Below are 54,876 nucleotides of genomic sequence, written 5' to 3'. Positions count from 1 at the left end.
CGTCAACTCCCGCACCCTGCTGACCGTTCAGGTCTTCGGCATCGCGGCCGTCCTCTACCTGGTGCTGACCAACGCGGTCGCGCTCGCCGCGGGACTCGTGGGCCGCATGGCGTTCCGGCCGCCGCTGAAGCCCGCCCCGAAGCGCCGCGCCGTACGCCGCCTGCTGCCGAAGGGGGCGTGACATGGACTTCTCGCTCCTGTGGTCCAACCGCGAGCTCTACCTCGACGGCCTCAGATCCACCGTCCTGCTCTCCCTCGCCGCGATCGGCACCGGCACCCTCCTCGGCGTCCTCGTCGCCGCCGTACGCACCAGCCGCGTACCCGTCCTCGCCCAGCTCGGCCGGGTCTACCTGGAGGTGTTCCGGGGGACGCCGCTGCTCATCCAGATGCTGTTCCTGTACTTCGGCATCGCCTACATCGCGCCGATGGGGCTCACCGTCTTCGGCGCGGCCCTCGTCTCCCTCACCCTCTACCAGGGCGCCTACATCGCGGAGATCTTCCGCGCCGGGATCGAGGCCGTGCCGCGCGGACAGTGGGAGGCGGCGCGCGTACTGGGGCTCGGCCGGGCGCGGACGTTCGTCAGCGTCGTCCTGCCGCAGACCCGGACGATCGTCCTGCCGCCGCTCGTCGGGCAGTACCTGTCCCTCATCAAGGACACATCGATCGCCGTCGTCATCGGCTACGTCGAACTCCTGCGCCAGGGACAGGCCGTCATCGACCGCTCCGGCGACCCCGCCACCTCCTACCTCGCCGTCGCCGCCCTCTACTTCGCCGTCTGCTACCCGCTGTCGCTGCTCGTGCGGCGCATGGAACGAAAGGCGCTGCCCGTATGACCACCGCGCGGATCTCCCTGTCCGGGGTGCGCAAGCGCTTCGGTGACCTGGACGTCCTCCAGGGCGTCGACATCGACGTCGAACCCGGAGAGGTCGTCGTCCTCATCGGCGCCAGCGGCTCCGGCAAGTCCACGCTGCTGCGGATCATGTGCGACCTGGAGCGCGCGGACGGCGGCGAGGTGTGGGTGAACGGCGTCCCGCTGCACGACCGCAGGCGCGCCCCCGAGATCTTCGGGCACGTCGGGATGGTCTTCCAGCAGTTCAACCTGTTCCCCCACAAGACCGCCCTCGGCAACGTCACCCTCGCCCTGCTCAAGGTGCGGGGCCTCGGCAAGGCCGACGCCGAGGAACGCGGCCGGGCCGCCCTCGCCCGCGTCGGACTCGCCGACAAGGCCGCCAGCTACCCCGCGCAGCTCTCCGGCGGCCAGCAGCAGCGCGTCGCCATCGCCCGCGCCCTCGCCATGGACCCCAGCGTCATGTTCTTCGACGAACCGACCTCCGCGCTCGACCCCGAGCTGGTCGGCGAGGTCACCGGCGTCATGCGGTCCCTCGCCGAGGACGGCATGACCATGGTCGTCGTCACCCACGAGATGCGGTTCGCGAAGGACACCGCCGACCGGGTCGTCTTCATGGACGGCGGCGTCGTCCTCGAACAGGGGCCGCCGCGGGAGGTGTTCGCGAACCCGGCACAGCCGCGGACCCAGCAGTTCCTGCACCGCGTACTGGACACGTGAAGGACGATTCCGTGCACCTCCCCCCGGACGTCGTGTGCGTCGGCGAGACCATGGCTGTCCTCAGCCCGCCGACCGCGACCCCCCTCGACCGTCAGACCCACCTCGCCCTCACCGTCGGCGGCGCCGAGTCGAACGTCGCGTGCACGCTGGCGGCGCTCGGCCACCGCGCCGCCTGGGTGGGCCGCGTCGGCGCCGACCCCCTGGGCCGGCGCGTCCTGAACGACCTCGCGGCCCGTGGCATCGACATCTCGTCCGCCGAGACCGACCCGCACCGGCCGACCGGCGTGTACTTCAAGGACCCTGGCGCGGAGGGGACGGGCACGTACTACTACCGCCGGGATTCAGCGGCTACGGCCATGAGTACGGCCTTGACCGCCCTGCCTTTGTTGCGCAGCACCCGCATCCTCCACCTCACGGGGATCACCGCCGCCCTCTCGGACACGTGCGCCGAGCTGGTCGAGGCCGTCATCCTGCACCGGAAGGTCCCCGGCCCCCTCATCTCCTTCGACGTCAACCACCGCCCCGCGCTCTGGCGCACCGACGCGGCCCCCGCCCTCCTCACCCTCGCCCGCGCCGCCGACCTCGTCTTCGTCGGCCGGGACGAAGCGGAGAACCTCTGGAACACGGGCACGGCCGAGGAGATCCGCGCCCTGATCCCCGGCCCGACCCTGGTGGTGAAGGACGCGAGCCACGGCGCGACGGTGTACGAGGGTGAAGGCGTGACCGGCGGCGAAACCCGCACCTCGACCCCGTACGTCCCCCGCGCGCCCACCGCCTTCGTCCCCGCCCCCGCCGCCCGCGTCGTCGAACGCGTCGGCGCCGGTGACGCCTTCGCCGCCGGATACCTCGCCGCCCACCTCGAATCCCGCGCCCCCGCCGACGCCCTGCGCCTCGGCCACCTGACCGCCGCCGCGACCCTCGCCACCCGCGCCGACGTCCCCCCGCCCCTCACCCGCACCACCCTCGACGACCACCTCGCCCTCGACGACGCGGCCTGGTCCGCGCTGACCCTCTAGGAGCACGACCATGACCCACCAGGCGATCCGCACCACCGGCGCCCCCGCCCCCGCCTGGGCGTTCTCGCAGGGCGTCCGCAAGGGGCCGATCCTCCAGGTCTCGGGCCAGGGCCCGCAGGACCCCGCGACCGGCGCCTACCTGCACGAGGGCGACGTCAGGGCACAGACCCGGCGCACCCTGGAGAACGTGCGCGCGATCCTCGAAGCGGGCGGCGCCGGCGTCGGCGACGTCGTCATGTTCCGCGTCTACCTCACCACCCGCGCCGACTTCGCCGCGATGAACGAGGTGTACGCCGAGTTCATCGCCGAACACGTCCCCGAGGGCGCGCCCAAGCCGTGCCGGACGACCGTGTTCGTCGAACTCCCGCACGAGGTCATGCTCGTGGAGATCGACGCGCAGGCGGTCGTGGAGTGATCCTCGACTGGCGGTTCAAGGCCGTGCCGGACCACGCGTGGGGGAGTACGGCCGCCGAGTTCCTCGCGACCCGGCCCACCCTGGACGAGTTCGGCACCCCCCTCCTCACCCTCGACGCGTCCGCCCTCGAACACAACCTGCGCACCATGGCCGACTGGTGCGCTGCGGCCGGCGTCGACCTCGCACCGCACGGCAAGACCACCATGGCCCCCGCGCTGTGGCGGCGCCAACTCGACGCCGGGGCACGGGGGATCACCCTCGCGACCCTCGCCCAGGTCCGCGTCGCCCGCGCCTTCGGCATCCAGCGCGTCCACCTCGCGAACGCCCTCCTCGACCCCGCCGGACTGCGCTGGATCGGCGCCGAACTCGACCGCGACGCCGGGTTCTCCTTCACCTGCTGGGCCGACTCCCCGCGCACGGTCGACCTGCTGCGCTCGGCGTACACCGGGGAGCGTCCGCTCGACGTGTGCGTCGAACTCGGTGCGCAGGGCGGGCGGACGGGGGCGCGCGGCGTCGACGAGGCCGTCGCGGTCGCCCGGGCGATCCACGCGGACCCGCGGCTGCGGCTCGCCGGGGTCAGCGGATACGAGGGCGCCCTGAAGTCCACCGCCGCGATCGAGAGGTACCTCCGGGACCTGGTCGTCCTGCACGACAGGCTGCTCGCGGACGGCCTGCCGGACGTCCCTGACCCCGTCGTCACCGCGGGCGGCAGCGCCCACTTCGCCACGGTCGTACGGGAGTTGGCGCCCGTGCGCGCCGCCGGGACCCGTGTCCTGCTGCGCTCCGGCGCCTACCTGATCCACGACGACGGCTACTACCGCACCGTCTCCCCGCTCCCGCTGCGCAGCGCCATGCACGGCTGGGCCCGGGTGGTCTCCCGTCCCGAACCGGCCCTCGCGCTCCTCGACGGCGGCAAGCGGGACTTCCCCTACGACGAGGGGCTGCCCGAACCCCAACTGGTCCGGGGCGGCGGCGCGTCGGCTGGCGCGCGGGTCACCGCCCTCAACGACCAGCACACGTTCCTGCGCGACGCGGACGTCCAGGTCGGCGACGTCGTCCGCCTCGGCCTCTCCCACCCCTGCACCGCGTTCGACAAGTGGAACCTGATCCCGGTCCTGGCCGACGCGAACGCGCCGAACCCCCAAGTCGTCGATTTCGTAAGGACGTTCTTCTGATGCAGGACTTCTTGGCCACGCTCGCCGAGGGCCGCGTGATCGCGGTGATCCGGGCCCCCGAGATCCCGGACGCCGCGGCCCTGGCCACCGCGCTCGCCCAAGGCGGCATCCCCTGGGTCGAGTTCACGTACACCACTCCCGGCCTGACCGCCCACCTCCGGGACGCCGCCTCCGTCCCGGGCTGCCGTACCGGCGCGGGCACGGTCCTCACGGCCGCGCAGGCGGAGGCGGCGGTCGAGGCGGGCGCGGCGTACCTGGTGACGCCGGGGTGCCGCGAGGAGGTGGCGCGGGTCGCGACGGCCGCGCGAGTCCCCCTGGTCATGGGCGCCCTGACCCCGACGGAGGTGGCGTACGCCGTCGACCTGGGCGCGGCGGCGGTCAAGATCTTCCCGGCCCACTCCCTGGGCCCCCGCTACTTCAAGGACCTCAACGGCCCCTATCCCGGGGTCCCTCTGATCGCCTCGGGCGGCGTCAACGCCACGAACGCCGCCGATTTCCTGACCGCCGGTGCCCACGCGGTCTGCGCGGGGTCCGACGTGGTCCCGGCAGGCGTGGTCGCGGCGGGAGACTGGCCGGGGATCACCCGCCGCGCGGCGGGGTTCGTGGCGGCGATGCCGAACTCGCCCCTGAACTCCCCCTGATCGTACGGAAATTCGTAGAACATACACGCATCCATGCCTCCTCCTGGCGCGTCTTACGAGCAAACCCGCTGAACCTGGAGGAAACCGATGCGCCGACGACTCGTCATCTCCGTGCTCACGGCGGCCCTGTGCGGCACCGCGCTGGTGGGCACGGCCTCGACCGCGGAGGCCGCCGCCAAGGCCGTCGACTGCCGGAAAGTGAAATGTGTGGCGCTCACGTTCGACGACGGGCCGGTCGCGGACACGAAGAGACTGCTCAAGACGTTGGGCGACCGGAACGTGAGAGCGACGTTCTACCTGGTCGGGCAGAACGTGCAGCGCAACCCGTCCGTGGCGAAGGCGATAGCAGGCGGGGGGCACCAGATAGGCAACCACAGCTGGGACCACGCGGATCTGACGAAACTGAGCGCCGCGAAGATCAACGCGGAGTTCTCGCGCACGGACACGGCGATCAAAAAGGCGACGGGGCTCAAGCCGAGCACCGTGCGGGCGCCGTACGGGGCGCACAACGCGGCCGTGCGCAAAGCGGCGGCCCGCCCGCTCGTGCACTGGAGCATCGACACCCTGGACTGGAAGTACCGCGACACCGCCCGGCTCGTCAGGACCGTCACCACGCAGTCTCGCCCCGGCGACATCGTCCTGATGCACGACATCCACAGGACGACCGTCAACGCGATCCCCGCCATCATCACCGGCCTGAAGTCCCGCGGCTTCCACATCGTCACCGTCGACCAGCTGTTCGCCCCGGCGAAACTCCCCGCGGGCAAGGTCACGTACGACAACCGCAAGGCCTACCGGCCCTGATCACCGCCCGCCGCGGTCACCAGGGCGAGTCCGGCAGCGTCCCGCTCTGCGACAGCAACTCCACCACGGCGTCTCCCCGTTCGGTCCGGCCGATCCACACGTTGCGGCCCTGCCGGTACCGTTCGAGGAGCCCCGCGTCGGTGAGCTGCCGGCAGTGGTGGGTGGCGTTGGCGGGGCTGCACTCCAGGAGCGCGGCGAGGCGCCCCATGGTGAGGGGATGCGCGGCGGTACGCAGGATCGCGGCGCGCAGCGGGCCCACGACGAGCGCGAGGGGATCCTTGGCGGGGGAGGGCGCCGCCGAGGACTCCCAGAGCCGCCCGACCCCGGGCAGCGGGTAGCCGATCCACACCAGGTCGGGACGGTCGAGCGCGAACATCGACGCCCCGGGCCCGGAGAGGATCGGCACGAGGACGAGCCGGCGCCCGTCGAGCGCGTACGTGTCGGCCTGCGGATCCGGCAGCCTGAGACTCTCGCCGACGAGCTGGAACCGCGAGCTGAGATCCTGGAGCACCGCCTCGGAACAGTCCTGGAGGACGGCGGCACCGACCCGCTCCGTCTCCCGGCGCAGGTACGCCTCCGCACCCCGCCAGACCGGCTCGAACTCCAGCCACACCCGCCGCAGCACCTCCGCGTAGCCGTGGATCCACTGCCGGGGCCGGTCCACGACGGGCCGCCACTGCGGAGGCACCTCGCCCCCGAACTCCGCCTCCAGCTCGTCCAGCAGCGTCCCCGGCGCGAGGTCCGTCAACTGCGCGAACTGGGCCGCCGCGTCCCCCTCCGGCATGCACGCGGTGGGCGTGACGCAGTCCGGGATGATCGAGTACCCGGGCGCGAACAAGGGCCGCAGCACCGCCGCCCCCGCCTCGGGCACCGCACCCCGGACCATCTCCCGCCACCTGCGCGGCACCCCGTGGCTGCGCGCCCCGAACACGTCGGCCACCAGCGACAGCAGCGTCGCGCTCTGATGGGCCGCGAAAGAGATCCGCACCTCGGCGAGCGGGCCGAGACGCAACTCGGTGTGACTGTGCATCGAACCGTTCCTCAACTGCGCGTCTCCAGACGGGTCGTTCCCGTCGACGAGCGTAGGGAACAGCGCGTGGCCGGCGGGCACCACCACGTGCACGAGGACTCCCCATTTCATGCACAACATCCCAGTACAGTGGCCGTCCGGGCGGGGGATCTGGGAGTGCACCGGCATGACGGACAACAAGGACCGGGCGGAGTCGTTCGAGGCGGCGGCCTCGTCCCTGTTCGCCCCGCTGCGGGTCACGGACCCCGCCCCCGTGTTCCACGCGACGTTCGAGCACACGGCCATCGGCCCCGCCGCCGTCGTCCGCATCGAGGCCACGGGCGCCACCGTCATCCGCGACGGCCGCACCATGACCTCCGCCGACCGCGAGTGGGTGCACCTCACCCTCCTGCACGGGGGCCGGCTCGGCGTGGGACAGGACGGCCGCACCGACGCCCTGGCCCCGGGCGAGTTCTTCGTCCTCGACAACACCCGCCCCTACCGCATCATCGGCGACGGCCCCACCGACATGACCGTCCTGTGCGTCCCCCGCGCGAGCCTCGGCCGGCACGTGGACGCCATCGGCCGGCGCACCGCCCTCGCCGTCTCCGCCCGCACCGGCATCGGCGCCCTCCTCGGCCACGCCCTGTCCCCGGACGCCCTCCCCGGCCGGGCCGAACCCCGCGCCCACCTCGCGGACGCCATCACCGCCCTCCTCCTCGCCGAGTTCGCCGACACCGCCCCCGAACGGGCCCCGGTCGCCAGCGCCCTCGCCGACCGCATCCGCGTCTACGCCCTCGCCCACCTCGACGACCCCCACCTCACCGCCGAACACGTCGCCCGCCGCCATCACCTCTCCGTCCGCTACCTGCACTCCCTCTTCAAGGGCGCCGACCTCACCTTCACCGCCTGGATCCGCCACGAACGCCTCCTGCGCATCCGCCGCGACCTCCTCGACCCCGCCCTCACCGACCGCTCCACCGCGACCATCGCCGCCCGCTGGGGCATCCTCGACACGAAGCACCTCGGCCGCGCCCTGAAACGCGAGTTCGGCGAGACGGTCGCCGACCTGAGACGCCCCCGCAGAGCCACCTGAAGCACCCGCCGGGCCACCCGAGGCACACCCGCCGGGCCACCCGACCCGGCATCACGCGGGACTGCGCAACGGCACCACCCCCACACACCGCCCGCCCCGGTCCAGCAGCCGCCCCATGTGCTTCACCGTCCGCAGCACCACCGACCGGTCCACCACCGTCAGCCGGGGCAGCTTCCCCGCCACGTACGCCTCGAAGACGTGCACGTCCCGCAGATCCCGCAGCCACACGTCGAACAGGAGATTGGCCGGCCCCGCCGTGATCGCGCACATCCGCACCTCCCGCACCCCGGCCAGCACCCGCGTCGTCCGCTCCACGTACGGCGCCGGCACGGACGCGAAGTAGACCGCCGACAACGGCCACCCCGACAGCGGCCGGGCCAGATCGCACCGCAGATGCAGCCGCGAGGCCAGCAGCTCACGCACCCGGCGCCGCAACGTCGTCGGACTCACCCCCGTCGCCGACGCCAGCCCGCTCAGCGGCATCCGCCCGTCCGCGCTCAGCAACCGCAGCAGCCGCGCGTCGAGCTCGTCCCAGCACGGCTCCGGCGCCGCGACCGGCGGCAGCGACGCCGCGATCCGCGCACTCTGCGCCGCGTCGAGACTCCGCAGCCGCCACCGGCTCCCCTCGGTGGGCACGCCCGTCGACACATGCGTCCGCGTCGACCGCACACCCGGCGTGCGCCGGAACAACGACGCCGTGAACAGCGCCAGTTCGTCGAGACCGCGGGCCTGCACGGCGATCACGAGATCACGCGCCCCCGCCGTCAGCTTGACGTTCAGGACAGCCGGCTCCCGCGCGAACGCCAGCGCCACCTCCTCGGCCGCGCCGGGAGCCGTGTCCACCTCCACGAACCCCGTCACCATGAGCCGGGGATCGGACAGCCTCGGATACGCGGTCACCCACGCGAGCCCCGCGTCCGCGAGCCGACGCCACCGCCGGGCCACCGTCACCGGATCGACCCCCAGCACCTCCCCGACCAGCTTCCACGGAGCCCGGGGATGGATCTGCAACGCGTGCACGACCGCCCGGTCCAACTCGTCCAGCCCGACGGCGGCGGAATCCTGCACGCCCCCAGGCGGCGCATTCCTGCGCGAGCCGGCGGGATCCGGTGCGAAAACTGCATCGCCGTCCGGCGTTCTCCCGAGCACTCCACACTCCTTCCCACACAGCCGACCTGCCCGCTCCCTCTGCCCCTTCATCGTTCCGACCCCCACGACCGGTTCACGCTTCCGGCGACGAATGTCCGCGAGACCGCGAGGAGCCACTCGATGACACCCCCCACCCCCCTCCACATCCACTCCGCCCGCCTCGTGGACGGCACCGGCACCCCTCCCCTCGACGACGCCGTAGTCACCATCGATGCCCAGGGCACCATCACTTACGCCGGCCCCGCGGCCACCGCACCCCCGCCCGACCCCAAGGCGCACCTCGTCGACGCCACCGGCCACACCGTCCTGCCCGGCTTCTTCGACTGCCACGTCCACCTCGCCTACGCCCATGCCTCACCCCCCGGCCGCCGCGCCGAACTGGACCCCGTCCTCGTCACCCTGGACACCACCGCGCGCCTGCGCGAGACCCTCGACGCCGGGATCACCACGGCCCGCGACCTCGGCGGCCTCGCGGCGGGATTCCGGACCGCCGTCGAGTCCGGCCGTATCACCGGCCCCCGCCTCCACACGGCCGTACGCATCATCAGCCACACCGGCGGCCACGCCGATCTCAGGCTCCGGGACGGCACCGACCTGAGCGGCGGGATGGCGGAGATCGCGGACGACGAGACGGGCGCGCGGCTCGCCGTGCGGCGGGTGCTGCGGGACGGCGCCGATCTGATCAAGGTGTGCGCGACCGGCGGGATGGGCAGCCCGTACGACGACCCGGACGACGAGGGGCTCACCGAGGACGAGATCCGGGCCGTCGTCGACGAGGCGCGCCGGCACGGCGGCCGGCCCGTCGCCGCGCACGCGCAGGGCAACGCGGGCATCCTCAACGCGATCCGAGGGGGCGTCACCAGCGTCGAGCACGGGTACGGCCTCGACGACCGCGCCCTCGACCTCGCGGGCGAGCGCGGCGTGTTCGTCGTACCGACCCTGTCGACCGTGTACGCCGGGATCGACAAGGCGAAGATGGCCGACTACCACTACCAGAAGAAGACCCGCTGGTCCGGCGTCACCAAGGAGAACATCGCGCGGGCCATCGAACGCGGGGCCAGGATCGCGCTCGGCACGGACGCGGCGGTCGGCCCGCACGGCGTCAACCTGATGGAGCTGAGCTACCTCGTCGACCTGGGCATGGACCCGATGGCCGCGATCGTCGCCGGGACCCGTACGTCCGCCGAACTCCTGGGCCTCGACGACGAGTTGGGCACTCTCACGGCAGGCCGCACCGGCGACCTGATCGTCTGCGCCGGGGACCCCCTCGCCGACATCGGCGTCCTCGGGGACCCCGCGAACATCGTGTGCGTCGTCCAGGGCGGCGTCATACGCAAGGACCTGAGGTGGTGACGCGGACGCGGGAGCGGCCCACCCGGACGGACCGCGTCCTGGCGTACGTCGAGCGGGCCGGGAACGCGCTGCCCAGCCCGGTCATTCTGTTCACAGCGCTCTTCCTGATCCTGGCCGTCGTCTCCACCGCGTTCGCCGTCGCCCGGGTGCGGGTGACCGTGCCGGGCACCGGGGAGAGCGAGCCGATCGGCGGCCTGTTCACCGGCGAAGGGGTGCGCTGGCTGACGGAGAACCTCGTCACGAACTTCGCGACGTTCCCGCCGATCGCCGCCGTCCTGCTGATGGTGATGGCGGTCGGCGTCGCGGAGAAGGCCGGGCTCCTCGACACGGTCATGCGGGCGACGCTGGCCCGCGCGCCGCGCGCGGTGCTGCCGTACCTGGTGGCGCTGGTCGCCTGCCAGGCGCACATGATCAGCGACGTCGCCTCCATCGTGCTGCCGCCGCTCGCCGCCGTCGTCTTCCGCAGCGCGGGACGGCATCCCGTGGCCGGGCTGATCGGAGGGTTCGCGTGCGTCGGCGCGGGGTACGCGGCCGGGTTCACGATCGGGTCGCTGGACGCGCTGTACATCGGCATCACGCAGAAGGCGGCGTCCGTACTGCCCGCCGCGCAGGGGCTCGACCTCAACCTCCTCGTCAACTACTTCTTCACCGCGTCCAGCAGCCTCGTCCTCGGACTGCTCGGCGGTTTCCTCATCAGCCGGGTCCTCGAACCGCGCCTCGGCGTGTACGAGGGGGACGCCCCGGACGACGAACCCGGGAACCTCGCCCTCACGCCCGTACAGCGCCGGGGACTGCTGTTCACGGGGCTCGCCGTCCTGACGTACACGGCCGGTGTCCTCGCCCTGTGGCTTCCCGACGGCGCCCCCCTGCGCGGCGAGGGCGGCGCGCTGGTGCCGTCGCCGCTGCTCTCCGGAGTCGTGGCGGTCCTGTTCGGGGCGTTCCTGCTGGCGGGGACCGTGTACGGGTTCACCGTGAAGACGCTGAGCGGGGCCGAGGGCGTGGTCGGCGCGATGACCGAGTCCCTGAAGGCGATGTCCGGGTACATCGCGCTGATGTTCGTCGCCTCGCAGGTCATCGCGCTGTTCACCTGGTCCCGGGTCGGGATCCTGCTCGCCGTGAAGGCCGCAGCCGGGCTCGACTCGATCGGGCTCACCGGGTTCTGGGCACTGGTCGCGTTCGTCCTGCTCGCGGCCTGCCTGAACCTGTTCATCGTCTCCGGCTCGGCCCTGTGGTCGCTGGTCGGGCCCGTCTTCGTCCCCGCCTTCATGCTGCTCGGCATGAGCCCCGCGCTCAGCCAGGCCGCGTTCCGCATCGGCGACTCCGCGACCGGGATCATCACGCCGATGAACCCGTACGTCTTCCTCCTCCTCGCGATGCTCCGCCGCTACGAACCCGACGCGCGCCTCGGCACGCTGATCTCGCGCCTCGCCATCTTCACCGTCCCCTTCCTCGCGGCGTGGCTCGTCATCCTGGCCGTCTTCTACGGCTTCGACCTGCCGCTCGGGCCGGGTGCGCGGATCGGGCTGGAGTGAGACGCCCACACCGGGGGCGCTCGCCGGACCGCGCACGCGCACCCCCTCCGTGGAACCACGTACCCGCCTACGCAACCCGTCGCCGGCCCCGCCACCCCCACCGCCCCTCCGCTAGCCTCCCCGCATGCCTCTCACGACCGACCAGTTGACCGGCTACCTGGGCGAGGGCCTCGACGCCGATCTGGCGCGCTGGTTCCCCGGCGCGGAGTACGCCTCGGTACCCGAGGACACCCGGCCGGTCGAGCCGTTCCTCGGGCGCCTCCCGGTCGCCGCCCGGGCGGCGCTGGCCGCCTTCGACCGCCGGGTCCGCGCGGGCCGCATGCCCGCCTTCCTCGACATCCACGACTGGTCGTACGCCTTCGAGTTCGCCGAGAACGACTGCCGGATCCTCGGCACCGACCACGAGACCGAACTCACCGACGACGACGTCTGGTCCGTCGGCGCCGACGGCGGCGGCAACTACTACGTCGTCCTCACCGACGGCAAGGTCGCCGTCTGGTCCCACGAGGAGGAGGTCATCGAGGAGGGCACCCAGTTCGACAACCTCGACGTGTACGTGTGGTCGCTGGTCCGCTACCACGCGATACGCCGGGGCGTTCTGCGGCTCGCGGACGTGGAGGCCGACTTCCAGGCCCTCGGCCAGCCGGGAGCCCTCGCGGAGACCGTGGGCCTCCTCGCGACCCTGCCGTCCTAGAGCGACCCCCCTACGTCTGCGACGCCCGCACCGCCGCCCGGTGCGAGTCCGCCAGCGGGCACGTGTCGACGTGCCGCATCAAGTGCCCCGTCAGCTCGGCCAGTTGCGTCACCTGTTCCGGGGACAGGGCGTTGAAGACGAGCGCCCGGACCGTGTCCACGTGTCCGGGCGCCGCCGCTTCCAGAGTGGTGCGGCCGGCCTCGGTCAGCCGGAACGTGACCCCTCGGCGGTCCGTCTCGCAGTCGCTCCGCTCGACCAGCCCCCGGCGCCGCATGCGCGCGAGCTGATGGGAGACGCGGCTCTGTTCCCAGTTCAGCGACGCGCCGAGATCCCTGGCCCGTACTCCCGCGTCGGCGTCGTTCAGCCGCCCCAGCACCTCGTAGTCCGCCACGGAGATCCCGTGGTCGTCCTGGAGCTGGCGTCCCAGGTCTGTCTGGAGGCGGGAGCTGAGCTGCATCAGTCCGTGCCAGGCGAGGAGTTCCTCGTTCGTGAGCCACTGCGTCATGGGGCCAGCGTAATGGAGTGAATGACAGGTCATATATATTGGATGATGTGTCATGGAGTTCGGCGCGGGTCCGCCGCGCCGCTCGTCTGCCGGGAGCCCCCATGGAACGGATCATCAACCGCGTCACCGAGAAGCAGCACCTCGGCCCCGACGCGCAGGTCGACGACAAGGCGCTCGTCTTCGTCCCCACCGACCCCGCGCTCACCGACCCGTTCCTGGCCCTGGTCGAGGACCGGTTCTCGGCGCCGGGCTTCGAGTGGCACCCGCACCGGGGCCTGGAGACCGTCACGACCGTCGTCGACGGCGTCCTCGAACACGGCGACAACCTCGGCCACGCGGGAGCCCTGGAACCCGGCGAGGTCCAGTGGATGACCGCCGGACGCGGCATCATCCACCGCGAACTCGCCTACCGCGACGAACACGCGCACGTCCTCCAGATGTGGCTCAACCTCCCCGCGGCGAAGAAGCTGACCCCCTCCCGCTACCAAGACCTCACCCGCGCGGCGATGCCCCGCGTCGAGACCCCGGGCGTCCGTATCGACGTCCACGCGGGCACCGTGGACGGCGTCACCGGCGCCGCCGACACCCACCACCCGGTCCAGGGCCTGGTCGCGACCCTCGACCCCGAGTCCTCGTACACGCTCGACGTCCCGCCGGAACACCGCCTGTTCGCGCACGTCATGAACGGCCGCCTCCTCGTCGCGGGCCGCGAGCTGCACGCGGGCCGCACCGGCTGGTCCGACCCCGTCGCGGGCCCCGCCGCCACGACCCTCCACCTCAAGGCCACCGACCCCGACCGCCCCGCCCGCGTCATGATCTACAGCGGCACACCCCTGCGCGAACCCGTCGCCCTCGGCGGCCCGTTCGTCATGAACAGCGAGCACGAGATCAGGAAGGCGTTCGCGGACTTCCGCAGCGGCACGTTCGGCCCGGTTCCGCGCACGGCACGGCTCGCCTACGACCGGTGACCCGCCCGGCCGCCCGCGGCGGACCCCCACCGGGCCCGTCGGTACGCTGATCACCCTGTGGCCCGCAGGAAAGGCAGGACCCCGCATGACCCCCCGCATGCCCCTCCGCTGCGCCGTACTCGACGACTACCAGGACGTCGCCCTGGCCTCGGCGGACTGGAGCCCCCTCGCCGGCCAGGTCGACGTACGCACCCTCCGCGAGAACATCACCGACCAAGACAGCCTGGCCCGCGAACTCGCCGACTGCGAGATCGTCGTGGCCATGCGCGAACGCACCCCCTTCGACGCCGCCCTCCTGAAGCGGCTCCCGAAGCTGCGGCTCCTGGTGACGACGGGCATGCGCAACGCGTCCATCGACCTCACGGCGGCGGCCGGACAGGGCGTCACCGTCTGCGGTACGGCGAGCGGCGCGACCCCGCCCGCCGAACTCACCTGGGCCCTGCTCCTGGGCCTCGCGCGCCACCTCACCACCGAGGCGCGGGCCCTGCGCGAGAACGGCCCCTGGCAGTCGACGCTCGGCCAGGACCTCGCCGGCCGCACCCTGGGCCTCCTCGGACTCGGCCGCCTCGGCAGCCAGGTCGCCCGCGTCGCCACGGCGTTCGGCATGGACGTCCTCGCCTGGAGCCAGAACCTGACGGCGCAGCGCGCGGCGGACGCCGGAGTACGACTCGCCGCCTCCAAGGAGGACCTGCTGACCCGCAGCGACTTCGTCTCGATCCACCTCGTCCTGTCCGACCGCACCCGCGGCCTCCTCGGCGAACCCGAACTGCGCGCGATGCGCCCCCACGCGTACCTGATCAACACCTCCCGCGCCGCGATCGTCGACCGGGACGCCCTGGTCCGCGCCCTGCGCGAACACTGGATCGCCGGAGCCGGCCTCGACGTCTTCGAGACGGAACCCCTCCCCGCCGACGACCCCCTGCGCACCCTCCCGAACGTCCTCGCGACCCCGCACCTCGGCTACGTCACCGAGCGCAACTACCGGACGTTCTACGGAGAGGCGGTCGAGGACATCGCGGCGTTCCTTGCGGGCACGCCGGTACGGGTGCTGACCCAGCGCTGAGCCCCGGGCTACTCGGCGTCCGGCACCAGACACGCGACGGCCGTCTCCAGCAACTCCCGCTGCCGCGCCAGGTGTTCACCGCCCGCCGGGGTGTCCACGAGTATCTGGTAGACCCGGCCCGCCTCCCCCGCCACGAACACCTCGACACGGCTGCGGGCGGCACTCTGCCCACGCCAGTGGTACCCGAGATCCAGCCGCACCCCCTCCTTCCCGCCCTGGCGGAACGCACGCGTCGTCGCCCGCAGAGCGGCCATGGACGACTCGGCCTCCTCGCGGTACCAGGCGAGCTGCCCGGCAGCCGCCGCCCGAGCGGTCGGCCCGTACGAGGTGTCACGCTTGAGGACGATCTCGTACGTGCCGCCGGGCGAGGCCCACGCGCTCTGGATCGCGTTCTTCTTGGTGCGCGTCCACCCGTCCGGAACGGCGAACACCGCTGTCAGCTCCGGCTCCGCCACCCGGCGCCACCCTCGCGGGAGCGCGGGCAGGGAGGGCGAGGGAACCGCCGCGGCGGTGGTCGCGGACGGCGGGGGAGCCGCTGAGGCGGTGCTCGGAGCACCGGGACGCGCGGCTGTCGCCCCAGGGAAGCCCGGCACCCCGAAGACGGCGAGCAGGATGCCCGCCACCGCCGCGAGCGCCGACACCAGCGCGGCGATCTCTCCCAACCGCCGTGCGGGAGCGCTCCTTTGATCCGGATCCTCAGCCATCCGCCCCTCCCAGCCGTCACCGGGGTCACCCCCCTTCCTCATTGAACGGGACCGGGACGCCACCGCAAAGACCGCGCGGATCACGCCGCCGGGCCGCGCACGACACGACGGCCACGATCCGGCCGCACATGTCCGCTGATCCGAACGGGTGCGTCCGCGCCGGGCAGTGGGCCGTTCGGCGCAGCCCGCACCCCCGGCGACCGGGCGCGCGGGTTTGCTGACCCCATGAGGACCTACTCGACGCGCCGCGCGCTGACCCTGCTGACCGTGCTGCTCGCGACGGCCCTGCCGACGGCCGAGGCACAGGCGGACCCCTCGGACTGCACCGCCGGGACCGGGCCCTACCAGCGGCAACTGGAACGGCACCTGAGACTCCCCGAGGACGGGCGCCAGTCACCCGCCGACTGTCGGGCCATCAGCGCCTTCCAGGCCCGCAGCGGCCTCTTCCCGGCGAACGGCTACGCCAACTACCCGACGTACCGCATGATGCTGGTCGCCCGCGCCGCCTCCCACCCCAACGCCGGCCGCCGCTGCCCCGTCGACGCCCACCGGGTGGCCTGCGTGGACCTCGCCCGCCAGCTGATGTGGGTGCAGCAGGGCAAGCGCGTGCTCTACGCCCCCGTACCGATCCGCTCGGGCCGCGACGGCTACGAGACCCGCACCGGCACCCACCGCGTCCACCTCCGCCACAAGGACCACTACTCGTCCCTCTACAACCGCTCCCCGATGCCCTACGCCCAGTTCTTCGACCGCGGCCGGGCGTTCCACGGCTCCTACGGGGACCTCTTCAAGGGCGGCTCCCACGGCTGCGTCAACCTGCGCGTGGGCGACGCGCGGCGGCTGTGGGGCGTGCTGCGGAAGGGGGACCGGGTGGTCGTGTGGGGGACCCGGCCGGGGATCGTGCGGGAGGCGGGCCCGGGGGCGTGAGCCTCAGCCGGTCCGGCGGATCAGCAGGACATGGTCGATGACCTCGGCCCGCTGACCGCCGGGGCCGGTCGCGACGCGCCGGGGGGTGTCGGCGCGCTCGACGCTCCAGACCGTCGGGTCGAGGGCGAGCCCGGCGGCGACCTCCTGCGGGCTCGGGTAGTGCGCGCCGGGATCCTGGTTCCACGACCACGGCGCCGCCGACCCGTGGTCGACGACCAGCAGCCGCCCGCCGGGCCGCAGCGCGTGCGCGGCCGTACGCAGCGCGCTCGCCCGGTCGAACGCGTACGGCGTCTGGAGGAACTGGGCGCTGACCAGGTCGAACTCCCCGGCGGGGAAGGACTCGCCGAGATCGTGGCGTACGGCGCTGACGCGCTCGCCGAGTCCGCGTGCGCGCGCGAGGTCCGCGAGGCGGCCGACCGCGACCGCCGAGATGTCGACGGACGTGACCTGCCAGCCCTGCCCGGCGAGCCACAGCGCGTCGCCGCCGTCGCCGCAGCCGAGGTCGAGCGCGTCGCCGGGTCCGAGTCCCGTCGCGATCTCCGTGAGGCGGGCGTTCGGGCGGGGATCGCCGTTCGCCTCGCGGGCCGCGTAGACGCCGTCCCAGAAGGTGAACGCGTCGGTGGTGTCCATCGGGGAACTCCTCGTGTCGGTGGACGGCCAGTCTCACCAGGGAGGCCGCGCGCGGGCACGGAAACTTGCGGGAACGGCAAAACCGGCCCCGCCGCGACGAGGGGGCCGGTCAGTTACGCAACGCCTTACGCGGAAGCCCCGCGCGCCCGCCGCCGCAGCGCGAACACCGTCGCCACCGCGCCCGCGGCCAGCACCCCGCCCCCGAGCGCGACCGGCACCACCGGAGACGTCGTGGACGTGTCGGCGGCGACGTTCTGCGCCTTGAGGTCGGCGATGTACCGCGGCGAGGGCGCCGTACGCGCGAAGTGGCCCGGGATCGGCTTCACCGACTTCACGGAGCCGTCCGTGTTCAGCAGCACCTGCTTGTTGTTCGGGTGCCGGAAGTCGAACATCCCGGCCAGGCTGTTCGCGCGCTCGTCGAAGGAACCGTCACCGATCCGCCCGGTGCACCAGTTGTCCTCGATGAACCGGGTGATCGACGCCTGCTCGGTCGCCGTGTGGTCGATCGCGTTCACCTTGCTGTACGGGGAGACGACCAGCAGCGGCTGCCGGGTGCCGGGGCCGCAGCGGTCGGCGTACCCGTGCGCGGCGGCCGGGCCCGCCTGGCAGGCGGGGGAGTCGACGGCCTTGCCGTTCGAGCCGGGCGTCGAGTCCTTGGAGCCGTTCAGGACCTTCGAGGTGACGTGGTCGTACCAGCCGTCGGAGTCGTCGTACGCGATCACGACCGCCGTCGACCTCCACTCCGGGGACTGCTGGAGCGCGTTGATCTCCTTGACCAGGAAGTGCTGTTCGTCGACCGGGTCCGAGTAGGCGGCGTGGCCGTCCTGGTACTCGGCGGCCTTGAGGAAGCTCACCGCGGGGAGGCGGTTGGCCTTGAGGGCCGCGTCGAAGTCGCTGAGGTCGTAATTGTGGTTCGCGCGGCCCGCGTGGCCGATCTCGGCGATGTTCTTCGGCGCGAGGTGGTGCGGGTTCGACGTCGACCTGTAGTACTGGAACGGCGAGTGGTGCGGCGAGTAGTCCACGACGGCCGCGCCGCCGACGTTGGTGTGCGTGGCGCCCGCGCACTTCGCGCGGTCCCCGCTCTTTCCGTCCCACGCGGTGCTCGGCCGGAACCCGCCCTGGAACCAGCCCCAGCTCACGCCCTTGGAGTTGAGCAGGTCGCCGATGTTCCTGCCCTGCATCTGCGCGAGCGCGTCGCTGCTGGTGCGGTCCTTGTCCGAGCAGTCGTCGAACGCCGGGTCGGGGTCGTTGACGACCGTGCCGACGCCCTTCGCGTCCGGCGAGACGACGGTGTACGCGTCGGGCTTCGCCGTCCGCCTGCCGGTCTTCGGGTCGACGGAGACGACGCCGTGGGTCTGGCCCGAGACCAGGTTCAGCGCGCCGGGCGTGGACGGGCCGTACACGGAGCTGAAGGAGTGGTCGCCGAGCGCGTAGTGCTGGGCGTAGTTCCACAGCGCGGTGACGGTGTTGCCGTCGTAGTAGTCCATGACCAGGCCGGGCTCACCGAACAGGCCGGTGCACTTGTCGACCTCGGTGTTCTCGACGTACTGGTCGGCCTTGCCGCCGTTCGCCGCGTACTGCTCCGGGCCGTAGGAGTGGTTCTGGTCGCAGGTCATCGCCTGCGCGGAGGAGAGCCGCTGGGGCGCGTACAGGTTCGGATTCTTCTTCAGCGGGCCCGTGTTCGACAGGTTGTCGGCCTTCGGGGTGCGCGCGGCGGCCCTGAACGTCGTGCCGTCCGTGTTCGCGGCCTGCGGGTAGGTGCCGAAGTAGTGGTCGAACGACACGTTCTCGTCGTAGATCACCACCAGGTGCTTGATCGGCGTCCCGGTGCGCGGGGTGCCGTGGTGGCCGTGCGCGCCGGCCGCCGAGGCGGGGGCGGCTCCGCTCGCCGCGGCCAGGGCGGCGGCGCCGAGCAGGGCGCCGACGCGCGCCAGGCGCCGTACGCCGGAGGGGGTGGGTGTGCCGATCATGCGGGTCTCGCCTTCCGGGAGAACAGGGGTGTACCGGCTACGGATCATGGGTAACGCGTGCGGCGGACCGGGGGAGAGGTGGTGACCGGGGGACGAACGGCGGGTCAGGACATGTCCATGCGAACTTGAACTTTTCTTGACACCGCCGGCATACGGTCAGGCGAGAAGAGTCCGGCCCAGCCAGTCCGACCCGTCCCGCACCCCGGGCAGCGCGAAGAAGTACCCGCCGCCGAACGGGCTGACGTAGTCCACCAGCGGCTCCCCGGCCAGCCTCTTCTGCACCGCCTCGAACTGCCGCGCCAGATCCTGCTGGTAGCACGTGAACAGCAGCCCCATGTCCAGGTTCCCGTTGCTGTCCACGCCCCGGTCGTAGTTGTAGCCCCGCCGCAGGATCCGCTGACCGTCCGTCGCGGACGTCCGCGGGTTCGCCAGCCGGATGTGACTGTCCAGCGGGATCACCGAACCCTTCGGGTCCTGCGGGTAGTTGGGTACGTCCGTCTCGCGCCGGCCGTCGAGCGGCGCGCCCGTGTCGCGGGCCCGGCCGAACATCCGCTCCTGCTCGGTGATCGAGACGCGGTCCCAGAACTCGACGAGCATCCGGATCAGCCGGACGACCTGGTAGGTGCCGCCGACCGCCCACGCCGGTTCGCCGTCGCCCGCGCCGACCCACACCAGGCGGTCCATCTCGCGGGCGCTGCCGGTGTCCGGGTTGGCGATGCCGTCCTTGAAACCCAGGTGGTTGCGGGGCGTTCCCGAGGGGCGCGGCGGGCTGACGAAGCCGTCCATGCGCCACCGGATCTGCATCCCGCCGCGCGTGTGCCGGGCGACGTCACGCAGGGCGTGCAGGACGGTGTCCGCGCTGCCCGCCGTGAACTGGACGCCGAGGTCGCCGTGGCACCAGTCCGGGTTCAGGTCGTCGTCCGGGAACGCGGGCATCGCCGTCAACCGGCGCGGTCTGCGGGCCGCGAGGCCGTAGCGGTCGTCGAACAGGGACGCGCCCACGCCGACGGTGACCGTCAGGCCGTCCGCCGCGACGACCGGGCCGAGGGTCCCCGAGTCGACGGGGGGTGCGGTGATACCCGCCTCGTCCGGGCTGCCGCCGGCCGTGAGGAACCGGGCGCGGGCGGTCAACGTCCGCAGCAGGTCGGCGAGTTCGGCGCGGTTCTCGGCGGTCGCGTCGAACGACACGTACGCCGTCGCCTTCTGGGCCGGTTCGACGATTCCGGCCTGGTGGACGCCGTGGAAGGGGGCGGCGGAGGGCGCCGCCACGGCCGTACCCCGGTCGGCGGCGACCAGGCCGGTTCCGGCGACCGCCGCCGCTCCGGCCAGGAAACCCCGGCGTCCGACTTCGCCGCTCACGCTGTCCTCCGTACGTCCGTCAGGGCGGCGACGTCCGCCAGCCGCTCGACCAGCCCGCTCACATCCGCGTCGACCTTCTCCCGCTGGGCGCGCGTCAGCTGTCCCAGCGGTTTGCCGTCGACCCCGTCCAGCGTGCGCCGGGCCCGGTCCATCCAGGTGTCCAGCTCGGCGAGCCCCGCGTCCCGCGTCGTCAGCAGGGGCCGCAGGAACCCGAGCAGCGCCCGCGTCCCGTCGAGGTTGGCCCGCACGGTCGCCAGGTTGCTGCCGCTCCCGCGGTCCGTGCGCCCCGTCAGCTCGAACTGCACGGCGTTCTCCAGGATCTCGTGCGCCCGCAGCCCCACGTCCGCCGGGTCCATCCGCTCGCCCGGCCAGTCCCGCTGGAGCGCGTGCACGGCGCGATCGAGCGCGTCGGCCGGCGCGCGCAGGCTGCTCGCGGACTCCCCGTGCCACAGCCCCCGCTCGACGCGGTGGAACCCCTCGTCCCGCCCGTTGATCGCCTCGTCCGCGTCCCCGAACGTGCCGTACGCGGCGCCCATCCGCTCGTACACGAGATGCGCCGGCAGCCACGCGGCCCGCGCGGCGGCCAGGTCGCCCCGGTCGACGGCCGCCTTGAGCACGTCCGTCGTCCGCGACAGCTCGACGGTCCGCGCCCCGATCCACTTCTGGTACGCCAGCGTCGGCGCGATCAGCTCCTGCTGCGTCACCGGCAGCGCGGCGGGCCCGCTCCTCGTACGGCTCCCCGTGATCCGTACGGTCGGCCCGGTCACGGCGTCCGCGTCGTCGGGCAGGCACTTGAAGGCGTACGACCCGTCGCCGAGCGTCACCCGCAAGGGCCGCCGCGTACCCGGTCCGAGCCCCTCGACCTCGCCGTACACCGCGCCGGTCCGGGCGTCGGTGAGGTACACCTCGGCGGCGGCGTCGGAGGTGTTGTCGAGGTCGAAGACCTGCCGCCCGCCCTCCGGTTTCTCCCAGCCGCGCCCGCAGTCGCCGGACGAGACCCGCACGGTGGTGTGGGGCAGCCCGTCCGGGGCCGCCGACGGCGTCGGGTGCGCCCCGCAGGCGGCCACGGCGACGAGCGCGCCGCCCACCAGCAGGGCGCCGCGGAACGGGGTCTCACGTGCGGGTTTCGGCACGCCGGGCCTCCAGGGGTGCGTGCGGACGAGGCGGCGCGGACGATCGTAGGCACGCCCTCGGACCCGATCCGGCCCCCTGACCCGCTCCTGACCGAACCCTGGCGCAGAATTCGCCCGGGGTTCATCCGAGGAGCGTGGCCAGCACGTGCGGCCACGCGGCGGCGCCGAGCCGCGCGTCCGCCTCGGGGGTGCCGCCGTAGCGGAAGCGCGGGGACGGCGGGAGCGGGGACTCCCCGGGGAAGCGGACGCGGTGACCCGCGTCCGGGTCTGAGACCAGGCGTGCGCCGGGGTGGCGTGCGGCCAGGTCCTCGGCGTGGGGGAGGGACGGCCACATCGCGTCGTCGCCGCCCGCCACCAGGAGCAGAGCGGCCCGGGAGACGGGGATGCGCGCTGCGGGGAGCAGGCGGGCGAAGGTCCGCTCACTGCGCTCGTACCAGCCCCGGATGGCGACCGGGTCCTCGGCCGGACGCGGCCACGTGTCGTCCATCGGGACGTACGGCAGGGGGCGGCCCCGCCAGGTCCACGACGAGCAGGGGGTGCCGTGCGGGCTCGACCAGACGAGGGAGGTGGGGGAGACGGCGACGACGGCGGCCACGCGCGGGTCGTGCGCGGCGGTCAGGAGAGCGGCCTCGGCGCCCTTGGACGTGCCGAGGATCGTGACCCGGTCCGTCCCGAGCAGGTCGAGCGCGCCGGTGAACGTCTCCAGCGGGACCTCGTCGATCCCCGCCGGCTGCCCGGGACCGCCGAACCAGCGGATCGACAGGGCCGTCAGCCCGTGCTCGGCGAGGAGACGGACGCGTTCGCGTTCGACGCGGCCACTGGAACCGGCGAGGACGAGGACGCCGGTGTCGCCGGCGCGTACGAGTTCATGGTCGTCGGGGCGCATGGGGTCAGCGTAGGGAAGGGCGCCGGACGTGGCGGAGCCCGGGAGTCGTATCCAGCTCCCGGGCCCCTGGGGATGCCACCCAATTGCGCACGCCGATGGCGTTTAAGAGAAAGGATCAGTCGTCAGGCCGACGTGTTCTTCCTTTGAACTACCGCGCCCTGAAAGAGAGGCGCAGGCGAGATTCGAACTCACATCCGACGGCGTTCGTCCCTTCCCGTTCGATCCGGCGATCGGTGGCGATGCTGAAGCTGGAGCGAGAGTCTGAGATTGATCGCGGTTGCCTCTGCCGGTTTGGGCTACCCCGGCGCGTGGTGCCGGGGGAAGGACTCGAACCTTCACTGTGACCGCGTTTTTCAGGCTGAACGTCTCAGTTTCAGCTTGCGCTCCCGCGTGGACCGGGCCTCAATTCCGGTCCGCGCATGTCGCGCACCCCCGCGCTCGCACGCGGGGGCGACTGTGGGGGTGTCAGCTGAACAGGTAGCCGAACACCGCGTCCCCGACCCGCCGGTCGGTGACCTCCGTGCCGTTCGCCTCCTCGCGGGCGAACTTCACGGCCTGCTGCAACTTCTCGACACGGTCCAGGAGTTCGTTGACCCGCCGGGCGGGCAGCGAGCCGGAGAACTTCACCGTCGTCCAGTAACCGATCGGCACGTCCTCGTAGTACACCTCGACCTGGGCCGGGTGCTTCTCCGTCGCTTCGGCCTTGACGTGGTTGCGCGGCGTCTTCTTCGTCCGGATCGTCCGTACGGGGTCCGTCTTCCACCAGTCCGTCGACGGGTCGAGGGACCAGGACTCGGCGGCGTCCAGCACCGGCAGCTTCTTGACGAAGGTGTGCAGATCGGTGAGCTGCTTCTCCAGGAACAGCAGGTAGCTCACCGGCACGTCCGCGACGACCGTCCGCCCGTCGACCACGACGTCCGCGCGGGCCGCGCAGTTCGCCCAGTCCTTCGTCGCCGTCACGTCGAAGAGCCGCGTCAGCGACGCGGACATCTCCCGCAGTACGTCCTCCGCCTTGACCTGAACCCGCGTGGACTCCGGCGGCAGCTGCTCGCCCTCCTCGTCCTTCGGCTGGTACGTACGCGAGATCCCGGTCAGCAGCGCCGGCTTCTGCACCTTGTGGTGCGCGGCGGTGATGTCCTGGAACGACTTGCTCTTGACGCCCTTTTCGACAGCGATGATCTGGTTGAGCTTCGCCATGTGGCCCCCCTTCGAACACACGAAAACCTAGCGGACGCCCGGCAGTTGAGTCGCGCGATTATTTCCCGGTGACCCGCACACCGCGATGATCGTTACGGCGGCATGAGAACGATGACGCGCCGAGCCGCCCTCACCACCCTCCTCACCACGGCCGCCGCCCTGGCCCTCGCGGCCCCCGCCGCGCCCCGCGCCGCCGCGGACCCGGCGTTCGACCAGCAGGTCCTCCAGCGCACCAACGACCACCGCGCCCGGCACCGCGTCCCGGCGGTCACCCTGGACCCCGAGATCAGCCGCTGGGCGCAGGACTGGGCCGACCACCTGGCCGCCCTCCAGCGCCTCGAACACCGCTCCGCCAACAAGTACGGCGAGAACCTCCACTACACGTGGCGCTCCGACGGCGCCTCGCCGACCGGCACCGAGGTCGTCGACGCCTGGTACAACCAGGTCCGCGCCTACACCTATTACGGCCGTGAGCCCGACATGGGCACGTTCAAGGAGTGGGGCCTGTTCAGCCAGGTCGTGTGGAAGTCCTCCGCCCGCATCGGCGTCGGCATGGCGAGGACGACGAACGGCAAGACGTACGTCGTCGTCAACTACGCGCCGGCGGGGAACGTCGCGGGCCAGTACGCGGCGAACGTCCTGCCACCCACGTGACGTACGGGAACGCGGTGACAGACTGATCCCATGTCGACACTCTTCACCCGCATCCTCTCCGGCGAACTCCCCGGCCGTTTCGTCTGGGAGGACGACCGGGCCGCCGCGTTCCTGAGCATCGCCCCCCTCACCCCCGGCCACACCCTCGTCGTCCCCCGCGAGGAGGTCGACCGCTGGACCGACGCGGACGCCGAACTCCTCGCGCACTGCGTGTCCGTGGCCCAGAAGATCGGCCGAGCCGCCCAGCACGCCTGGGACGCCCCCCGCGCCGCCCTGATCGTCGCCGGCTTCGAGGTCCCCCACCTGCACATCCACGTCGCACCCGTCTGGGAGATGGGCGACTTCGACTTCTCCAAGGCCGAGATCGAGAAGGACGAGACGAAACTGGACGAGGCGGCGGACCGGCTGCGGGGGGCGCTGCGGGAGCTGGGGTACGTGTCGCAGGCCCCGTGAAATCATCGGTGAACAGGGGCATTTCACCCCTCGGCCGAGCGGAAGGTGGAGCGGTGGCGCGAGTACTGGTCGTCGGTGGCGGGATCGCGGGCGCGGCGGCGGCGTTGGCTCTGGACAGGGCGGGGCTGGACGTCGAGGTGTTCGAGGCGCATCCGGACGCGGCGGAGGACATCGGGGCGTTCCTGACGCTCGCCAGCAACGGGATGCGCGCGCTCAGGGAGATCGGCACGACGGAGGCCGTCACCGCGATCGGGTTCCCGCTGAGGTCGATCCGCCTGCTGGAGAGCACGGGCGCCGAGGCGGCGCACGCGCCGATGGGCGAGGCGGCGGACCCGGCGCTGAACTTCCGCTGCCTGCGGCGCGAGGAGCTCGCGGTGGCGCTCCAGAAGGAGGCCGTACGGCGCGGCATCCCGATCCGGTACGGCGCCCGCCTCACGCACGTCGAGGAGCAACCCGGCGCCGTCACCGCCCACTTCGCCGACGGCGCCACGGCCACCGGCGGCCTGCTCCTCGGCGCCGACGGCCTCAACTCGGTGGTCCGGCAGGCGGTCGCGCCCGACGCGCGGCCGGCGTACGCGGGCCAGTACGTCTTCTACGGCTACACCACCGACGCCGGACCCGCCGCCGAGACCGACTGCTTCACCATGGTCCGGGGCAGCGCGGCGGCGTTCGGGTTCGCGTGTTCGCCGGACGGCGAGACGTACTGGTTCGCCCGGGTCGGCGGCGACCCGCTGACCGCCGAGCGGATCGAGGAGGGAACTCCGGAGGGCTGGCGCGAGCTGCTCGTACCGCTCCTGCGCGAGGACGATACCCCGGCCGCCGGCCTGGTCGCCGCGACCCCTGGCCGGCTCATGGTCACCAACGCGACGGAACTCCCGGTCGGCATGCCGTGGCGCTCCGGCCGGACCCTGGTCCTCGGCGACGCGGCCCACGCGGCGTCCCCCGCGACCGGCCAGGGCGCCTCGATGGCGCTGGAGGACGCCGTCGTCCTCGCGAAGTGCCTGCGCGACCTGCCGGACACCGACGCGGCGCTCGACCGGTACGAGGCGCTGCGCCGCCCGCGCGTGGAGCACAACATCGTCGCCAGCGGCGCCATGTCGCGGGGCACGTACAACGCGACCGACGCGAACGGCCGCCCGGTCGGCAAGACACGGCCCGGCGACGACACCCTCGCGGAACTCCTGGACTGGGAGGCCGATATCACCGATATCGCCGGTATCGGGGACTTCCCGACGGAGTGACCTGCGCGTCACCGGTCTGAGGCGGCACGGCGATTTCTCGCCGTGCCGCTCTTTTTGCGTCACATCGCTCAGCGGATTCGTGCTGCCCGGTTGACGTCACCGGTTAAACCGGTGACGATAGCTGTGTCAGCCTCCACTCGGCACCCCGCGAAAGGGAACTCCACATGATCGGCAGGCGCACCTTCACCAAGGCGATGGGTACGGGCGTCGCGGCCGTCTCGCTCGGCGGCATCCGTACGGCGTCGGCCGCATCCTCCGACTTCTCGCGGGTCAAGCAGGTGCGGGCCGGTCTCCTGGACGTCGGCTACGCCGAACTCGGCCCCGCGCACGGCCCCGCCGTGATCTGCCTGCACGGCTGGCCCTACGACATCCACAGCTACGCCGACGCCGCCCCGCTGCTCGCGGCCCGGGGCTACCGCGTGATCGTCCCGTACCTGCGCGGCCACGGCACGACCCGCTTCCTGTCCGACCGGACCGTCCGCAACGCCCAGCAGTCCGTGATCGCCCTCGACGTCCTCGCGCTGATGGACGCGCTGAAGATCGAGCGGGCCGTGCTCGCCGGCTTCGACTGGGGATCGCGGACCGCCGACATCGTCGCCGCGCTGTGGCCCGAGCGCTGCAAGGCCCTCGTCTCCGTGAGCGGCTACCTCGTCACCAACCGCGAGGCCAACCTCAAGCCGCTGTCCGCGACGGCCGAACACGCCTGGTGGTACCAGTACTACTTCGCCACCGAGCGCGGCAGGGCCGCCCTGGAGACCAGGGACCTGCGCCGCGACCTGGCCCGCCTGGTCTGGGAGACCGCCTCCCCGACCTGGTCCTTCGACGACGCCACCTTCGACCGCGCCGCCGCGGCCTTCGACAACCCGGACTACCCGGCGATCGTCCTGCACAACTACCGCTGGCGCCTGAGCCTCGCGGACGGCGAACGCCGCTACGACGCCCTGGAGAAGCGCCTCGCCGCGCGCCCCACGATCGGCGTCCCGACCATCACCCTCGACCCCGACCGCGACCCGTTCACCGCGCCGGGCGGCGGCACGGCGTACCGCGACAGGTTCACCGGCCCCTACGAGCACCGCACCCTGACGGGCATCGGCCACAACGTCCCCCAGGAGGCGCCCGCCGCCTTCGCGCAGGCCGTCGTCGACGCCGACCGTCTCCAGTCGAACCAGTGACGCACAAAGGAGCAACGACCATGGAAGACACCGCCGCCACGATCCGCCGGGCGAGGTTCGGCAAGCTGCCCGAGCGCGTCCGGTACGACGAACTGGTCGAGGAGAGGCCTGCGACTCCCCAAGACGCGGCGCGCTTCGACTACGACGCGGACGTCACCCGGCGCACCCTCGCGTGCCTCGCGCTCGACCTGGGGCTCTGAGCCTCTGGGGCTTGCTGATAGCCCTGTCACCGTACAGAATGGTGACGTGAACCTCGACCACGTCTTCGTCTGCGGCGACCCGGCGCTGGACTTCGCCGCCACCCTCCGGGCCCGCCGCTCCGCCCGCTTCGAGATGTTCGTGAACCCCGACCGCCTGACGGCCTGGTACGTCGAGTCCGGCATCGTCGACGCGGTCTCCCCGGCGCAGGACGGCGACGTCGAGGAGGCCAAGGCCGTCCGGGAGGCGATCTACCGGCTGGTGACCGCACGCCGGCTCGGTGAGGTGTACGACGGCGCGGCGCTGACGGTCGTCAACAACGCGGCCCGCAAGCCGTCGGCCGTACCGCAGCTCACCCCCTCCGGCCGCTGGACGCAGGCGACGCCCGAAGAGGCGCTCTCGTCGGTCGCGCGACGGGCCGTCGAACTGCTCAGCGGCCCCGACGTACCGCTCCTCAAGGAGTGCGGGAACCCCGAGTGCACCCGCACCTACATCGACCGGTCGCGGGGGACGCGGCGGCAGTGGTGCGGGATGGAGTCGTGCGGCAACAAGATCAAGGCGGCGGCGTACCGGGCGCGGAAGAAGACGGCGTCCGTATAGGGCTCCGCGCCGGGAGCCGGTGGACGACGCCGTGCACGGAGGCCGGTCTACCGCGAGTCGGGCCGCCTCGGGGGTCAGGGTGTGCGGAAGCCCTGGAACGTGACCTGCTTGCGGGTGACGAAACCCAGGCGTTCGTACAGGGCGCGGGCCGCCGTGTTCGTCTCGGCCACGTGGAGGAACGGGAGTTCGCCACGGGCGAGGATGCGGGCGGACAGCGCGTCGACGAGGCGCGCGGCGTGGCCCTGGCCACGGGAGCCGGGGTCCGTGCAGACCGCGCTGATCTCGGTCCAGCCCGGCGGGCGGAGGCGTTCGCCCGCCATCGCGATCAGCCTGCCGTCGGCCCGGACACCGAGGTAGGTGCCGAGTTCGACCGTGCGTTTCCAGAACGGCCCCGGACGGGTCCGCTCGACGAGGTCGAGCATCTCGGGTACGTCGTCCGCGCCCAACTCCACGATTCCGGCCGCCTGTTCGGGGCGCCTCTCGCCGGCCCACACCAACTGGCGGCCTTCGAGGACGAACACCGGCGCCCACCCGGACGGCGGCACGGCCGGCGAGCTGAACAGGTCCGCGAACCCGTCCGGCCCGAGGAGTTCCGCGAGATCGGCCCAGTCCGATGCGTCCGGCGCGAGGGGCACCGCCGAGAACGTCGCCACGTCCGCGAGATACGTGACCGCCCCGCCGACCCGGCGCGCGAGATGCGCGTGCGGTCCGCGCAACGATTCCCCCACCGGGTCGTCGAGCACCCCGACGTCACCGTTCTCCATCGCCCTCCGCCTTTCGGACCGTGTGTACCGGGATCGTCCGCCGATCATCGTACGTACCGCCCGGACCCCGGAATTCGCTTGCCCGGGGGCGACGAGGGCGGATGCAATGACGGTCATGATCAGTGAGGCGTGCCCGCCGGGACGGTACGAGGTGACGGGGCGGGTGCCGGTGGAGCCGGCCCGGTACGAGCGGTCCCGGTGCCACCTGGAGTGTGCCGGCGCGTGAACACGAACCCCGGAGCCATCCGTATCGGCGCCCTCGCGCCCCTCACCCGGCCCGGCTGGACCGAAGCCGGCCACCATCTCCTCGCCGGGCTCGAACTGGCCGTCCACGACATCAACGGCTCCGGCGGGATCTCCGGACGCCCCCTGGAACTCGTGGTCCGGGACACCGCCGCCGACCCCGACCGGGCGACGGCGGCCGTCGACGAACTCTTCGCCCTGGGCGTCGCCGCCCTCGCCGGTGAGTACCACAGCGTCGTCGCCCGGGCCGCCGCCACCCGGGCCGCCGCCCTCGGCCTGCCCTACCTCTGCTCGTCGGCGGTCCTCGACATCCTCACCGACCGCCCGACGGACCAGGTCGCCCGCCTCTCCCCACCCCAGTCCCGGGGCTGGCGCCTCTACGCGGACCACCTCCTCGCCGCCGGCCACCGCCGGATCGCCGCCGTGACCCAGCCCAGCGTGTACTGGGCTTCGGGCCTGCGCATCCTGCGCGACCACCTCGCCCCGCACGGCGCCACCATCCTCGAACTCGCCCCGGACACGGACCTCCTGGACCGCCTCGCCGCCGACGGCGCCACCGCCCTGCTCCTCCTGACCGGCCACCCCGAACCGGCCGTCCCGATCGTCCGCTCCGTACGCCGCGACCCCCGCCTCACCGGCCTCCTGATCGGCGCCCCCGCCGGGCAGCCGGAGTTTCCCGAGTGGACGCGCGCTCTCGGCACCGACGGCACCGGCATCCCCTTCCTGCGCTACCTCCCCGACCGGCTCACCCCCCTCGGCACCCGAGTCGACACGACCCTCCGCGAACGACTCGGCGCCCCGCCCTCCTTCGTCGCCCACGAGGGCTACGACACGGTCACTGTCCTCGCCGCCCTCCTGCGCACCCCCGGCCCCGACGCCCCTCACGCCACCGCCTCCTGGCCGCACATCACGATCGACGGCACCCGAGGCCGCATCCGCTTCTCCCACGCACCGGCCACAGGCATCTGGCAGTGGCCCGACCCACCCCTCCAGGTCACCGACCGGGACCCGGCGGCCCCCCACCGCTTCCGCACCCTCCGCACGGGCTGACCAAGGCCCCGCGCACCGGAAAGAGAGCGGCACGAAGAAGGCCGCGCGAGGCCAGGGCTCCGACGGCGGAGCGCCGGCACCGAAGGGCTCCCGCAGCTCCCGGCTTCCCCGCGCCGCTGCCGCTCCGCCTCCCCGCAGGGGCCGCGCCGCCCTCCCGCACGGCCCCTGCCACTGCGCCCCTCGCACAGCGCCCCCGCTCGCCCCCATCCTTCACTCCGCCCCGTGCGCCGCCCCCGCCGTGACCCTCCGCAGCAACGGCCTGCTCGCCAGAACCGCCGCGCACATCGCCACCGCACCCACGACCACGCAGATCACCAACTGCACAGCCCCGGACGTGTTCATCGTCGTCCCCGCGGCCTTGTTGACCTGCATCGCCCCGAAGACCCCCATCGCGGTCGTCCCTCCGGCGAGGACGGTCAGCGGAATGACCGCCTCGCGGATCCGCGCCCGGTCGAGGACCGCGAGAGGCGTGCCCGACAGGCGGAGCAGGCCGTACACCCGGCGCCGGTCGAGGACGTTCGCCGCGGCGGTGAGGCCGGCCGAGGCGGACGCGACGATGAAGCTGAGGACGAGGGTGGCGGTGGAGACCGTGGCGACCCGGTCCGTGATCGTGGTGTCCGGCGCCGAGACGTAGTCCTGGGTGAAGGGGAACCGCCCCCCGCCGAGGGGGGTGAGAGCGGTGACGGCCGCGTCGACGCGGTCCTGACCGCCGGAGACCTTCGCGATCACGCCGTCGACACCGCCGAGCAGGCTGTCGAACTCGTCCTCGCTCGTGACGGTGACGGTCGCCTCGACACCCGCCCGGTCCAGTGCCGTACGCGCCTCGGCCGCGACCTTCCGGGCGTCGGCGGCGTTCTCGGCCGTGACGGCGACCTGGCCGTGGTGCGTGGGACCGCCCATGTCGAGCGAGCTGATGGAGAAGAACCCGGCGACGAACCCGGCGAGGACCAGCCCGCTGACCGTACGCCACGCCCCGCGCGGATCGTCGCTCAGACGGCGCGCCGCCAGCAGGGTCGCCGGACGGACGGCGTACCGGCCCGCGATCCGCCCGAGCCGGTCCACGACCCACGGCCCGAACAGCCAGAACGCGCCGTAGAAGAGGAGCAGCAGGGCGATCAGCTGACGCGCCTTCAACTGGCCGCCACCCGTGGTCGACCAGATGTAGCCGAGGACCCCGACGAACAGCACGAGACGGATCGCGCGGGTACGGCGCGGGTTGGACTGCTGGGCGACACCCAGCGGGGACGTCGCGACCTGGCGCAGCATGGTCACCGCGCTCACGGTGATCAGCGCGGTCACCGCCAGCACGATGCCGGCGAACCACAGCGGGCCCACCCACAGCTGGCCGGTGTACCAGGCGCCGATCCCGAACGGAAGCTGCGCGAGCACCGGCAGCAGGGCCGTGTACGCGAGGGCGCCCGTGAGCGCGCCGGCCGCGCCGATTCCGGCCGACTCGACGGCGGTCATGGCGAGGATCTGCCGAGGCGTCGCACCCGCGAGCCGCAGTGCGGCGAGCCGCTGTTCACGCCGGGCCGCGCCGAGCCGTCCGGCGGCCGAGGCGAGCACGACGACCGGCATCACGAGGAGGACCACACCCAGCAGGACCGACGTGCGGTCGCCGCCGGTGAACACGCTGGCCTTCGTGCTGGTGAACCCGGAGACCAGCGCGCGTTCGGTGAGGTTCTCGTCGTAGTAGTTCTGGTTGCCCGCGGCCGGGGAGACCGCGGTGTCGCCGGGCGCGCGGCCGACCACGGCGACCAGGTCGTCCGGCGAGGCGAGACCGGCGGAGCCGATCGTGCCGGCGGACCTCACCCCGGGGAAGCGGTCGGCGAGTTGGCCCTTCGGGAGCTCGGCCAGGAGGTCGGCGAGGGCGGGGGAGACGTACATCTCGCCCTGCTTCGGGAAGCCGGTCAGGCCGGGCGGCGCGGGTGTCGCCGGACGGTTTGGCAGCTGGGCGAGGTTCACGACGGTCACCGGGTCGTGGCGGACGTACGTCACCGTCGTGGCCTGCACCGCCGTCGCCTTCTGCGCCGCGACGGCGTGCGGGGTGCGCCAGGTCGTGTGGTCGGCGCGGGCGCCCGCGCCGAGGGCGGCGGCGACCATCACCAGCAGCAGGAACGAGCCGACGGCGGCGGCACCGGCCGCGAGAAGCTGCGACTGGAGGCCGCGGCGGCCCGAGGACCTGGTGAGATGCCAGGTCAGCGGGAGGACGGAGGAACGCATGGGGGCTCCGGGGTCTGTGGATGGGGGAGAGGACTTGCCGCGGCGCGGACGGGGCTCAGCGGTCTCGGAGGAAGCGGAGAAGCGGAGGGACCGGAGGACTCGACGGTCTCGGGGTTCTCAGCGGTCGAACTTCCAGGTCAGGCTCTTCGCGTCCGCCTTGGTCACCCGTACGGGTATCTTCACGGTCCCGCCGCCGCTCTTCTCGCCCGTGCACGTGAGGCTCGCTCCCACGACGGCCTTGAGGCCGGTCGGGCAGGTCACGCCGGTGAGCTTGTCGCCGACCCAGGGCAGCGGGTGGAACTTGGACGCGGTGCGGCCCGCGACGATGTTCGGGGACAGCGCCCGCTGACCGTCCACCCGCACCACCGTGTAGTCGTCCAGCGGCGTCGTCGACTCGGTGTCCGCCATGAAGTAGGTGACGACGCCGCCCAGCGCGGCCACGGCGACCACACCGCCGAGGGCACCGACGAGGAATCTGTTGTGCTGCATCGACCGCTCCTGAAGTGCGTGGCGAGAAGGTGCCTCCAGCGTCGCCCTCGGCACCGGTCCCCCGCCTCGGCCGAATGGCCATTTCCCGCACCACCGGCCTCGGCCGTTCGGCCGATCCGGAAAGGCGGCGCGGCGCCGTACCGTGATCGGCATGAAGTCCGTCTCGCCCCGCGAACTCCTCCGGGGCTTCGCCGTCGGCCTGCTGCTGTCGGCCTGTGCCGTCGACGTCCTGAGCGCGGGGTCCGACGGTACGAGCGTCCTGCCGACCGCCCTGCCCGTCCTGCCGACGCTGGCCGTCCTGCTCATCGGCCTGGCCGCCGTGCTGTGGCCGGCCGGGCGGCGCCCCGACTGGCTCACGCCGCAGGTCCGCACCGCCGTACCCGCCCTCGCCTCCGCCCTCTACTCCCTGGGCTCGCTGTTCGTCCTCGGCTCCAACGCCTTCGGGCCCGGCGAGGTCGTGATCCTGCTGTGCGTGCTGTTCCTCGCGGTACGGCACAATCCGCCGAGGTGGGCCGTCGGCTGCGGGGCCCTCGCCGTCGTGGCGATCCTGCTGCTCCCGCTGCGGAGCGTGGAGCCGGTCGTCATCGAGGAACTCTGGCTCCTGCTCGTCGTCCTCGTCCTCATCGGCCTGTTCATCGGGCTCGCCGCCTACCTGCGGGCCATGGACTACCGGCGCACCGTCGCCGTCGGCGAGACCCGGCGCGCCGAGCGCGTCGCCATCGCCGCCGACCTCCACGACTTCGTGGCGCATCACGTGACCGGCATCCTCGTCCAGACGCAGATGGCCCGCATGATGGCCACGACCCGGCGCGACGAACTCGACCCGGTGCTGGCCGGCATGGAGCGCGCCGCCACCGAGGCGCTCGCCTCGATGCGCCGCACCCTCGGTGTCCTGCGCGACAGCGACGACGAGGCCGACCGCCGCCCCGTCGGCGACCTCGCCGCCATCGCCGACCTCACGGAGGCATTCGCCACCCCCATCCAGACGGTCACCCTCCACCGCGCGCCCACCCTCCCCGACGACCTCCCCCACGAGATCCAGGCCGCCGCCTTCCGCGTCGTCCAGGAAGCCCTCACCAACATCCGCCGCCACGCCGCGGACGCCACCCACATCGACGTCCGCCTCCTCGACGACCCCGACCGCCTCACCGTCTCCGTCACCGACGACGGCCGGGGCGGCACCCAGCTCCCCGCGGCGGCGCACGGCGGCGGCTTCGGCCTCGTCGGCCTCAAGGAGCGGGTGACGGCCCTCGGCGGCGACCTGACGACCGGCCCCCGGGGCACGGTCGGGTGGGAGGTGCGCGCGGTGTTCCCCCTCGGCAGACCATGACCATACGCCCGTACTCAACTAGTTGACTGCTAGCGTGGCACCCATGGCTCTGCGGAACGCGGTGATGGCGGCCCTCCTGGAGGGCGAGGCGTCCGGGTACGACCTCGCGAAGGCGTTCGACGCGTCGGTCGCGAACTTCTGGACGTGCACACCCCAGCAGCTCTACCGGGAGCTGGACCGCATGGAGGCCGAGGGCCTCGTCACCGGGCGCGTCGTCGAACAGAAGGGCCGCCCCGACAAACGCCTCTTCTCCCTCACCCGGACCGGCCGCGAAGCCGTCCGCACCTACACCGCCCGGCCCCCGGCCAAGCCGACCGCCATCCGCGACGAGCTGTTGGTCAAGGTCCAGTGCCTCGACGCGGGCGACGGGGAAGCGGTCCGCGCGGCCGTCGCCGCGCACATGGAGTGGGCCACCGCCAAACTCGCCCGGTACGAGCGCCTGCGCCAGCGCCTCCTCGACGGCCGGTCGGAGGAGGCGTACTTCGCGGAGGCCGAGCGGATCGGGCCCTACCTCACACTGCTGCGGGGGATGGCGTTCGAGCGCGAGAACCTCCAGTGGGGCGACCTGGCCCTGCGCAGGATCGACCAGCGACTGACCGCGCACCGGGACGACGACTGAGACACGGCCGCGGGGCGGCTAGGACGAACGCTGCCACCCCCGCCTCAGACTCCGGTCACCGGAAGCAGTTCCGGGCGCTTCGGCGCGCGGCCGTCGCCCGATGAACGGCCGCGCAGGCGCCGTACGAGCCACGGGCCGAGGAAGGTGCCGGCCCAGCGCAGGTCGGCCAAGGCGGAGGCGGGCGGCGGGGCGGTCGGCAGGGGGTCGGCCCAACTCGTGTCGCTGTCCGGGACGTTCAGCGCGTACGCCATCGCCGCGGCGATCCGCGCATGCCCCAGCGGGCTCGCGTGCAGGCGGTCGGCGCTCCACAGCCGGGGGTCGGTCACCACCGGGTGCACGGACGTCTCCGCGACCACCACGCCGTACCGCGCGGCGGACGCGCGGACGCGGTCGTTGAGCGCGAGGATCCTGCGCCCCAGAGGACGCGCCAGCGGCGTGCCGCGCCCGACGTCGGGGAACGTCAGCGTCGCGACCGTCGCCCCCTGCCCGGTCAGCGCGGCGAACATCGCCTCCAGGTCGCCGGTCACCTCGTCGAGGTCGAAGTTCGGGCGCAGGACGTCGTTGACACCGGCCACCACGGTCGCCAGGTCCGGCCGCAGCGCGAGCGCCGGGGCGAGCTGCTCGTGGCGCACCTGGCCCGAACGGCGGCCCCGGACCGCGAGGTTGGCGTAGCGGAGGCCGGGTTCCTGGCGCGCGAGCTGTTCGGCGAGCCGATCCGCCCACCCGCGCAGCCCCCGGACGTCGTCCCCGTCTCCCAGCCCTTCGGTCTGACTGTCCCCGAGAGCTACGTACCGCCGAAATGTCATAGGTGCATTGTTGAATAGCGGGAACCGCGAGGTCAACCGGCTTCGCGCGGGCGCTTGCGGTGACCGCCGCGACCCGCGATGCTCTGCGCGTCACGTGGCGACGCGCCCGGCCCGGACCGACCATCCGTCTCCGCCGGAACCGCGCCATTCGTTCACGCATCACACACGACACCAGGCGGACGGCCATCGGCGCCGTCCTTACAATCCGGTGAACACATCGGGGGAGAGCCGGCATGGAAACGATCATCGTCCAGCCGCCCGGTCCGGCCCGGGCGGACGGCGTCGGCGGGGGCAGGCCCGAACTGCTGCGCATGGGGCCGGGCGACGCCGCCGAGTTCGGGCGCGGAGAGGTGCCGATCGTCCTGCGCGACCCCGGCATCTCCCGGCGGGCGGGGCGACTGGAGGCGGCCGAGGACTACTGGCGGCTGTCGAACTTCAGCCGGGACACGGCGTACGTGGTGGAGAACCTGGAGGGCGCGGGCGAGTACCTCACCGTCGCGCCCGGCCGGCTCGGCGCGCCGGTGCCGTTCGAGTTCTCGCGCGTGGTGCTGCCCGCGCTCGGCGGCACCGCCGACTTCAAGGTCTTCGCCCCGCAGCACGCGTACCTGGACGAGCGGTCGATGCCGGGCGCGGGCGAGTCGACGGTCCATCCGTACGCCCTCGACGCGACCGCCAAGTACTTCCTCGTACTGGTCGCGCTCTGCGAGCCGCGGCTGCGGGACCCCGCGGACAGCGCGCTGCCGGGGGCCGGGGACATCGCCGAGCGGCTGCGGCCGTTGGACAGCTGCCGGGGGCTCACCCGGTCCGCCGTCAACTACCACATCGACTACCTGGCGTTCGCGAAACTCCGGCTCGACGTCGGGGAGGAGCCCGGCGGGGACGGCGGCGGGCGGACGGGCGCGAAACGGGCGCGCCTCGCGTCCCTCGCGCTGCGGTTCGGGCTGGTCCGGGAGGAACACCTGGCCCTGCTGCCGTCACGGAAGGGGACCGGGGCGTGACCTTCTCGACGGACCCGAAGGACTTGGACGACCCGAAGGACCCGGACGACGTGAACGATGCGGACGACGTGAACGATGCGACCGGCGAGGACAGCCCCTTCGCACCCCCGGCCCCACCCCCCACCCTCCCCACCGGCTTCCGCGTCGACGGCTGGGAGCTGTCCGGCGTCATCGGCTCCGGCGGCTGGGGCACCGTCTACGACGCCCGCGCGCTCGCCGACGGCACCCGGGCCGCCGTGAAGATCCTCCCCACCAACACCCTCGCCCCCGGTCAACGCACCGCCCTCGGCGAACTCGTGGCGCGCGAGGTCCGTTTCAGCACCGAGGCCGACCACCCCCACCTCGTACGCACCCACGCGGTCCACACGGTCGACGCCCCCGGCCTCCCCGCCCTGGACGGCGCGATCGCGCTCGTCATGGACCGCGCGGAGCAGAGCCTGTGCGAGGTGCTGAACACGGGCGGCGAGGTCCCCGACCCCGTACGGATCCTGCGCGGCGTCCTCGCCGGGCTCGCGCACATGCACGGCGAGGGCTGGGTGCACGGCGACCTCAAGCCGGCGAACGTCCTGCTGGGTACGGACGGCGAGGTCTGGCTCGCGGACTTCGGGCTGGCGACCGAACTCGACGGCACCCACGCCCACATGCCCCCGCTGGGCACCCTCGACCACCTGCCGCCGGAGTGGTGGTCGCAGCGCACCGGCGCGGAGGGAGCCGTCGTACGGACGACCGCCGACATCTGGGCGTTCGGCGTCCTCGCCCACCAGGTCCTCACGGGCGGCCTGCACCCCTTCCCGGGCGCCACGGCCCGAGCCCGCTCGCTGGCCGCGCAGGCGTACGCGCGCGGGACGACGCCGCTGCGTCTGGACGCCGGACTGGACGAGAACTGGCGCCGGATCGTGGCCGACTGCCTCGCGCCGGACCACGAGTCACGCCTGAGACACACCGCCGCGAGCCTCGCGGAACGGGTCGAAGGGCCGGCCGGCACACCCCGTCGGCGCCGCGTGCTGCCGTACGCCGTCGCCGCGCTCGCCGTCGTCGCGGCTGCCGCCGGGTTCGCGCTCGCCGGAGGCGGCGACGGACCGGACGACGGGCGGGACGACTCCGGCCGTACGGCTCCCGCCGTCGTGACCGGCGCGCGCGTGGCGGACGCCGGAAGCATCCGGGAGGACTCCGACGTACCGAAGGCCCTGCGCCCGGTCATCGTCAACGCGGCGAAACGCTGTAGCGACCCCGAGATCACCCCCGCGTTCCTCGCCGCCATGATCAAGGCGGAGAGCGACTTCGACGTGCACGCCTCCCGCCCGGCGTCGGAGGAGTACGGCATCGCCATGTGGACGCCGTCGGTGTTCCGCGCCTGGGCGGTGGACGGCGACGGGGACGGCGACAAGGATTACTTGTCGCCGCCCGACGCGATCGCCACGATGAGCCTCTACACCTGCTGGCTCGACCAGCGGTTCAAGCAGGCCCGTCTCCCCGAAGGTGACCTGCCCGCGCTGATCGCCGCAGGCTGGCGCACGAGCGACCGCACCGTCATCGACGAGGGTGGCGTCCCCGCGCGCGTACAGCCGCACGTGGACAAGGTGCTGCGCCACCTCGCCGACTACTCGGTCAGCACTCCTTGACGTCCGGGATCCGGTCGTCGGGCGAGCTGACGTAGATGGTGGAGATCCAGCCCCCGGGGCGCGTCGCACCCGGCACGTCCAGCGAGCGGGTCAGCCGCCCGATGTCCGTGTACGCCGTGCCGGCCGGGTGCAGCGTGTACACGGCGACGATCGAACGGCCCCTCGCGCCGACGGTCCCCGTGCTGTGCAGCGCGGGACGCGTCAGGTCGACGTCGGCGGCGGCGGTCACACGCGTGGAGGCCGCGGTGGCCGTCGCGTTCGGGCAGGTGCCCTTCGGGTACGACGAACCGGCCCAGCCCTGCTTCGCCGCCCACGGCTTGTCGAACGCCCCGGCGATGCCGAAGTGCTGGTCGAAGCCGTCGGAGGCGCGGCGGGTGGACTGGCGCAGGTTGCCCATCACGAAGTCGCGCACGGGCGCGGGCGCCGTGTCCTGGAGCCCGAGCCGGCCGGCCATGCGGTTGACGATCGCCGACCCTCCGCACGTCGACCAGTGATGGTGGGCCGCGTCGTCGTCGCTGCCGCGCGGCAGCGGCTCCAGCCGTGCCCGGTCGGCGGCGGGCACGGCGTGGTCGGGACTCCGGTTCCGCAGGAAGTCCAGCGCGAGGAGCGGCTTGACGACGGACGCGGACCTGAACCGGGCGCTCGCGTCGAGCTGTTCGGTGAACGTCCCGGTCTGCCGGTCGAACACGGCGACCCCGGCGGTAACGCGGCACTGGCCGCGAGGAGACGACGCTTCATGGGGAGTGCTCCCGGAGGTTGACGGAGTCGAAGGGCGGGCGGCGCATGAGGGCCGTCTCTTCCTGGTCGGGTGTCGCGGACGACTCGAACAATAAGGAGGGAGACGGGAGTCGCGGTCCTGACGAATGTCAGGGTGGCGGCCGGATCATGCGTACGCCGGTCCGGTCACCCCCGTATCGTCGGCCCAATTCACGTGCCCCGAAGTGCCTCCGCCAGACTGGTGCCGCGTCCCGGCAACCGACCCTGGAGAGGGTTCCCGTGCACGAGAACTTGCGCTTCGGCATCTACCTGCCGCCGTTCGGCCCGTTCGGAGACCCCGGCGTCCTCGTCGAACTGGCGGTGCGCGCGGAGGCCGCCGGGTGGGACGGGGTGTTCCTGTGGGACCACGCCGTCAGCGAGGCGATGCCGATCGCCGACCCCTGGACCACGCTCGCGGCCATCGCGCAGGCCACCGGGAGCCTGCTGCTCGGCCCGGCCGTGACACCGCTCGCCCGGCGCCGCCCCTGGACGGTCGCACGGCACGCGTCCACCGTCAGCAGGCTCTCCCGGGGACGGCTCGTCGTCGGTACGGGAGCGGGGGTCGACGAGACCGGCGACTTCAGCCGCTTCGGGGAGCCCGCCGACCTGGCCACCCGCGCGTCGAGGCTGACCGAGGGGCTCGGGCTGATGCGGGCGATGTGGGCCGGCGAGGCCATCGACCACGACGGCCCGCACTACCGGGTGAACCTGCCGGCCGCGCAGCCGGAGCCGTACCGCATCCCGGTCTGGATGGCCGCCTCCACGAACCACCCGCGAGTGATCCGCCGGGCCGCCGGCTGCGACGGCATTTTCCCGAACCCCGAGGACCACGAACTCACCCCGGACGAGGTCGCCGGCGTCCGCCGGGCGCTGGTCCGCGCCGGCCTGCCGGGCGACCGGCCGTTCGACATCGCCGTACGCGGCAACGCGAGTCCCGCGTGGGAGGAGGACAAGGACGTCGACCTGAAGGGACTCGCCGAGGCCGGCGCGACCTGGTGGCTGGAGTCGCTGATCCACTTCGATCCGCTGGACCTGTCGATGCGGGTCGTGGACGCGGGACCGCCTCGGGGGTGAACGCGACGTCAGGCCGGGAGCCGAGCGCCAGTTTGTCAGGCCGGTTTGCGCCACACCGAGACATGCTTCGCGGAAGCGTCCGTGAACGGTTCCCCGTTCCAGTCCCCGACCCGCCGCTCCAGCTCCAGCCCCGCGATCCGCGCCATCAGGTCCAGCTCCGCTGGCCACGCGTACCGGTGCCGGGAGGCGTCGCGGCGGTACCTGCCGTCCTCCTCCCGCGTGAGGTGATGCGAGACGAGGATCTGCTCGGCCAGCTCGAACGTGTCGAACCCGAGATGCCCCGGCGACACGTCGAACGGCACGGCGACCTGCCCCGGCGGCAGGAACCGCAGCGGCGGCACCCCCAGCTCGATGACGAACCGCCCGCCGGGCGCCAGATGCCGGGCGGCGTTGCGGAAGCACTCGACCTGCTCGTCCTGCGTGAGGAGGTTGGTGATCGTGTTGTAGACGAGGTACACGAGGCTGAACTCGCCGGGTACGACGGCACTGGCCATGTCCCCCATGACCACCGGCAGCGTCTCCTCGTCGACCTTCCGCCGCAGCACCCTCGCCATGTGCTCGGAGAACTCGATCCCGGCGACCGGCACGCCCCGCTCCCGCAACGGCACCCCCACCCGCCCGGTGCCGATCGCGAACTCCAGCGCCCGCCCGTCCCCGGCGAGTCCGGCGAGGAAGTCGAGGGTCGGCCCGAGGACACGGGCCGAGGTCATCTCGGTCTCCTCGGCGTCGTATCGTTCGGCGGTGGCACGGCCCCACAACTCGCTGCTCGTCATGGACGACCACTCTGCCGAGGGGGGAAGCGGGGTGTCGACGCATTTAACGCCGTCCCGGTGTGAACCGGTTCGAACATCCCCGCGCGAGGCATTGACAGCGACCCCGGCCGCTTCTAACTTCCCTCACGCGAACCGGTTCGACCCAGACCCAGACCCAGACTCAGACATCAGACGGAGGAGCCCCGTGAACATCGGTGAGATCGCCCGCCGGGCCGGTGTCTCCCGGAGCACCGTCTCGTACGCCCTCAGCGGCAAGCGCCCCGTCTCCGCCGACACCCGCCTGAAGATCCAGCGCGTCATCGACGAGCTGGGCTACCGCCCCAACGCGAGCGCAAGGGCGCTGGCCAACGGCCGGACGAACACCATCGGCCTCGCCTTCCCGCCCGCGGGCGACCACTACACCGGCATGCAGCTCGACTTCATCGGCAGCGTCGTCGAGGCCGCCGCCGCCCACGACTACGACGTACTCCTCTCCCCGGGCGGCGCGGACAGCGACCGCTCCTTCCAGCGCCTCCTGGGGGAACGGCGCGTCGACGGCGTCATCCTGATGGAGATCCGCCTCCAGGACGACCGGGTCGATCACCTCGCCGCCCTCGACTTCCCGGCCGTCAGCATCGGCCGTACCGCCCGCCCCGAGCGCGACTGGTGGGTGGCGCTCGACCACACGGCCCTCGCGGCGGCCTGCGTCCACCACCTCGCCGACCTCGGCCACCGCCGGATCGCCCTGGTCAACCGCCCCGAACACCTCCTGCGCACGGGCTACGAGTCCGCGCACCGGGGCCTTGAGGGGTTCACGAAGGCCGCCGCCGAGCGCGGTCTGACGGTCCGTTCGTACTGCTGCGGCGACGACGCGGCGTCCGGGGAGGCGTGCCTGGAGCGGATCCTGTACGACGACCCCGAGACGACCGCGCTCGTCACCCTCAACGAGGCGTGCCTGGGCGGCATCTACCGGGGGCTCGCGCACGCCGGACGCCATGTCCCGCGCGACTTCTCGGTCACCGGGATCGTCGCGGCGCGCTGGGCGGAGACGATGACGCCGCAGCTCACGGCCGCCGACGTACCGGCCGCGCAGATGGGGAGGCTGGCGGTGGAACTGCTCATCGAGCGGCTCGGCGACGCCGAGGTGCCCGCGCGCCACCACTTCCTGACGCCGCCGATCTCGCTGCGGGCGAGCACGGGGCCCGCCTGAGGGGCGGCTCCTGGGCCGACGGCGGTCGATGGCAGCCGACGGCGGTCGACGGTCCACCTCCGTACGTGTCATGACCATGACCATCCGGCACCATCGAGACAAGGAGCCCAGCCATGCCCGTGCCCCGCACCCCGCTCATCGCACTCGCCACACTCCTCGCACTCCCCGCTCTCACGCTCCCCGCCCAGGCCGCCGACACCACCGTCACCGTCGACTTCGCCACAGCGGGCGGCGCCCCCGCCCATCGCGCCTCCGGAACCCTCTACGGCCTGACCGAGAACGGCACCCTCCCGCAGGACCACTTCTACAAGGACATCAAGTGGAAGTTCATGCGGGCGGGCGGCGCCCAGTTCGACAGCCCCGGCGGCTGGGCGGCGGGCAAGTACGACCGCCGCTGGAACTCCACCCTCGCCCAGTACCGCCGCACCAAGTCCCTCGGCGGCACCTTCGTCATCCTCCCGCACGACATCTGGGGCGCCGACGGAACCACGACACCCACCTTCCCCGGCGACGGAGGCAACTGGTCGAGCTTCGACGCCTTCTACGACCGCCTCCTCACCGACGTGAAGGCGGCCGGCGCCACCGACGTGCAGTGGGACATCTGGAACGAGCCCGACTGCTCCTTCTTCTGGGGCTCGGGCCAGCCCCAGTACCTGGAGATGTGGAAACGCGCCTACCGCAAGATCCGTACGGCGATCCCCGGCGCCGTCATCGTCGGCGCGAGCACCTGCGGCCACCCCAACGCCGGCAACACCTGGTGGAACACGTACCTCGACTACGTGAAGGCCAACGACGTCCAGCCGGACATCTACAGCTGGCACAACCTCCCCGGCGACCCGGTCGCCGACGGCGACTCCCTGCGGGCCAAGCTCGCCGCGCGCTCGATGACGACGAACCGGCCCTTCCAGGTCAACGAGTACGCCGCGAGCAACGAGCAGAACCCGGGGCGCGGCGGCTGGTACATCTCCCGCCTGGAGCGGGCCGGCGCGGACGGGCTGCGCGCCAACTGGGCGAGCGGCGCGAACCTCCACGACTTCGCGGCCAGGCTGCTGACGAAGTCCGGGAGCCAGTACCTGCCGCTGGGGGAGTGGTTCCTGTACCGCTACTACGGCTCGCAGACCGGCAACATCGTCAAGGTCACGCCGGGCACGAACACCGACGCCCTCGCCACCAAGGACAACGCCGCCCGCAACGCGAAGATCCTCCTCGGCAGCAACGGCAACATCGGGAACGTCACGGTGGGTCTGGGCCGCCTCGACACGACGTCCCTCGTGGAGAACGGCCGCGTCCGCGCGATCGTCCAGCGCGTCCCCCACAACGGGGGCGGCGCGGTCACCGGGCCCGTCACCGTCTCCGACCAGCAGCTCACTGTCAGCGGCAACTCCGCGTCCGTCAGGGTGCCGTGGACCGACGCGGCCGACGGCTACACCGTGACCCTGCTGCCGCCGTCCGACACGACGGTCTCGACCGTCGCCGTCGTCCAGCACAGCGGCCAGTGCCTGGACGACACGAACCTGTCCACCGACGACGGCACCCAGTACCAGCAGTACCCCTGCGAGGGCGGGTACCAGCAGATGCTGGATCTCAAGCCGGTCGCCGGACGCGCCAACACCTACACCGTGGTCAACGAGTTGAGCGGCAAGTGCCTCGACGTCGCCGGGTCGTCCACGGCCGACGGCGCCCCAGTGCAGCAGTACACCTGCACCGGGGGCACCAACCAGATGTTCACGCTGAACGCCGTGAGCGCGCTCGGCAACGCCAAGGACCGCCAACTGGTCGCCGTGCACAGCGGGAAGTGCGTCGACGTGAGCGAGGTGTCCGCCTCGGCGGGAGCGAAGGTCCACCAGTGGACGTGCGACGCGGCGAGCGCGCTGCCGAACAAACGGAACCAGATCTGGCGGCTCCAGGGTCTCGGGGCTTGAGGGGCTCGGGGTTCAAGGGTCCCGGGGCTTAAGGCTGGGGGCACCGCCCGTCCGTGCGTCGCGCCAACTGCTGCTCCCTCTCGACCAGTTGGACCGTCACCACCGACAGCTGCGGAGCCGCGATCCGCCGAGCGGCGGCGACCGTACACACCACCTGGTCGATCGCGAGGTCGGTCAACTCCCGCATTCCGTCGCGGAGTCGGACGGTCAGGGTGGAGCCGTCCTCGGTGACCGCGAAGCCCTCCGGCGACTTTTCGAGGAAGTTCCCCGGCGCGGCGGTGGGTAGGGCCCGCACCTGGGTGGTGAACCCCTCGCCGGGCGGCGGGCCGGTGAGCAGCAGGGACAGGGCGTCGTCGGTGTCGCCGGGGCGTTCGGTCGGCCGCAGGACGGCACCGAGGGCGCCGTCGCGGAGGTAGTACACGGCCGTGACCGGGGTGATCCCGCTCGCCGGACCGCCCGCCTCGACGACCCCGGTCGCCGGGATGCCGCAGGAGGACAGCGCGAGGAGCGCGACGAGCGCCGGGGCGGCGCGGCGGCCGGGGTTCATGGCTGCTCCGGTGCGGTGAGAGGCAGGACGACGGTGAACACCGCACCCCCGTCGGGGTGGTTGGCCGCGCGCACCGTACCGCCGTGCACGCGAACGTTCTCCTCGGTGATCGCGAGCCCGAGCCCGCTGCCCTCCGAACGGGTGCGCGCGGAGTCCGACTTGTAGAACCGGTCGAAGACGTGCGGCAGGACGTCGTCCGGGATGCCGGGCCCGCTGTCCCGCACCTCGACAACTGCCGTGTTTCCGGCGGCGGTCAGCCGTACGGTCACCGGCCGGCCCCCGTGCTTGAGCGCGTTGCCGACCAGGTTGGCGATCACGACGTCGACGCGCCGGGGATCGACGTCCGCCCGTACGGCGTACGGCAGTTGGACCGTCACGGCGTCCGTCCAGCCGCGTGCGGCGAGCGTGCGCCGGATGGACTCGGCGAGGTCGATCTCGTCCCGGTGCACCTGTGCCGCGCCCGCGTCGAACCGGGAGATCTCCATCAAGTCGTCGACGAGCGAGGCGAGTTTGACGGTCTCCTCGCTGATCAGCCGGACGGCGGTCGCCGTGTCCGGGTCGAGCCCGGCCGCGTCCTCGTCGAGGACGTCGGTCACCGCGGACATCGCGGCGAGCGGCGTGCGCAGCTCGTGCGAGACGTCGGCGGCGAAGCGCCGGGCCCGCGCCTCCATCTCCCGCAGCTCCGCCACCGACGCCTCCAGCGCGGCGGCCGTCTCGTTGAACGTGTGGGACAGGTCGGCGAGTTCGTCGGAGCCGTTCACCGCGAGCCGTGTGTCGAGACGGCCCTCGGCGATCCGCCGGGTCGCCTGGCGCAGCGCCCGCACCGGCACCAGTACCCCGCGCGCCGCGAACAGCGCGAGCGCCACCGCGAGCAACAGGGCGCCCAGCATGGCGCGTTGGACGCCGGTGACCAGGGCGTCGACGTACGCCTGCTCGACGGTCTGCGGGACGGAGAGGTAGACGTGGACGCCGGAGGCGGTGCCGCTCGGGTCGGTGAAGGTGACCGACATGCCGACGAGGAGCGAGGTGCGGCCGTCGGTGCGGACGCGCTGGAACACGGTCGCGCGGCTGGTGGCCACCGACTCCCTTATGCCGGGGGTGAGTTCGTCGAGCCGGTCGCCCGCGCCGATGTCCCGGTACTCGGCGAGGACGCGCCAACTCCCGTCGTTGGCCTTGATGTCGTCGGCGAAGCGCCGCAAGTCGGCCTGGTCGGGCGGGTACGGGAGGTCCGGCGCCTCCTGGCCGACGTGGCTGCGGAGCTGGCGGATCACCGCGTCCTGGCTCTGCTGGAGGATGCCGGTGCGGGCCTCGCGCAGGGTCAGCGCGCCGGTCGCGGTCGCGGCGACGGCGGCGACGAGGACGAACGCGACGATCAGGCGTGAACGCAGGCCGCGGAAAGGGCGGTTCACCGGTCGGCGGTGAAGCGGTAGCCGAAGCCGCGCACGGTGTGGATGAAACGGGGGGCGCGCGGCGGCTCGTCCAGCTTGGTGCGCAGACGCTTGACGCAGGCGTCCACCAGCCGGGCGTCCCCGTGGAAGTCGTGCTCCCACACCGCCTCCAGCAACTGCTGCCGGCTGAACACCTGGCCCGGCGACGCGGAGAGCGTCAGCAGCAGCCGCATCTCGGAGGGCGCGAGCGCGACCCGCGTACCGGCGAGGGTGACGGTCACCCCGGCGCGGTCGACGGACAGGTCGCCGAACGTGTCGATGGCGGGCAGCCCCTGGCCGCCGCCCGCCCGGCGCAGTACGGCCCTGATGCGGGCGTCCAGGACGCGTGCGGTGACCGGCTTCACCACGTAGTCGTCGGCGCCGACCTCCAGGCCGACCACGATGTCCACCTCGTCGCCGCGCGCCGTCGCCATGATGATCGGCAGCGTCTCGTCGACCGCCCGGATGCCCGCGCACACTTCCAGTCCCGGCATGCCCGGCAGCATCAGATCGAGGACGACGATGTCCGGCCGGAACACCCGGAGTTGGGCCAGCCCTTCCTCGCCGGTCGGCACGCCGCACACGTCGTGGCCCTGCCGGCGCAGCCCCAGGACGACGCCCTCGCGGACAGCCCGGTCGTCCTCGATCAGAAGTACACGTGACATTGGTTCAGTAACCGCCAACAAACGATCAACAGGGCACCGGATTAAACACCCGTTATCGCTTCGTGACCAAATGGGCCAGGCTCGATCACATAACCCCAGCACGGTGTACCCCCGTGACACCGCACCGGACTCCCGCACCCCGCCGCCGTCGTCGCCGCGCCCCGCGCCGACGCCCTCTGCTGCCGACGGCCCTCGTGGCCCTCGCGGCCGTCGGCGCGATAGGGGCGCTCGCGGCCTGGCAGTCACAGGACGCTGCCACGACGGCCTCGGCCCGCCCCTCGAACTCCCCGCCCCCGCCCCGGAGTTCACCCCCGAAGCCGAGCCCGACCCCAACCCCGACCCCGACCCCGTCGCCCTCCCGTCCCGTGATCCCGAAGCACGGCTCAGGCGTCTACGCCACCGCCCCGGGAACCGGCCGACAGGCAGGCAGGGGAACCCCGTTGCGCTACAAGGTGGAGATCGAGAAGGGCCTCGACCTCCCCCTGGCCGCCACGGCCGGCGAAGTCGAAAGGGTCCTGGCCGACCGCCGGGGCTGGACCGCCGACGGCACGTCGTCCTTCCGCCGCGTCTCGACCGGCCCCACCGACTTCGTCGTCCGCATCGCCACCCCGGGCACGGTCGACAATGCCTGCGCGGAGTACGGCCTCGACACCCACGGCGACCTCAATTGCAGCGTCGCCCACAAGGTCATGGTCAACCTCGAACGCTGGCTCACCGGCACCCGGTACTACGCCGACGACATCCCCTCCTACCGCGCCCTCATCGTCAACCACGAGGTCGGCCACTTCCTCGGCCACGGCCACGAGACCTGCCCCGCCGCAGGCGCCCCCGCCCCCGCGATGATGCAGCAGATAAAAGGCCTCAAGGGCTGTGTCCCCAATGCCTGGCCGTACGACGAGAAGGGCCGCCGCATCAGCGGCCCGCAAGTACCGTGAGCTGTCAGCGGTACGTGTTGTTGCTCGTGTGCTCCCCGCTCAGCCACGACGCCAGCTCCTCGCGAGCGGTCCGGCGGCGCTGCTCGTCGGTCTCGTGGATGCCCGGGGCGTCGAGGGTGAATTCGAGGAGGAGGCCGTTGGGGTCGCTGGTGTAGAGGGAGCGGCAGTAGCCGTGTTCCAGGACGTACGTCTCGTCCGGGCGCCAGTTCGCCTTCTCCAGGCGGGCGGCTATCGCGTTCTGGACCTCCTCCGTGACCTTCAGCGCGATGTGCTGGAAGGGGGAGTGCGGCATCTCGGGGCCGAACCGCTTCTGGTCCTCGGGGTCGGCGAACTGGAAGAACGCGAGGGCGCTGCCGTCGCCGAGGCCGTAGAAGGTGTGGCAGTACGTGCGGACCGCGCCGAAGAGTTCGTCGGACTCCTTCCAGGTCGCGATGAGGGGCAGGCCGATGACGTCCTCGTAGAAGGCGCGGGTCGCCTCCTGGTCCTGGGTGACGTAGGCGTTGTGGTGCAGACGGGACGGGAGGGCGTCGGGGGAGGGCTGAGTCATCGTCGACTCTCCTTCGGAGAGGGCAAGCGCGGACATGTGTCCGCTGTACGGTCGCTGCTCGCAACCCTGATACGCGGGACCCCTGGCGTCAACCCTTCTGGGGCAAACCGTGACCGCCCGCCGGAGGGCGGGCCGGTGAACGGACAGGCGGCGTAATCTGGACGCCCCAGCCGAGCGATCCGAGAGGGGCGGCAGATGCCGCGTACGGGCACCGGGCCTGATTTCATCGAAGCACTGGCCCGCGGGCTGGAGGTCATCACCGCCTTCACCCCCCAGCGGCCGGACATGTCCCTCTCGGAGGTGGCGACCGCGACCGGCCTCGCCCGCCCCACGGCCCGCCGCATCCTCCTCACCCTGGAGGAACTCGGCTACGTCCGCTCCTGCGAGCGCGGCTACGCCCTCACCCCCCGCGTCCTCGACCTCGGCATGGCGTACGTCGGCTCGCTGGGCCTGTGGGACGTCGCCCGCCCGCACATGGAACGCCTGGTCGCCCGCACGAACGAGTCCTGCTCGATCGCCCAGCTCGACGGCGGCGACATCGTGTACGTCGCGCGGGTCGCCGTACCGAAGATCGTCACCCTCTCCGTACGGATCGGCACCCGCTTCCCCGCCCTCCAGACCTCCCTCGGCAAGGTCCTGCTGGCCGCGCTGGACCCGGAGCGGCTCGCCAAGGCGCTCGCGGAGCCCACGCGCTCCGGGCTCACCCCCCTGTGGCAGCCCGGCGCCGACGAGCGGGACGCGGCGCTGCGCGAGGTCCGCGCGCAGGGCTGGGCGCTGGCCGACGAGGATCTCGCGCCCGGCATCCGCTCCGTCGCCGTGCCGCTGCGGGACGGCGAGGGCAGGGTCGTCGCGGCGATCAACGTCAACGCGCACGCCGCCGAGACGTCCCTCGCCGACCTGCGCGACAGGCATCTGCCGCTGCTGCTCCAGACCGCCGGGGACATCAGTGGCGACTTCGCCCGGCTGACGGCCGTGCCGCGCGTGGTGGCCGCCGGCCGAGGGTGACCGGCCCGCAAGGGGTCTCGCCGGGAAGGGGTCTCGCCGTGAAGGGGCTCGGCGTGCCACAATCCGAAGTCAGCGGACACATGTCCGCTGTGCGGTCGGAGGGATGGTTCCATGGAGACACCGACACCGTCGGGCCAGGGCGGCGGCCCCCTGTCGGGGCTGCTGGTCGCCGACTTCTCCCGGGTGCTGGCGGGCCCGTACGCCACCATGCTGCTCGCCGACCTCGGCGCCGAGGTGATCAAGGTCGAGGCGCCCGCCGGGGACGAGACCCGCGGCTGGATGCCGCCCACGCGCGGCACGACCTCGACGTACTACCTCGGCATCAACCGGGGCAAGCGCTCCCTCGCGCTCGACCTGCGCACCGACGCCGAGGCCGCCCGCGAACTCGCCCGCCGCGCCGACGTGCTGATCGAGAACTTCAAGCCCGGCACCCTCGCCAAGTACGGCCTGGACTTCGCCGCCGTCAGCGCCGCCAACCCCGGCGTCGTCTACGCGTCCATCACCGGCTTCGGGCCCGGCGCCGGCTCCCACGTCCCCGGGTACGACCTGATGGTCCAGGCGATCTCCGGGCTGATGAGCCTCACCGGCGACCCCGAGGGGGAACCCTTCCGCGCCGGGATCTCCGTGTTCGACGTCATGGCCGGCAACCACGCCGCGATCGGCATCCTCGCCGCGCTGCGCCACCGCGACGCGACCGGCGCGGGCCAGCACGTCGAGGTCAACCTCCTCTCCTCCGCCCTCTCCGGCCTCGTCAACCACAGCTCCGCGTACGTCGCCGGCGGCACCGTGCCCTACCGGATGGGCAACGCGCACCCCAGCGTCTTCCCGTACGAGCCCTTCCCCACCGCCGACCGCGATCTGATCGTCGCCGCCGCCAACGACGGCCAGTTCCGGCGCCTGTGCGACGTCCTCGGCATCCCCGGGACCGCCGACGACCCCCGCTTCGCCCACAACAAGGACCGCACCGCCCGCCGCGAGGAACTCCGCCCCCTGCTCGTCGAACGGCTCGCCACGCGCGGTGCCACCGAGTGGTTCGAGGCGCTCGTCGCGGCCGGGGTGCCCGCCGCGCCGATCAACACCATCGACGGGGGGTTCGCGATGGCCGAGCGGTTCGGGCTCGACCCGATCGTCGAGGTGGGCGAGGGGGAACGGGCGGTGCCCATGGCCCGGCACCCCATCACTTTCTCCACGACACCGGCCCGGTACGAGCTGCCGCCGCCGGAACTGGACGAGCACGGGCCGGAGTTGAGGAAGTGGCTGGCGGGAGAGAAGGGGGAGGACCGTGACTGACGAGGCACGCGAGGGGCACACCCCGGCTCCCCGACTCCCCACCTACCCCACCGCCTTGGGCGCCTCCTCCCGCACCACCATCACCCTCCTCGGCGAGAGCCTCGCCGACGACATCATGGGCACCGTCGGCTTCGGTGAACTCGCCTACCGGCTCGCCACCCAGCGCCGCCCCACCCCCGGCCAGACCCGCGTCTTCGAAGCCGTCCTCGCCGCCCTCGCCGACCACGGCTTCACCCCCACCGCGATCGTCACCCGCCTCACCTACCTCTCCGCCCCGGACTCGATCCAAGGCGCCCTGGCGGCGGGCCTGTTGGGCGGCGGCTCGCGCTTCCTCGGCGTCACGGAGGACACCGGCACCTTCCTGCACGACGTCCTGGAACGCCACGAGGGCGACCTCCCGAGGACCGACGGCGAGTGGGACGCGCTGGCCCTGGAGACCGTACGCGCGCAGAAGGCCGCGGGCCGTTTCGTCCCCGGCCTCGGGCACCACGTCCACAAGGACGGCGACCCCCGCACCCCCCGCCTCATGCGGATCGCCGAGGAGGAAGGCCAGTTCGGCCCCCACCTCGCCCTCTTCGCCGCGATCGGCCGCACCCACCCCCAGATCCTCGGCAAGACGCTCCCCCTGAACGGCGCCGGCGTCTGCGGAGCCGCCCTCGCCGACCTGGATCTCCCCATCCAACTCCTGCGCGGATTCGCCCTGTTGGCCCGCACAGCCGGACTCATCGGCCAACTCGCCGAGGAGATGCGCACCCCCGTCGCGAACGACATCTTCCTCTCCGTCGACCTCAACAACCGCCCCGTACCCCCCGATCCGGGAGACCACCCGTGACGCCGTACGTCCTGTTCGTGCACGGCGCCCACCACGGCGCCTGGTGCTGGGACGAGGTGAGAGCCCGCCTCGCCCCAACGGCCCTGCGCACAGCGGCGGTAGACCTCCCCCTGACCTCCTTCGAGGACGACACGCGGGCCGTCCGCACGGCCGTCCGCGAAGGCACCCTGTACGGCCCCGTCCTCCTGGTCGCCCACAGCTACGGCGGCCTCCCGGTCTCGGCGGGCGGCCACGAGGCGGACCGCCTGGTCTACATCGCGGCGAGGATGCCCCAACCGGGCGAGTCCCCGGCGGAGTCGACCCCCCGCTGGAACGACCCGGCGTTCCGCGCGGCGGTCCACGAGTCGCCCGACGGCACGGTCACCCTTCTCCCGGCAGCCCGCGAAGCCCTGTACTCCGGCACCCCCGCCCCCTACGCCGACCGGGCGGCGGCCCGCTGGCGCCCGATGCGAAGCCGCGTCCCCCGCAAGCCCCTCGACGCCCCCGCCTGGCTCTCCGTCCCCAGCGCCTACGTCATCTGCGCCGAGGACCGGACCGTCCGCCCCGAAGCCCAACGCGAGTGCGCCACCCACGCCTGCACCCACCTCGAACTCCCCTGCGACCACGCCCCGTTCTACTCGGCACCGACCGAACTGGCCCACTTCCTGGAGGAGCAGGCGGCGCTCACGAACCGGCCCGAAGGGTGAGCCCCCCCACCACCCGGGGCGAGCCCGGCACCGCCGACCCGCCCCCGCCAAGAGCCCGAGACGTCCCACCCCTGCCGACCCGCCCCCGCCAAGAGCCCGGCGCGTCCTACCGCTGCCCCGCCGCCCACTCCCCGAACGTCACCTCGCCGAGCCGCGCGTCCGGCCCCGGCAGCAAAGTCGTCTCCCGCAACGCCGTGCCGAAGTACCGCGCGCCCGGATCCGTGACGACCGTCCGCGCATCCCCCTGCGCCGCGAGCGCGTCACGGACCAGTTCGTCGAGGCGGAACACGGCGGGGCCCGCGACCTCGACGAGACCGTTCACGGGAGCGTTCACGGCGGTACGGGCGACGGCCGCGGCGACGTCGTCCGAGGCGATCGGCTGGATGCCCACCGGGGCCAGCCGGACGGTGTCGCCGTCGGTCGCCTCGCCCGCGATGGCGTTGACGAACTCGAAGAACTGGGTCGCGTGGACGATCGAGTACGGCGTGCCCGACTCCCTGATCAGCTCCTCCTGCGCCTGCTTGGCGCGGAAGTAGCCGCTCTCCTGGAGCCGCTCGGTGCCGACGACGGACAGGGCGACGTGGTGGGCGACCCCGGCCTCGGTCTCCGCCTTGAGGAGGTTGGCGGTGGAGGTACGGAAGAAGTCCAGCACCGCCCGGTCCTCGAACGAGGGCGAGTTCGACACGTCGACCACGACCGAGGCGCCCTCGAGCGCCTCGGCCAGACCCTGCCCGGTCAGCGTGTCCACGCCCGTGCCCGGCGAGGCGGCGAGCGCCTCGTGCCCGTGCTCGCCGAGCCACGCGACCACCTTCGAGCCGATGAGCCCGGTGCCACCGATCACCACGATCTTCATGACGGATTCCTCTCGGGAAGTGTCGGGAGAAGTTCTCGTACAGGAGTGACCGGGCGGCGGGCCGGAGTGTGACAGCTACAGCGACGCCATGTACGGCGCCAGCTTCTCCGGGCTCATCACCCACAGAATCCGCTCGACGCCGAGCGCGGACACGTCGACGCACAGCAGCACCCTCACGGACCCGCCCTCCGACACGAGCGCCGCCGGGCGGCCGTTCGCCTCCACCCACCGGACCTCCGTACCCGGCCAGAACCGCGGCGCGAACGCGGCCAGGTACCGGGAGACGTGCGCGATCCCGACGACCGGGATCCGCGACGCGCCGCGCATGCCGTTGCCGTCGGTGTAACTGACCACGTCCTGCGTCAGCACCTCCTCCAGTACCGCCAGATCACCGGCCCGCGCCGCCGCGAGGAACACCTCCAGGAGGCGCCGGTGCTCGGCCGGCCCGACGGGTTCCCGGCGTTCGGCGGCCAGGTGCCGACGGGCCCGCGTCACGAGCTGGCGCGCGTTCGCCTCACTGGTCTCCAGGATCTCCGAGACCCGCCGGTACGGATACTCGAACGCCTCCCGCAGCACATAGGCGGCCCGCTCCACGGGGTTCAGCTTCTCCAGCAGGAACAGCACCGCGAGATCCAGCGCCTCCGCCCGCTCCGCCCCGACCTGCGGATCGGCGCCCGTGTTCACCGGCTCCGGCAGCCAGGTCCCGACGTACGTCTCGCGCCGTACCCGCGCGGACTGGGCGACGTTGATGGCGAGCCGTGTCGTCACCGTGGTCAGGAACGCGGCCGGCTCCTCGACCTCCGACCGCTCCACCCCCTGCCACCGCACCCACGCCTCCTGCACGACGTCCTCCGCCTCCGCCGCGCTCCCCAGCACCCGGTAGGCGATCCCGAACAACCGCCCCCGCACCGCGGTGAACTCCTTCGCCGCCACATCCAGATCGTCCCCGACACCCATACAAGCCCCTCCTGCCCCGACCGAACGGGACCAGTGTCACACCACGGCCGTCCGGAGTGTCTCTTGAGTGAGACACCGTGCGAGACAGGGACAGGAGCGAGCACATGGACTGGTCCGGATCGGCCGCGTGCCGGGGGATGGACCCCGAACTGTTCTTCCCCATCGGCAGCGGCGGCGTGGCGGCGGTGGCACAGGTCGCTGAGGCGAAGGAGGTGTGCGCCCACTGCCCGGTGGCCGGCCGGTGCCTGGCGTGGGCCCTGGACGCGGGCCCGGTGGACGGGATCTGGGGCGGAACGACGGAAGGGGAACGCCGCGCGCTGCTGCGGGCCGGGTCAGGGGGCGGCGCCTGAAGCGCGGGGCACACATCGCGGAACGCGCCCGCCGTGAACTCCTCGACACGAGCGCGACGGCACGCGGCCACACCGCCGACGGGTCCCCCGTGTACGAGGCCCGGATCGCCCGCCTCTGACGACGCGGCGTCACATGTACTGGAAGTACCGGTCCCACCAGGCAAGCGGCAGTTCCTCGTCGTCCGGCTCCGCTCCGGGGATCTCGCCGTCCTCCAGGCGCGTCGCCCCGTCGTACGGCTCAAGGAGCAGCCCGACGGGCACGTACACGCACCCGAGGTCCGCACAGACCCCGTCGAGCCAGGCCGTGAACGGTTCGGCGAGGCCCTCCGCACAGCCCGGCACGCCCAGGTCACGGCCGGTGCCGGCGGTGACGAAGGGGCCGAAGTTGCTCATCAGGACCCACAGGGGCCGGTCCGTGCCCGTCGCGGGGGCGGGCACCCTGACCTCCCCGTAGTAGCTCGCGTCCTGCGTCATCCCGGCCGACACGGACGGCCCGAACCGTTCCGTCAGCGCCGCGCCGAGCCGCTCGAAACGGCGCCGGGCGGCCGGCAGGTCGTGGTCCGGGGGGAGTTCCAGGTGTTCGGGGTCGTCCAGCTCGCGCAGGAGGGCGCGCAGACGGTCGGGGGAGTGCATGACGGGTCCTTGTCGTCAGAGGGAATCAGAGGGAAGGGGCGGCGGGGCGGGGGCCACCGCCCCCCCCCCCCCCCCGGGTGCGGCCCCCCCCCCCCCCCCCCCCCCCCCGCCCCCCCCCCCCCCCCCCCCCCCCCCCCCCCCCCCCCCCCCCCCCCCCCCCCCCCCCCCCCCCCCCCCCCC

At 72.7% G+C, this 54,876-nt stretch carries 58 protein-coding genes (1 of these 58 only partly in view); 35 read left to right on the top strand and 23 right to left on the bottom strand.

The features are described from left to right. From PV682_RS24960 to PV682_RS24925, 8 genes are all read left to right on the top strand, one after another. Nucleotides 1–181, top strand: partial view of an amino acid ABC transporter permease gene (locus PV682_RS24960; protein ID WP_319733526.1) — the 3' end only. The gene continues 530 nt to the left of window position 1, outside the view; the window shows 181 of its 711 coding nt (coding positions 531–711); the start codon falls outside the window, past its left edge; the stop codon is at nt 179–181. A gap of 1 nt (nt 182) precedes the next feature. Continuing rightward, nucleotides 183–833 (top strand): amino acid ABC transporter permease, encoded by a 651-nt coding sequence (locus PV682_RS24955; RefSeq protein WP_319733524.1) that lies wholly within the window; start codon nt 183–185, stop codon nt 831–833. Then, nucleotides 830–1,567 carry an amino acid ABC transporter ATP-binding protein gene (locus PV682_RS24950; protein ID WP_319733522.1) on the top strand — a complete coding sequence of 246 codons (738 nt, stop codon included), beginning with the start codon at nt 830–832 and terminating at the stop codon, nt 1,565–1,567. Before PV682_RS24955 ends, PV682_RS24950 begins: the two co-directional genes overlap by 4 nt. Before the next feature lie 11 nt (nt 1,568–1,578). Further along, nucleotides 1,579–2,583 carry a sugar kinase gene (locus PV682_RS24945; RefSeq protein WP_319733520.1) on the top strand — a complete coding sequence of 335 codons (1,005 nt, stop codon included), beginning with the start codon at nt 1,579–1,581 and terminating at the stop codon, nt 2,581–2,583. A 10-nt stretch (nt 2,584–2,593) separates the two neighbouring features. Continuing rightward, on the top strand, nt 2,594–2,998 hold the full coding sequence (locus PV682_RS24940; RefSeq protein WP_055724758.1) for a RidA family protein: 405 nt from the start codon (nt 2,594–2,596) through the stop codon (nt 2,996–2,998). Beyond that, nucleotides 2,995–4,173 (top strand): alanine racemase, encoded by a 1,179-nt coding sequence (locus PV682_RS24935; protein ID WP_319733516.1) that lies wholly within the window; start codon nt 2,995–2,997, stop codon nt 4,171–4,173. Before PV682_RS24940 ends, PV682_RS24935 begins: the two co-directional genes overlap by 4 nt. Then, nucleotides 4,173–4,814 (top strand): bifunctional 4-hydroxy-2-oxoglutarate aldolase/2-dehydro-3-deoxy-phosphogluconate aldolase, encoded by a 642-nt coding sequence (locus PV682_RS24930; RefSeq protein WP_319733514.1) that lies wholly within the window; start codon nt 4,173–4,175, stop codon nt 4,812–4,814. Before PV682_RS24935 ends, PV682_RS24930 begins: the two co-directional genes overlap by 1 nt. Before the next feature lie 87 nt (nt 4,815–4,901). Beyond that, complete coding sequence (locus PV682_RS24925; RefSeq protein WP_319733512.1) at nt 4,902–5,618, top strand: polysaccharide deacetylase family protein; 717 nt, start codon at nt 4,902–4,904, stop codon at nt 5,616–5,618. A 16-nt stretch (nt 5,619–5,634) separates the two neighbouring features. Here the strand turns inward: PV682_RS24925 and PV682_RS24920 are convergent, their stop codons facing one another. Further along, complete coding sequence (locus PV682_RS24920) at nt 5,635–6,648, bottom strand: ArsR/SmtB family transcription factor (protein WP_319733510.1); 1,014 nt, start codon at nt 6,646–6,648, stop codon at nt 5,635–5,637. 166 nt (nt 6,649–6,814) lie between these two features. On the opposite strand from PV682_RS24920, the gene PV682_RS24915 reads away from it, so the two are divergent. Then, nucleotides 6,815–7,723 carry an AraC-like ligand-binding domain-containing protein gene (locus PV682_RS24915; protein WP_319733508.1) on the top strand — a complete coding sequence of 303 codons (909 nt, stop codon included), beginning with the start codon at nt 6,815–6,817 and terminating at the stop codon, nt 7,721–7,723. A 51-nt stretch (nt 7,724–7,774) separates the two neighbouring features. Here the strand turns inward: PV682_RS24915 and PV682_RS24910 are convergent, their stop codons facing one another. After that, the gene (locus PV682_RS24910) at nt 7,775–8,791 is read right to left on the bottom strand and encodes an Lrp/AsnC family transcriptional regulator (RefSeq protein ID WP_319733506.1); all 1,017 of its coding nucleotides are present in this window, start codon (nt 8,789–8,791) and stop codon (nt 7,775–7,777) included. A gap of 201 nt (nt 8,792–8,992) precedes the next feature. Between PV682_RS24910 and PV682_RS24905 the strand changes: the two genes are divergently transcribed. The 3 genes from PV682_RS24905 (at nt 8,993) to PV682_RS24895 (ending at nt 12,451) form a co-directional block, all read left to right on the top strand. Further along, complete coding sequence (locus PV682_RS24905; RefSeq protein ID WP_319733504.1) at nt 8,993–10,225, top strand: metal-dependent hydrolase family protein; 1,233 nt, start codon at nt 8,993–8,995, stop codon at nt 10,223–10,225. Further along, nucleotides 10,219–11,757, top strand: a complete 1,539-nt coding sequence (locus PV682_RS24900; RefSeq protein WP_319733502.1) for an AbgT family transporter — start codon at nt 10,219–10,221, stop codon at nt 11,755–11,757. The genes PV682_RS24905 and PV682_RS24900 overlap by 7 nt, the downstream gene beginning before the upstream one ends. Before the next feature lie 124 nt (nt 11,758–11,881). After that, entirely contained in the window at nt 11,882–12,451 is a 570-nt protein-coding gene (locus tag PV682_RS24895) for a hypothetical protein (RefSeq protein WP_319733500.1), read from the top strand. 10 nt (nt 12,452–12,461) lie between these two features. Here the strand turns inward: PV682_RS24895 and PV682_RS24890 are convergent, their stop codons facing one another. Further along, entirely contained in the window at nt 12,462–12,956 is a 495-nt protein-coding gene (locus tag PV682_RS24890) for a MarR family winged helix-turn-helix transcriptional regulator (protein ID WP_319733498.1), read from the bottom strand. Nucleotides 12,957–13,057: 101 nt separating this feature from the next. On the opposite strand from PV682_RS24890, the gene PV682_RS24885 reads away from it, so the two are divergent. Beyond that, complete coding sequence (locus PV682_RS24885; protein WP_319733496.1) at nt 13,058–13,924, top strand: pirin family protein; 867 nt, start codon at nt 13,058–13,060, stop codon at nt 13,922–13,924. A 97-nt stretch (nt 13,925–14,021) separates the two neighbouring features. Continuing rightward, nucleotides 14,022–14,987: a D-2-hydroxyacid dehydrogenase family protein gene (locus tag PV682_RS24880; protein WP_319733692.1), complete on the top strand. Its 966-nt coding sequence runs from the start codon at nt 14,022–14,024 to the stop codon at nt 14,985–14,987. An 8-nt stretch (nt 14,988–14,995) separates the two neighbouring features. On the opposite strand, the gene PV682_RS24875 is transcribed toward PV682_RS24880, so the two are convergent. Next, nucleotides 14,996–15,691, bottom strand: a complete 696-nt coding sequence (locus PV682_RS24875) for an RAD23 family protein (protein WP_319733494.1) — start codon at nt 15,689–15,691, stop codon at nt 14,996–14,998. Between the two features lie 225 nt (nt 15,692–15,916). Here PV682_RS24875 and PV682_RS24870 point away from each other — a divergent pair, with 225 nt between their 5' ends. Beyond that, a complete protein-coding gene (locus PV682_RS24870; RefSeq protein ID WP_319733492.1) occupies nt 15,917–16,618 on the top strand; it encodes a L,D-transpeptidase in 702 nt (233 codons plus the stop codon). A gap of 3 nt (nt 16,619–16,621) precedes the next feature. Here the strand turns inward: PV682_RS24870 and PV682_RS24865 are convergent, their stop codons facing one another. The 6 genes from PV682_RS24865 to PV682_RS24840 form a co-directional block, all read right to left on the bottom strand. Next, nucleotides 16,622–17,248 (bottom strand): class I SAM-dependent methyltransferase, encoded by a 627-nt coding sequence (locus PV682_RS24865; RefSeq protein WP_319733490.1) that lies wholly within the window; start codon nt 17,246–17,248, stop codon nt 16,622–16,624. Between the two features lie 125 nt (nt 17,249–17,373). Beyond that, entirely contained in the window at nt 17,374–19,218 is a 1,845-nt protein-coding gene (locus PV682_RS24860; RefSeq protein ID WP_319733487.1) for a phospholipase C, read from the bottom strand. Nucleotides 19,219–19,374: 156 nt separating this feature from the next. Continuing rightward, nucleotides 19,375–20,577 carry an iron uptake transporter deferrochelatase/peroxidase subunit gene (efeB, locus tag PV682_RS24855; RefSeq protein WP_319733485.1) on the bottom strand — a complete coding sequence of 401 codons (1,203 nt, stop codon included), beginning with the start codon at nt 20,575–20,577 and terminating at the stop codon, nt 19,375–19,377. Next, a complete protein-coding gene (locus PV682_RS24850) occupies nt 20,574–21,710 on the bottom strand; it encodes an EfeM/EfeO family lipoprotein (RefSeq protein ID WP_319733483.1) in 1,137 nt (378 codons plus the stop codon). The genes efeB and PV682_RS24850 overlap by 4 nt, the downstream gene beginning before the upstream one ends. A 121-nt stretch (nt 21,711–21,831) precedes the next feature. Beyond that, nucleotides 21,832–22,596 carry an acyl-CoA thioester hydrolase/BAAT C-terminal domain-containing protein gene (locus tag PV682_RS24845; protein WP_319733480.1) on the bottom strand — a complete coding sequence of 255 codons (765 nt, stop codon included), beginning with the start codon at nt 22,594–22,596 and terminating at the stop codon, nt 21,832–21,834. A gap of 465 nt (nt 22,597–23,061) precedes the next feature. After that, nucleotides 23,062–23,793 carry a DUF7873 family protein gene (locus tag PV682_RS24840; protein WP_319733478.1) on the bottom strand — a complete coding sequence of 244 codons (732 nt, stop codon included), beginning with the start codon at nt 23,791–23,793 and terminating at the stop codon, nt 23,062–23,064. A gap of 102 nt (nt 23,794–23,895) precedes the next feature. Here PV682_RS24840 and PV682_RS24835 point away from each other — a divergent pair, with 102 nt between their 5' ends. From PV682_RS24835 to PV682_RS24810, 6 genes are all read left to right on the top strand, one after another. Beyond that, the gene (locus tag PV682_RS24835) at nt 23,896–24,447 is read left to right on the top strand and encodes a CAP family protein (protein WP_319733476.1); all 552 of its coding nucleotides are present in this window, start codon (nt 23,896–23,898) and stop codon (nt 24,445–24,447) included. A gap of 30 nt (nt 24,448–24,477) precedes the next feature. Beyond that, on the top strand, nt 24,478–24,900 hold the full coding sequence (locus tag PV682_RS24830; protein ID WP_112475545.1) for an HIT family protein: 423 nt from the start codon (nt 24,478–24,480) through the stop codon (nt 24,898–24,900). Nucleotides 24,901–24,953: 53 nt separating this feature from the next. Next, the gene (locus PV682_RS24825) at nt 24,954–26,141 is read left to right on the top strand and encodes an FAD-dependent oxidoreductase (protein ID WP_407705737.1); all 1,188 of its coding nucleotides are present in this window, start codon (nt 24,954–24,956) and stop codon (nt 26,139–26,141) included. 164 nt (nt 26,142–26,305) lie between these two features. Then, complete coding sequence (locus PV682_RS24820) at nt 26,306–27,313, top strand: alpha/beta fold hydrolase (protein ID WP_319733473.1); 1,008 nt, start codon at nt 26,306–26,308, stop codon at nt 27,311–27,313. A gap of 20 nt (nt 27,314–27,333) precedes the next feature. Then, nucleotides 27,334–27,513: a hypothetical protein gene (locus PV682_RS24815; protein ID WP_055718932.1), complete on the top strand. Its 180-nt coding sequence runs from the start codon at nt 27,334–27,336 to the stop codon at nt 27,511–27,513. A 46-nt stretch (nt 27,514–27,559) separates the two neighbouring features. Then, nucleotides 27,560–28,111 (top strand): CGNR zinc finger domain-containing protein, encoded by a 552-nt coding sequence (locus PV682_RS24810; protein WP_319733470.1) that lies wholly within the window; start codon nt 27,560–27,562, stop codon nt 28,109–28,111. A 74-nt stretch (nt 28,112–28,185) separates the two neighbouring features. Here PV682_RS24810 and PV682_RS24805 read toward each other — a convergent pair whose 3' ends face one another. Then, nucleotides 28,186–28,875, bottom strand: a complete 690-nt coding sequence (locus PV682_RS24805; protein ID WP_319733467.1) for a GNAT family N-acetyltransferase — start codon at nt 28,873–28,875, stop codon at nt 28,186–28,188. A gap of 222 nt (nt 28,876–29,097) precedes the next feature. On the opposite strand from PV682_RS24805, the gene PV682_RS24800 reads away from it, so the two are divergent. Next, nucleotides 29,098–30,168 carry an ABC transporter substrate-binding protein gene (locus PV682_RS24800; RefSeq protein ID WP_319733465.1) on the top strand — a complete coding sequence of 357 codons (1,071 nt, stop codon included), beginning with the start codon at nt 29,098–29,100 and terminating at the stop codon, nt 30,166–30,168. Between the two features lie 210 nt (nt 30,169–30,378). Here PV682_RS24800 and PV682_RS24795 read toward each other — a convergent pair whose 3' ends face one another. Continuing rightward, on the bottom strand, nt 30,379–32,391 hold the full coding sequence (locus PV682_RS24795) for an FtsX-like permease family protein (RefSeq protein ID WP_319733463.1): 2,013 nt from the start codon (nt 32,389–32,391) through the stop codon (nt 30,379–30,381). 117 nt (nt 32,392–32,508) lie between these two features. After that, nucleotides 32,509–32,880 carry a DUF4333 domain-containing protein gene (locus PV682_RS24790; RefSeq protein ID WP_319733461.1) on the bottom strand — a complete coding sequence of 124 codons (372 nt, stop codon included), beginning with the start codon at nt 32,878–32,880 and terminating at the stop codon, nt 32,509–32,511. Nucleotides 32,881–33,031: 151 nt separating this feature from the next. Here PV682_RS24790 and PV682_RS24785 point away from each other — a divergent pair, with 151 nt between their 5' ends. Both PV682_RS24785 and PV682_RS24780 read left to right on the top strand, forming a co-directional pair. After that, nucleotides 33,032–34,210: a sensor histidine kinase gene (locus PV682_RS24785; RefSeq protein ID WP_319733459.1), complete on the top strand. Its 1,179-nt coding sequence runs from the start codon at nt 33,032–33,034 to the stop codon at nt 34,208–34,210. A gap of 43 nt (nt 34,211–34,253) precedes the next feature. Continuing rightward, entirely contained in the window at nt 34,254–34,829 is a 576-nt protein-coding gene (locus PV682_RS24780) for a PadR family transcriptional regulator (RefSeq protein WP_319733457.1), read from the top strand. Nucleotides 34,830–34,873: 44 nt separating this feature from the next. Here the strand turns inward: PV682_RS24780 and PV682_RS24775 are convergent, their stop codons facing one another. After that, on the bottom strand, nt 34,874–35,635 hold the full coding sequence (locus PV682_RS24775; RefSeq protein ID WP_319733455.1) for an SGNH/GDSL hydrolase family protein: 762 nt from the start codon (nt 35,633–35,635) through the stop codon (nt 34,874–34,876). A 233-nt stretch (nt 35,636–35,868) separates the two neighbouring features. Between PV682_RS24775 and PV682_RS24770 the strand changes: the two genes are divergently transcribed. Together PV682_RS24770 and PV682_RS24765 are read left to right on the top strand one after the other, a co-directional pair. After that, a complete protein-coding gene (locus tag PV682_RS24770; protein ID WP_319733453.1) occupies nt 35,869–36,633 on the top strand; it encodes a serine/threonine protein kinase in 765 nt (254 codons plus the stop codon). Beyond that, entirely contained in the window at nt 36,630–38,255 is a 1,626-nt protein-coding gene (locus PV682_RS24765; protein ID WP_319733449.1) for a serine/threonine-protein kinase, read from the top strand. The genes PV682_RS24770 and PV682_RS24765 overlap by 4 nt, the downstream gene beginning before the upstream one ends. On the opposite strand, the gene PV682_RS24760 is transcribed toward PV682_RS24765, so the two are convergent. Further along, entirely contained in the window at nt 38,242–38,943 is a 702-nt protein-coding gene (locus PV682_RS24760; RefSeq protein WP_319733445.1) for a hypothetical protein, read from the bottom strand. The genes PV682_RS24765 and PV682_RS24760 overlap by 14 nt on opposite strands. 308 nt (nt 38,944–39,251) lie before the next feature. Here PV682_RS24760 and PV682_RS24755 point away from each other — a divergent pair, with 308 nt between their 5' ends. Then, nucleotides 39,252–40,085, top strand: a complete 834-nt coding sequence (locus PV682_RS24755; RefSeq protein ID WP_319733443.1) for an LLM class flavin-dependent oxidoreductase — start codon at nt 39,252–39,254, stop codon at nt 40,083–40,085. 35 nt (nt 40,086–40,120) lie between these two features. On the opposite strand, the gene PV682_RS24750 is transcribed toward PV682_RS24755, so the two are convergent. Then, a complete protein-coding gene (locus PV682_RS24750) occupies nt 40,121–40,858 on the bottom strand; it encodes a class I SAM-dependent DNA methyltransferase (protein ID WP_319733441.1) in 738 nt (245 codons plus the stop codon). A gap of 184 nt (nt 40,859–41,042) precedes the next feature. Here PV682_RS24750 and PV682_RS24745 point away from each other — a divergent pair, with 184 nt between their 5' ends. Both PV682_RS24745 and PV682_RS24740 read left to right on the top strand, forming a co-directional pair. Then, nucleotides 41,043–42,047, top strand: coding sequence for a LacI family DNA-binding transcriptional regulator (locus tag PV682_RS24745; protein WP_319733439.1), 1,005 nt, complete (start codon nt 41,043–41,045; stop codon nt 42,045–42,047). Nucleotides 42,048–42,160: 113 nt separating this feature from the next. Next, nucleotides 42,161–43,969, top strand: a complete 1,809-nt coding sequence (locus PV682_RS24740) for an RICIN domain-containing protein (protein ID WP_319733438.1) — start codon at nt 42,161–42,163, stop codon at nt 43,967–43,969. A 28-nt stretch (nt 43,970–43,997) separates the two neighbouring features. Here the strand turns inward: PV682_RS24740 and PV682_RS24735 are convergent, their stop codons facing one another. The 3 genes from PV682_RS24735 to PV682_RS24725 are packed head-to-tail and all read right to left on the bottom strand — an operon-like array spanning nt 43,998 to nt 46,608. Further along, complete coding sequence (locus PV682_RS24735) at nt 43,998–44,516, bottom strand: hypothetical protein (protein WP_319733436.1); 519 nt, start codon at nt 44,514–44,516, stop codon at nt 43,998–44,000. After that, a complete protein-coding gene (locus tag PV682_RS24730) occupies nt 44,513–45,925 on the bottom strand; it encodes a HAMP domain-containing sensor histidine kinase (RefSeq protein WP_319733434.1) in 1,413 nt (470 codons plus the stop codon). Before PV682_RS24730 ends, PV682_RS24735 begins: the two co-directional genes overlap by 4 nt. After that, nucleotides 45,922–46,608: a response regulator transcription factor gene (locus PV682_RS24725; protein ID WP_319733432.1), complete on the bottom strand. Its 687-nt coding sequence runs from the start codon at nt 46,606–46,608 to the stop codon at nt 45,922–45,924. The genes PV682_RS24730 and PV682_RS24725 overlap by 4 nt, the downstream gene beginning before the upstream one ends. A gap of 62 nt (nt 46,609–46,670) precedes the next feature. Between PV682_RS24725 and PV682_RS24720 the strand changes: the two genes are divergently transcribed. Beyond that, nucleotides 46,671–47,543: a DUF3152 domain-containing protein gene (locus PV682_RS24720; protein WP_407705736.1), complete on the top strand. Its 873-nt coding sequence runs from the start codon at nt 46,671–46,673 to the stop codon at nt 47,541–47,543. 4 nt (nt 47,544–47,547) lie between these two features. Here the strand turns inward: PV682_RS24720 and PV682_RS24715 are convergent, their stop codons facing one another. Beyond that, nucleotides 47,548–48,090, bottom strand: a complete 543-nt coding sequence (locus tag PV682_RS24715; protein ID WP_319733428.1) for a VOC family protein — start codon at nt 48,088–48,090, stop codon at nt 47,548–47,550. Nucleotides 48,091–48,285: 195 nt separating this feature from the next. On the opposite strand from PV682_RS24715, the gene PV682_RS24710 reads away from it, so the two are divergent. The 4 genes from PV682_RS24710 to PV682_RS24695 all read left to right on the top strand — a co-directional run bounded on the left by PV682_RS24710 (nt 48,286) and on the right by PV682_RS24695 (nt 51,903). Then, the gene (locus PV682_RS24710; protein ID WP_319733426.1) at nt 48,286–49,095 is read left to right on the top strand and encodes an IclR family transcriptional regulator domain-containing protein; all 810 of its coding nucleotides are present in this window, start codon (nt 48,286–48,288) and stop codon (nt 49,093–49,095) included. 111 nt (nt 49,096–49,206) lie between these two features. Beyond that, entirely contained in the window at nt 49,207–50,385 is a 1,179-nt protein-coding gene (locus PV682_RS24705; RefSeq protein ID WP_319733424.1) for a CaiB/BaiF CoA transferase family protein, read from the top strand. Further along, entirely contained in the window at nt 50,378–51,217 is an 840-nt protein-coding gene (locus PV682_RS24700; RefSeq protein ID WP_319733422.1) for a citryl-CoA lyase, read from the top strand. Before PV682_RS24705 ends, PV682_RS24700 begins: the two co-directional genes overlap by 8 nt. Beyond that, on the top strand, nt 51,214–51,903 hold the full coding sequence (locus tag PV682_RS24695) for an alpha/beta fold hydrolase (RefSeq protein ID WP_319733420.1): 690 nt from the start codon (nt 51,214–51,216) through the stop codon (nt 51,901–51,903). The genes PV682_RS24700 and PV682_RS24695 overlap by 4 nt, the downstream gene beginning before the upstream one ends. A 106-nt stretch (nt 51,904–52,009) precedes the next feature. Here the strand turns inward: PV682_RS24695 and PV682_RS24690 are convergent, their stop codons facing one another. Together PV682_RS24690 and PV682_RS24685 are read right to left on the bottom strand one after the other, a co-directional pair. Then, nucleotides 52,010–52,756, bottom strand: a complete 747-nt coding sequence (locus tag PV682_RS24690; RefSeq protein ID WP_319733418.1) for an SDR family oxidoreductase — start codon at nt 52,754–52,756, stop codon at nt 52,010–52,012. Nucleotides 52,757–52,831: 75 nt separating this feature from the next. Beyond that, the gene (locus PV682_RS24685) at nt 52,832–53,713 is read right to left on the bottom strand and encodes an RNA polymerase sigma-70 factor (RefSeq protein WP_319733416.1); all 882 of its coding nucleotides are present in this window, start codon (nt 53,711–53,713) and stop codon (nt 52,832–52,834) included. Nucleotides 53,714–53,817: 104 nt separating this feature from the next. On the opposite strand from PV682_RS24685, the gene PV682_RS24680 reads away from it, so the two are divergent. After that, complete coding sequence (locus PV682_RS24680; RefSeq protein WP_319733414.1) at nt 53,818–54,063, top strand: WhiB family transcriptional regulator; 246 nt, start codon at nt 53,818–53,820, stop codon at nt 54,061–54,063. A gap of 129 nt (nt 54,064–54,192) precedes the next feature. Here the strand turns inward: PV682_RS24680 and PV682_RS24675 are convergent, their stop codons facing one another. Further along, complete coding sequence (locus PV682_RS24675; protein ID WP_319733412.1) at nt 54,193–54,696, bottom strand: hypothetical protein; 504 nt, start codon at nt 54,694–54,696, stop codon at nt 54,193–54,195. Nucleotides 54,697–54,876: the final 180 nt, after the last annotated feature.

It is taken from the genome of Streptomyces niveiscabiei (genome assembly GCF_033794345.1).
Lineage (GTDB): Bacteria > Actinomycetota > Actinomycetes > Streptomycetales > Streptomycetaceae > Streptomyces > Streptomyces niveiscabiei.
Note: the sequence above shows the minus strand (reverse complement) of the source record. Positions and strands in the feature narration are given on the sequence as shown.

What these genes read in the sequence shown, in the direction of transcription:
- PV682_RS24955 (WP_319733524.1), top strand. Translation starts at nt 183, where the DNA reads ATGGACTTCTCGCTCCTGTGGTCCAACCGCGAGCTCTACCTCGACGGC.
- PV682_RS24950 (WP_319733522.1), top strand. Translation starts at nt 830, where the DNA reads ATGACCACCGCGCGGATCTCCCTGTCCGGGGTGCGCAAGCGCTTCGGT.
- PV682_RS24940 (WP_055724758.1), top strand. Translation starts at nt 2,594, where the DNA reads ATGACCCACCAGGCGATCCGCACCACCGGCGCCCCCGCCCCCGCCTGG.
- PV682_RS24930 (WP_319733514.1), top strand. Translation starts at nt 4,173, where the DNA reads ATGCAGGACTTCTTGGCCACGCTCGCCGAGGGCCGCGTGATCGCGGTG.
- PV682_RS24925 (WP_319733512.1), top strand. Translation starts at nt 4,902, where the DNA reads ATGCGCCGACGACTCGTCATCTCCGTGCTCACGGCGGCCCTGTGCGGC.
- PV682_RS24920 (WP_319733510.1), bottom strand. Translation starts at nt 6,648, where the DNA reads ATGCACAGTCACACCGAGTTGCGTCTCGGCCCGCTCGCCGAGGTGCGG.
- PV682_RS24915 (WP_319733508.1), top strand. Translation starts at nt 6,815, where the DNA reads ATGACGGACAACAAGGACCGGGCGGAGTCGTTCGAGGCGGCGGCCTCG.
- PV682_RS24905 (WP_319733504.1), top strand. Translation starts at nt 8,993, where the DNA reads ATGACACCCCCCACCCCCCTCCACATCCACTCCGCCCGCCTCGTGGAC.
- PV682_RS24895 (WP_319733500.1), top strand. Translation starts at nt 11,882, where the DNA reads ATGCCTCTCACGACCGACCAGTTGACCGGCTACCTGGGCGAGGGCCTC.
- PV682_RS24890 (WP_319733498.1), bottom strand. Translation starts at nt 12,956, where the DNA reads ATGACGCAGTGGCTCACGAACGAGGAACTCCTCGCCTGGCACGGACTG.
- PV682_RS24885 (WP_319733496.1), top strand. Translation starts at nt 13,058, where the DNA reads ATGGAACGGATCATCAACCGCGTCACCGAGAAGCAGCACCTCGGCCCC.
- PV682_RS24880 (WP_319733692.1), top strand. Translation starts at nt 14,022, where the DNA reads ATGCCCCTCCGCTGCGCCGTACTCGACGACTACCAGGACGTCGCCCTG.
- PV682_RS24875 (WP_319733494.1), bottom strand. Translation starts at nt 15,691, where the DNA reads ATGGCTGAGGATCCGGATCAAAGGAGCGCTCCCGCACGGCGGTTGGGA.
- PV682_RS24870 (WP_319733492.1), top strand. Translation starts at nt 15,917, where the DNA reads ATGAGGACCTACTCGACGCGCCGCGCGCTGACCCTGCTGACCGTGCTG.
- PV682_RS24865 (WP_319733490.1), bottom strand. Translation starts at nt 17,248, where the DNA reads ATGGACACCACCGACGCGTTCACCTTCTGGGACGGCGTCTACGCGGCC.
- PV682_RS24860 (WP_319733487.1), bottom strand. Translation starts at nt 19,218, where the DNA reads ATGATCGGCACACCCACCCCCTCCGGCGTACGGCGCCTGGCGCGCGTC.
- PV682_RS24845 (WP_319733480.1), bottom strand. Translation starts at nt 22,596, where the DNA reads ATGCGCCCCGACGACCATGAACTCGTACGCGCCGGCGACACCGGCGTC.
- PV682_RS24840 (WP_319733478.1), bottom strand. Translation starts at nt 23,793, where the DNA reads ATGGCGAAGCTCAACCAGATCATCGCTGTCGAAAAGGGCGTCAAGAGC.
- PV682_RS24835 (WP_319733476.1), top strand. Translation starts at nt 23,896, where the DNA reads ATGAGAACGATGACGCGCCGAGCCGCCCTCACCACCCTCCTCACCACG.
- PV682_RS24830 (WP_112475545.1), top strand. Translation starts at nt 24,478, where the DNA reads ATGTCGACACTCTTCACCCGCATCCTCTCCGGCGAACTCCCCGGCCGT.
- PV682_RS24820 (WP_319733473.1), top strand. Translation starts at nt 26,306, where the DNA reads ATGATCGGCAGGCGCACCTTCACCAAGGCGATGGGTACGGGCGTCGCG.
- PV682_RS24815 (WP_055718932.1), top strand. Translation starts at nt 27,334, where the DNA reads ATGGAAGACACCGCCGCCACGATCCGCCGGGCGAGGTTCGGCAAGCTG.
- PV682_RS24805 (WP_319733467.1), bottom strand. Translation starts at nt 28,875, where the DNA reads ATGGAGAACGGTGACGTCGGGGTGCTCGACGACCCGGTGGGGGAATCG.
- PV682_RS24795 (WP_319733463.1), bottom strand. Translation starts at nt 32,391, where the DNA reads ATGCGTTCCTCCGTCCTCCCGCTGACCTGGCATCTCACCAGGTCCTCG.
- PV682_RS24790 (WP_319733461.1), bottom strand. Translation starts at nt 32,880, where the DNA reads ATGCAGCACAACAGATTCCTCGTCGGTGCCCTCGGCGGTGTGGTCGCC.
- PV682_RS24785 (WP_319733459.1), top strand. Translation starts at nt 33,032, where the DNA reads ATGAAGTCCGTCTCGCCCCGCGAACTCCTCCGGGGCTTCGCCGTCGGC.
- PV682_RS24780 (WP_319733457.1), top strand. Translation starts at nt 34,254, where the DNA reads ATGGCTCTGCGGAACGCGGTGATGGCGGCCCTCCTGGAGGGCGAGGCG.
- PV682_RS24775 (WP_319733455.1), bottom strand. Translation starts at nt 35,635, where the DNA reads ATGACATTTCGGCGGTACGTAGCTCTCGGGGACAGTCAGACCGAAGGG.
- PV682_RS24770 (WP_319733453.1), top strand. Translation starts at nt 35,869, where the DNA reads ATGGAAACGATCATCGTCCAGCCGCCCGGTCCGGCCCGGGCGGACGGC.
- PV682_RS24750 (WP_319733441.1), bottom strand. Translation starts at nt 40,858, where the DNA reads ATGACGAGCAGCGAGTTGTGGGGCCGTGCCACCGCCGAACGATACGAC.
- PV682_RS24740 (WP_319733438.1), top strand. Translation starts at nt 42,161, where the DNA reads ATGCCCGTGCCCCGCACCCCGCTCATCGCACTCGCCACACTCCTCGCA.
- PV682_RS24735 (WP_319733436.1), bottom strand. Translation starts at nt 44,516, where the DNA reads ATGAACCCCGGCCGCCGCGCCGCCCCGGCGCTCGTCGCGCTCCTCGCG.
- PV682_RS24725 (WP_319733432.1), bottom strand. Translation starts at nt 46,608, where the DNA reads ATGTCACGTGTACTTCTGATCGAGGACGACCGGGCTGTCCGCGAGGGC.
- PV682_RS24715 (WP_319733428.1), bottom strand. Translation starts at nt 48,090, where the DNA reads ATGACTCAGCCCTCCCCCGACGCCCTCCCGTCCCGTCTGCACCACAAC.
- PV682_RS24710 (WP_319733426.1), top strand. Translation starts at nt 48,286, where the DNA reads ATGCCGCGTACGGGCACCGGGCCTGATTTCATCGAAGCACTGGCCCGC.
- PV682_RS24705 (WP_319733424.1), top strand. Translation starts at nt 49,207, where the DNA reads ATGGAGACACCGACACCGTCGGGCCAGGGCGGCGGCCCCCTGTCGGGG.
- PV682_RS24690 (WP_319733418.1), bottom strand. Translation starts at nt 52,756, where the DNA reads ATGAAGATCGTGGTGATCGGTGGCACCGGGCTCATCGGCTCGAAGGTG.
- PV682_RS24685 (WP_319733416.1), bottom strand. Translation starts at nt 53,713, where the DNA reads ATGGGTGTCGGGGACGATCTGGATGTGGCGGCGAAGGAGTTCACCGCG.
- PV682_RS24680 (WP_319733414.1), top strand. Translation starts at nt 53,818, where the DNA reads ATGGACTGGTCCGGATCGGCCGCGTGCCGGGGGATGGACCCCGAACTG.
- PV682_RS24675 (WP_319733412.1), bottom strand. Translation starts at nt 54,696, where the DNA reads ATGCACTCCCCCGACCGTCTGCGCGCCCTCCTGCGCGAGCTGGACGAC.